We start from the raw sequence: 57,671 nt of genomic DNA, 5'->3' as shown, positions 1-57,671 counted from the left end.
CGGAGAATAATTTGTCGATACTAAAGCTATGGTATCCTGAAGTGCTTTATTATTGTCCACTTTTATGTTTGCAACATAATCTCTCATACGTGCCATCTGTGCACTAAAAGGAGCTTCTTCGAAACGAGGTGCTTCAAAATTCAGGTAAAGCAATTGTAGTAAAGTCTCAAAATCCTGAGGAGAAGCAGAACCTGAAAATCCTTCTGTCAATTCTCCTAAACTTGCACTCAAACCAACAATTTTACCGGCTAATTTTTTCTGTAACTGAGTTGCATCAAACTCCCCAACACCTGACATTTCAACAATACTTGCTGCCATATCAGCGGAAGCAAGATCTTTATCAGCAATTAATGATGTTCCTCCAAAACTGAAAGAAGACATTGAAATTTCATCCTTACTGTATTCAGTAGGAAGAATAACTACTTTTGCTCCGTTCTCAAGAACATAACCTTTAGCATCAGTTCCCTCAACTCCGAACTGACTTAAAATCTTAACCGGCTTTAACTTCTTAGCAACAAGAGGCTGATTGCCTGCTTCATCAATATAAGCTTCCACATTCGAAGATTTCACTTTAGCTGCAACAGCCAGCAGTTCTTCTTTAGTTGGGTAAACTTGTGTTTCGTTATCAGGACCTTGTAATATTAATGCTGAATTATCAACGTTAGAATAAGACTTTACAAACGCATTCACCTCTTCGAGTGTGATGGCTGGAATCGTTTTAGCTGCAAATTCCATTTCCCACTCCAACGAAGGAAATGGCTCTGCTTTTAAGAACAGGTCTCCTAATTGCTCTGCCCACTTATCATTGGTAATTTTGCTGTAATTCGCAGCATATGACTCATATGATCTCATATATTGCACTTTAGTCCTCTCTAGTTCCGAAGCAGTAAAACCATAACGCTTAACACGTTCCAACTCTGTTAATGCTTCAGTGAAAGCTTCCAGTTCTTTACCTGATTTTGGTGCAACATAAATATAGTCAGCACCTTTGGTGCGCGCTAATTCATATCCTCCAAACTCTATACCTATAGCCGAACATTCCAATTTCTTGGTTTTTTCAGAGATACGGGCAGCAAGCATCTGGTTGAACATACCCTTGGCCAAATCGTTTCTTTGAGTGGTTTCATTCTTAACAGCATTCAAATCGCGGCGGAATAGCCACATAATACTAAGATTTTTAGCTTCCTTGTCTTTAGCGGCAACATAACCAACTTCTTTTGAATCCTCAACCTTAGTATAAGTGCGCTCTGCAGCATTTTTTTTCATTGGAATTTTTGAAAATAAATCCTTTACTTTCTTCTCAATATCTTCTGCATCAACATCTCCAACAATAACTACAGCCTGTAAATCCGGACGATACCACTTGTCGTAATATTCACGAAGTGCTGAATGTTCAAAATGATCAATCACATCCAAAGAACCGATCACATCACGTACTGCATACTTAGAATTATTATACATCACCGATGATGTTTGATCTCCCAAACGCTTACGAACATTTCTTCTGGTACGCCACTCTTCATGAATAACACCACGCTCCGACTCAATTTCTTTGCCTTCCAGCAATAATCCACCAGACCAGTCATGCAAAACCAATAAAGCCGAATCCATCAATCCTTCATTCCCTGTAGGGATATTACTGATATTATAAACAGTTTGATCCTGAGCAGTATAGGCATTAATGTCACGCCCAAAAAGAATACCATTTTTTTCCAAATAATCAAGCATGTTCTTACCTGGAAAATTTTCCAAACCATTAAACGCCATGTGCTCCAGAAAGTGAGCCAAACCATTTTGAGAATCTTCTTCAAGAATCCCTCCCACGTTTTGTACAAAATAAAAACTGGCACGGTCTTTTGGCTCCTCATTATGCAATATATAGTAAGTCAATCCATTTGACAACTTACCGTGCTTCACCTTTGAATTCAATGGAATCGTTGTTGTATACTGAGCTTTAGAGACCAAAGCAGAGCATAAAAAAACACTCGCAAAGAGTAATAATACAATCTTATTCATACGTTAAATTTTACTTTATAATTCCTTCTCATTAAAAAATCCGAGAGAAAAGTGTTCTCAGGTTGCCATTAATTCCTAATTGATTAAAACTTGTGATGTTCAATTGGGAACCGATGGTGGTCTTCATAGCATAAAATTAAATTTCGAAAAAAAAGAGCAGGGAGTTTTTCAGATCAGATATTGGGGTAAATAACTTGACGTCCCTGCCCTTTTCACCACTAACTAAAGTTTGTTGTTGTTTATCTTGATTTTGTTTTAGTCGCTAAAAAAATATTCAGGTTTGATGATGAGATGACAGGGATTGCCGGCCCTGCCATCTACATCTTCCCTACTAACCACGTTTTCATACTTTACACATGAAAACTCACGAACTACTAACTTACTAACTAATGTTCTTCTTAAATATCTTCCTGCCGTCTTGCTAAAACAAAATAATTTCTCTTTTAATTTAGTTAACTCTTACTGCTACTGTTTTTTTTTGCTTGAAGTTTTGAATTCCTTCATCAAGGAATTCAACAAATTTACCTGCATCCAAATCATAGGCTCTTGGTGAAGCAATATCTTTACCATCCGAATTAAGCAAACAATAGTAAGGCTGAGCATTAATATTATAATTTGAAATTTGGAAATCGGCATTTTTCTTTCCTAAAGTCTTCTTCTTTTTACCATCATAACTGGAAACAATCCATTCTTCTTTAGGCAATTCTGTTTTATCATCAACATACATTGCAATTACCACATAGTCTTCGCGCAAACGCTTCAACACTTGTGGATCTGACCATACATTGGCTTCCATTTCCCGGCAGTTAACACAACCGTGACCTGTGAAATCCATAAATACTGGTTTGTTTTGCTTTTTAGCAGCAGCCATTCCTTCCTTGTAATCGAAATATCCGTTTAAGCCATGAGGCAAATGTAAAAAGTCTGAATACATAGCAGTATGGGCTTCCTGATGAACTGCACTACCATTGCCCGCATTATTTCGTACAATCTGATTGATATCAAAATCCTGTGTTGCTTGTGGTGGAATATATCCTGAAAGAGCTTTTAAAGGAGCTCCAAACATTCCAGGGATCATATAAACTACAAATGAGAAGGTCGCAACCGCCATCAAAAGACGAGGAACACTAACAAATTTCAACTCACTATCGTGGGAGAATTTGAGTTTTCCTAACAAATACAATCCCAATAATGCAAATACAACTATCCAAACGGCAAGGTAAATTTCACGATCTAAAATTCCCCAATGATAAGTTTGATCAGCAATGCTTAAGAATTTAAGACCTAAAGCCAGCTCAATAAATCCCAAAACCACTTTTACTGAATTTAACCATCCACCTGACTTCGGCATTTTATTCAGCCATCCCGGAAAAATGGCAAACAATGTAAACGGCATCGCAAATGCTATTGAAAATCCTAACATTCCAACAATTGGCATTAATACTTCTCCTCCTGCCGAGGCAACTAAAATGGCACCCACAATAGGTCCTGTGCATGAGAACGAAACCAAAACCAAAGTAAATGCCATAAAGAAAGCACCCAATAATCCGCCTTTATCTTCGTTTGATACGGACTTATTCACCATCCAGCTTGGCATGGTAATTTCGAACATTCCAAAGAAGGATGCCGCAAACACCATGAAAATTAAGAAGAAGAAAACATTAGGAACCCAATGTGTTGAAAGGAAGTTGGCAAAACCCGGCCCCATAACAACGGCAAGTAAAGTACCAATAAAAGTATATATCGCAATAATAGAAAACCCATAAAAGAAAGCCTGCATTCTGCCTTTTGCTTTATTTTCACTGCTGTGCATAAAAAAACTAACCGTCATGGGAATCATAGGGAAAACACAGGGAGTAAAAATTGCGGCTAAACCACCTAAAAAGGCAAAAATAAATACTGCCCAAAGTCCTTTCTTATCTTTTGATTCTTTTACCGGTGCCGGTGCTTCATCTTTTGCTTTTTGTGCAACTGCAACAGCTCCGCCTTTAACCTGCAAATCAAAATTATCATCCCCCATTACACATTGTCCGGTAGCATCGGAACAAGTCTGGTATTCGAATGTTCCTTTTACATGCAAGGGCAATTCCTTCACCAAAATACTTTGGCGCATCTCAGCTTCATTTTCGAAATAGCTTACTTCACCACCCCATATTTCATCGTGGTGCTTATGAGCATTTATTGGTTTTACTTCACCAATTCTTTCGTAACTGGAATTTTCTGTAAAATCAAATTTAATTAATACCGGCCCCAACTCAGGGTCGAAATCGTTTGAATACACATGCCAGGTTTTATCAATCGCAGCCTTAAAAACAACATCCAGCTGATCACCTGCCTTAACCTCTTTATTCGAAAACTCAACTTTCCACTTGGCAGGTTGTAAAACTTGTCCAAATGAAAATCCGCTAAACATTACCACTAGAATGGCAAGAAATGTAAATTTCAATTTCATTTTTTAATCTTTTTATTAATTGGATCCTCCCACAGAAGTATTACCCAATGTAATTGAGTTGCTTTAGTTTATTTGATTCGTCTTTTAATTCTGTATTTAATGTAAAGACAACCAAAATACACAATAGGGTGAAAGACAGAATAAAAAAATTTGCTAATATTTGTTAATTACTAAGCTTTTACAAGACATTGGATTATCATCTTTGTAATTATTTTGTTTATTTAATTCAATGTAATTAGTCTGATAATCTATACAAATCAAAAATGCTTTCAATCTAGATTAGATAAAAATTGCGATTCACTAAAAACTCTCGTTTTCAATGATATTTTTTATCGAATTGCAACTAAAAGGTGTGTTTTGGTTCGTTTTAATTAAATATGCCTGCGTTGTGCTTGTGAAACTAATTTCTTCCCAATCTTAAAATGATCATCTCTGTTTTACCAATTATATGAAATAATAAATTTTCCTGTTTAAATATTTTGTTTAGTAATATTGTTTTTCATAAATTTGAAAACTATTAAATAGTTTTCTACTTAAGATAGTAAGAAGAGTAGATGGTTTACTGTAAACATTTTTAAACTAATGGATAACAAACTTTACAATACGATAGAGGAGCTTGGCAGGAGCATACGGTCTGCTCAGGAAGATGCAAGGCAGTGTACAAGCCCAGATGTAAACCCACGAAATGTGTTTCAATCGGAGCTCGATTATAAAATGCAGCAGTATGTTCACCATATGCATTCCTATCTAAACATCGATCGAGTGATGGGTTTTCCCATCCAACCAATCAATTACAGCAGCGAAACAAGTGTTTCCGATCGAGGTGTAAGTATCCGCGTTGCCATCCATCATTATCCTCCGGTAAAACCGATGATAATAGAAGCACCTGAAATGATTTTGGAATTACATGCTACTGTAGATTTAAATGGCAGAATGGAATACCAATTTTCCAATTATCTTGCCAATCCTACAAATTTAAAAGCACTTGCTAATCATTTGCCGGAAGGTAGCTGTCTTATTTTGTTGGAAGATGGATCATTAAGTGTTGAGGCTTTGGATGAGTCAACAATGGAATCTTCCTGGGGATTTTCTGGATCGAATTTTTCTATGAAGGGAGATGATTTATCTTTAGGAGATTTTTCTTGCGATTGGATTAATAGCACTTTAGATTATTCGGGGAAAATAGTTGGAAGTGGAAATCTTATCAACGGCGGGATTAAATCGGTAGCTAAAGAATATATTAGGCAAGTAGCTGTTAATAGTAAGCTTGCGGGGATTCAAAATGCTAAATTGCCAAAATTCTATGGTACGGCAAAAGGATTTAGTAGAAAATTAGGTGTAGTTGGAGGTGTAATTGTCGCTGGAGATATTTTGTATAATTCAGAGGTTAAGGCATCTGATGGAATAAATGTAATAATGACAGGGATTGCATTTACAGGATGGGGAGCACCAATAGCAGGAGTTTGGTTCATCGCTGATTTTAGTGCCGAATTATTAACTGGAGTTTCTTTGTCTGAACAAATTGATTCTTCAATTGGAAAACCTTTATTAGATTGGGATTATTAAAAATATTAAGTCATGTTTAATTGGATTGTGTTTCGAATTTTTGAGTATTTCAGCAAAAAGGACGATTCTATTGCTATATCAAATACTATTAATTTTATGGTATTACTCCAGGCATCTATGTTAGTGCCTTTATTTTTAATTCTAAATTTATTTGTAAAAATTGATGCTAAGGTATTTGGCGACAATGACAATGCTAAATATCTTATAGGAGTTCCTTTGGCTATCGTTTTACTTGTCGTAAATAGTTTTTTTTATAAAAAAAAGCTCCAAGGAGATTACTTGAAGAAATTAGAAGTTCTATTTTATAAGGAAAAATACAAAATATCTGTTTGGATTATATTTTTAGCACCTGTTTTTTTTGCGTTCGTATGTCCAATAATTTATGGGATACTCAATGGCACATTAAGTTTCCCTTTTTTGGAGAGATAAAAATGATCTAGTAATAATAAACGTACAATTTAACAGGTTTGAAAGGTGGGAATATCTATTTTGCAAATGGAATCTTGGTTAATAATGAGAATATAAAATAGAATAAATATTTAAAGATAATAACAAGAAAAACAAAAATAACCAATGTCAATTTATCGTTACATATACTTTACAATTTTATCAGTTTATAAAAGGTTTAGCAGAGACCCGCAGATCAATATTTTTGCGGTTGGATTTTTTTCCTTAATTATAATCTTCTTCATTCTATCCCTTGTTGGAATGTATCAATATTATATATCTCACATATATAAGTTTAATCCTGTATTTATGATTGTTTTAGGAGGGACTATCATTTTATTCAATACCTTTTATTTTCTTTTTGGTAATAATAGACAGGAAAAATACTATGATGTATTTTGTAGGCAAAAGAATAAATTTGCTTCAATACTTGTAGGTGTTTTTATAGTATTCGTATTTCTTTTTATGGCCTGGGTGGCAACAAAAAGTCGTGAGAAGAACCTTTTAGAGAGACACAATAAAACAGAGCTTAGAATAAAATAGCTGTAAACTTCCGAAACCAGAACAGAAAATGATTTGGTATTATTATTTGAATTATAAATTTTACTGTTTAAATATTTTATTTTGAAATATTGATTTTCATAAATTTGGATCTATTAAGTAATTTTTTACTTATTGGCAAATACAAAAGCTTGGCCTGAGCGCACAGTCTGCTAAAGAAGATGCCCAAAAGGCAACAATACGATATACAAACGAAAAAGCCACCTGACAGGTGGCTTTAAATTCAGAATTTAATCGATATGCTAACTAATTAAACTCCTGTAAAGTATTGGTGTGATTAAAAATTGGCAATAGTTAACTTTTAGTTAACAGGATAAGTAATATCAAACTCGTCATCTCCCATTACACACTGCCCACTTACATCGGAACAGGTTTGGAAGTCAAAGGTTCCTTCAATTTTTAATGGCAGGCTCTTTACCTTTATTTGCTGACGCATTTCAGCTGTGTCCTCAAAATAGCTTACTTCACCTTCCCATGTTTTGTCGTAATGCTTTTTGGCATTTATTGGCTTCACATTTCCAATTCTCTCATAACTTGCATCCTCTTCAAAATCAAATTCAATCAAAATTGGCCCCAATTCAGGATCAAAATCGTTTGAATACAAATGCCATGTTTTATCAATGGTGGCTTTAAACACAATATCAATAACTTCTCCAACTTTAAATTCCTTTTTTGACAATTCTACCTTCCATTTTGATGGAGTTAAAATTTGTCCGAAAGATGCTGCGCTCACCATCATTACCATGATTATTAAACCTGTAATTTTTCTGCTCATATTCTGTATTTTGGTTTACTGTTTCTATTCAAAAATCTATATTCAATTTAAACTAAAGACAACTAAAAACAGTAAATGGGTGAAAAGAAACTTTAAAAATTTTCTTCAGGATTTTCAATATATGGAATTTGAATCGTATAAAAACAGAAGATTATGTAAGTAATTTATCTGAAATTTCAAGATCCAGAAATTATTCCCTTCAATTCCGACTCTATTACCTCTCCGGAAGACGGCAACGCGGCTTTTGCATCAACAATATTAAAATCCTTATCAATAATCAGGAATCTTGGAATACTTTTAATCTGCCAATCATCCGCAACTTTATTTACATCCTTCGCCAAATATTCTATCGCATTGGATTTTTCCTCCGCAATACACTTTTCCCATCGCTCTTTCTCCTTATCTATAGAGATAGAAATAAAAACAAGATCCGCTTGGTTGTATTTCTCTTTTAACTTAGAAAAATAGGGCTTTTCGCACATGCACGGACCACACCATGTAGCCCAAAAATCAACATAGATAATTTTTCCTCTGTAATCGCTCAAATGATCCAATTTTCCTTTGGAATTCACAAATTCAATATCAAAGGCTTTATTTCCTTTAAGAAGTTTGCCTGCTTCTTTAATGGCTGTGGCCAAATCATCTGCAAGATCTTTATTTTTAAATGTTGCCAGAATATTTGTTGCTCTGTTTACCGCCTCCAGAGAACGATCCTCTACCAACAAATCCTTCATGGATAGTAAAGATACATACTCATAAACATCAGACGAAGCCGATACGCTTAACAGGTGATTTTGAACCGCACATCTTTTCACGACTTCTCTTACATCGGGATGCTCAATGGAAAAATCATTCATAAACTCTTTGGAAATATTTTCTATTTCGGGTTTAATTTGCATTAAATATTGTTTGTGTTCTTCCTGTATATTCCCCCTGCTGTAAATTCCATCTATAGAGTAAAAATACTGAAGATATGAATTGGCCAAATGTGCAAAAATTCTAGCTCTTTCAATCTTTCGAAATTCATCGGAAACCTTTTTTATTTTATTTAACTCACTAATTTTTGATGCTGCCAAAGAATCAATAAACTCTTTGGTCAACTTGAATGTAGACTTTGCATCACTACCTCCTTTTAAAAATGAATGAGCCTTGTTGCCGTAAAAATACAGTTGAAAATCTGCCAAATAGCGGTTGGCCTCGGCTCCGGTTCCTTTATATGTAGTTTTAGAACCATCTTCCAAATTAAAATATATATCCAGATCGTCTCCGGGACTTAAATAGAGAAGATTTGTCCCGGTTCCATATTCTTCAAAAACATTATAATATCCTGAAGTGGTAAGTGTAACAACAGTATCAAAACTATTCTTTTCATCTAGTTTTAGAATAATGTCATTCGTAGTGTTCACTTCACTCAACAGGCCTTTGTATTTCAATACAAGTTCATTACCATCTTTATCCGAAAGTTGCCCTTTTAGGTGAATCGCCTGGGAAGAGTTTAGAGCTGTAAAAGCACATCCTCCTGCTATTAGTATAGCAACAATGCCTGCCAATGCTATTTTTTTCATATGATTATAATTTGTTTTCATTTGCCATATGGAACTTACCATATAATCATCTCCCTGTGTGTAGAAAGCTTTATACATGGACGTTTCATATGTTTATTATTTGTTTTTATTTGCCATATAGCCTGTCCCGAACTTGTTTCGGGAGAACTTACCATGCTCCTGAGTCAAAATTACTTTGCCATGGACGTTTCATATTATATGCCCCTTTGTTCAAATTTATATTGCAATTCTTAATTTAACAGCTTATTTAGCAATGGTTCAATTCCCTCATCAGAAGGACGGGGAGCAAAAGCATCTACAATGTTAAAATCTTTATCAATGAGAATAAACCGGGGAATCAAGCTGATATTCCATTCGATTAACTGAGATAAGGTATTTTCTCTACTGGCATGGTATTGAAGAACATCTGTTTTTTCTTTTCTTTGCATTGCCTTTAACCAAGATTCTCGCTTTCTATCTGTAGAAATTGAAATAAAAATCACGTCCTCGTATTTTTCCTTTAACTTAATAAAAAAAGGATACTCCTTTTTACAAGGTCCGCACCATGTGGCCCAGAAATCCAAATAAATCAACTTCCCTTTATAATCACTCAGATTCACCTCTTTTCCGTCAACATCTTCCAGCCTTAAGTCGATAGCAGGCTTACCAGATTGAAGAATCTCTACTTTTTCTATGGCAGGTTTTAGAATCAAAGCAAAATCTTCACGGGTTAGGGTCGCAAGCCTTTCCCTAGCCTCACTAATTAATTCGGAAGAAACACCGTCTTGAAACTTTTTCAAAAAACTCTTAACGGTATAAAGTTCCACCCAAATTGATTTTTCCGGAAAACTTGTCAAACCATCCTTCATACATCTGTCCACAACCCAACGTATGTCGAACAGATCTATATAGGAATCAGCAACAACATCTTTAATCACAGGCTCAACCAATTCGCGTATGGATTCAATAAATTTCCGTCCTGATCCTGTTTTATACTCATTCCCCATACCATCTTGTTCATAATCCTTTGAGAACATGTAGTAGTTCAGATAACTATTCACCCAATGGGCTTTAATAGAATTTATTTGAATCTTAACAAAATTTTCATCTAAACCCGCTGTCTGGGTGAGAGCACTTAATTTTTCAGCGCCAATTGCATCAATTACTTTTTTAGTTTCTTCAAAAGATTCCCTTACATTTTTCCCTCCATCTAGAAAAGAAAGGTCTACATAAATGTTATTCCTGTTTGCTGATAAGAAAGTACACTCATCCATTGTTTTCCCTTTGAATGAATAAATGTGTGTTCCCTTATCAAATGTTATATCCAGATTTTCGCCTGGCACAAGAAACAGGCTTGCTCCTTCAACAGACCAAAATTCAGGTTTGGAAATCTGAAGGGTCACCTCAAAGAATCCTTCCTGATCGATCTGAACAATTTTTTCTACTTCTTGATTAAATTCATTAACGGCAGTTTCTTTTTGGATTGTAATATTTCCATCCGAGGAAGAAAAATTATATCCTCGTACATGAACATCAGCAGAAAAAACCTGAACGCAAAAACTTAAAAAAACTCCTAGTAATAAAATATATCTTCCCATTTTTTCCTATTTAAAATTATAATGAACTATTTATTTTATTCTCGATAACTTCGCCGGATGACGGACGATCAGCAAACGCATCAACAAAAGTGAAATCCTTACCAACAAGTACAAAACGAGGAATTCCGTTTACTTGCCACTGTTTACTTATTGCCTCCATATCTTTTGAAAGGAGTTGAGCAGAACCAATATTTTCTTTTTGAATGAACGATTGCCATTTTTCCTTGTCCTGATCTACTGATATGGAAAGAAACACAACATCCTTCCCTTTAAACTTCTCGATTATCTTACCATAAAAAGGCAGCTCGTCCCGACAAGGTCCGCACCAGGTAGCCCAAAAATCGATGTAGATCAACTTGCCTTTAAAATCACTTAGTTTTACATCTTTACCATTTGCATCCTCTAGTTGTAAATCGAAAACAGGTGCCCCGCTAACAAACTTTTTTAAACGCTTCATTCGTTTCGAAAGACTGTTTTTGTATTCTTCATTGCTTAAAGATGCCAACCTGTTTTCGGTTTCCTTTACTAATGCCGGAGTGATGTCTTGAGTTTCGTCGAGCATCTTTTCGAAGTGATTCAATGAGATACACTCGTCCCACTTTGGATAAGCTGTCAGCTTAAAGTCTCCATACTCAACACAATCATCTACAGCAGAATAAACCTCCGGCACATGAAGCAAATCATCCTTAGATAATAATTTAGTCAGCAAAGGATTTATCGATGGCATGATACTTTTAACTCCCTGTCCAAATTTCTCCCGAAACTCCTGAAGATCATATACATTGATACAGTCGGTGAAATAAAAATGATTCATATACGCGTCTATTTGTTTCGCTACAATTATCTGTTGTACGTCCTTTACAAAAGATGCCGGCAAGCCCTTTATTTCTTTCAACTCATTACCCCGGATATCTGCCAAAGAATCGACAACGGCCTTGGTTTGCAAAAAATCAGACTTCACATTCTTTCCGTTCTTTCCCAAAAAAGATAAGTTTTGGTGAATAAGATAATTGCTTGCCTGTGAGCCTGTTCCCTTAAATTGAGTTTGTTCTTTGTGATCCAAATCAAATTGAATTTCAAGATCATCCCCAGGACTGAGATATACCATATTCCTGAAAGCTTTGTAATATCCTGGCTGATCGAGAACTAATGTTGTATCGAAATCTCCTTTCTCATTCACCTTAACATTTATGTCTTTTGAATAGTACAAACCGCCTCCTTTCTGACTCTGAAAAGAAACTAGTTTGTAATACAAATCGGGAACATGTCCTCTAAGTCTCACTGGTTTCGATTGTTCGGAAACACATCCTAACATAACAGCTGCAATTGCTGTCAGTAATCCTATTTTAAATTGATTCATCTGTTTTAGTATTTTAAATTTTTATCATTTTATCGACTATATGAAATAAGTCGTCTGTATTTGTTCATGTCAGGCATGCACATTATTGCAAACAATTTTGTTTTATGATAATAAAAGCAGGTATAGTTAAGGCAAAATGATTCCACAGGGAGGACAAACCTCCCTATGAAACAATTCTATTTCAAAAACAAATTAGTAAGTATTCTGCTTGATAACCCCTCTGCCCGCTGCAATATCGTCTGATGGAATTGGAACAGCATAACGTCTCGAACCCGGCTCCAATCTGTAAGTCTTAATCGGATCGTTTGTTAAAGGTCCTAATTTATTAACTGGGTAAAATCTCTTTTCCAGAACAATATTATCAAATGAATCACTATTACTGTTGCATCTTCGAATGTCGAACCAACGTTGTGTAAAAGGCATTTCGCGCTGGCGCTCATCCAAAATCAATTTAACGGCTTCTTGTTTCGATGCTGCTGTAAGATTTAACACATTTGCTGGTGTTTCAGTACTATATCGTGTTACACGCAATTGATTCACCACATTCATTGCTTCGGTAAAATTACCCAAACGAGCCAAACATTCGGCTTTAATTAAAAGCATTTCGGCTGAACATGGACTTGAACTTATTTTATAGGACCATTGTACATAGCCCGGATAACTGTAAGACGGATCGTCCATGCCATATTCATAGGAGAAATCTTCGACGATATGATACTTGTAACGCAAATCGTAAGTTTGATCGTATAGGGCCAACAATTTGGCACTGGGAATAAACCATCCATCTCCACCGCCATTATAAACACCCCTGTCGTAATAATTTCCCTTATAGTTCGCAACCAATAATGCATCGGCACCTGTATTTATATCCCATGTATAGGGATAATCTATAGAAATGTATTCATAGTTGTCAGAAGAACTGTTTATTATTACCTCGTAACTTTCAAAACTCATGTCGGTATTGTAATCAACCAATTCACTGTAATCAGCTAATGCGGTATTTGCATGCGTCATTGCTTTTGTATAATCGCCTTTCAGCAGGTAAAAACGTGCAGCCAACCCATTTGCCGCGGCAACATTCCCTCTCCAGTTGCGTTTGGCAGTTGCACTCATTTTTAGCTTTAAGGCTTCCTGAATATCTTCTTCAATAAATTGATACGTAGTTTCCAATGAAACCCTGCTTAAGTCTTCCTCATACGAAGTTGATTTTTTGATGGGAAGCCCCATTTCATTTTTATTTTTGTCGTTATAAGGTAAACAATAGGTATTTGCAAGACTAAAGTAACTGTAAGCCCGCATCAAATGAGCTTCTGCTTTCATTTCCTCTTTCTGATCCGTAGTTCCGGATACGTTTCCAACATTGGTAAGCACTAAGTTTGCCTTATAAACCGTGCCAAACTCCCCCTCCCACAATGCCTGATTTGAATAACTATTGTAAAGGTTCTCAACTTCCCACAAACTTTGACTCAGTACATCATCCTTAAATTGACCTGGATTGGCTTGATACAATTCAGTACTTACCTCATAGCTGTCGCCGGCAAGAATCAATTCCATATTTGTTTCAGAATTAAACGAAGAATAGTGGGAAAGAATGCCACTCAACTGCTCATAGGTAGAAATCGGGATTCCCGAACCTTTTGAAGGTTGCTCGTCTAAATAATCGTCACACGAACTAAATAACAGCAAAGAGCCAACAAGAACTCCCAGCTTCCAAAATAATATATTTTTAAGTTTCATAAGTTTATAATTTTAAGTTTCAGCCATATAGCCTGTCCCCGAACTTGTTTCGGAAGAACTTCCCCTATCATCATCTCCCTGCCTGTATAAAAGCTTTAACCATGTACGTTTACTAATTGTCTTTTAAAAATCCAACTTAAATCCAAATGTATAGGAAGGCAGTAAGCGCTGACTTCCCCGGGTGAATTCAGGATCCTCTTTTGTTCCTTTTAGTGTTAAAAGATTGTTTGCCTGCACATAAGCAACCACTCGTCTCAGGTTTAAGTTTGAAATGATCCTTTTTGGCAGCTGATAAGTTAAATTAACCTCCTGCAATCGAATATTCCAGGCGTTGGCAACCATATAGTCCATGTTATTTTTATGCCAGTAATAGTAATCATAGTCATTTTCATCGTAAGGCAATTCTATTTTTCCGGTATTTCTTAATGGCTTGCCATCGGCAAATACATCAGAAAGGAAACCATTGGGCAGGTTTCTTCCCGAAGAAGTTTGGTAGTTAAAGCCTGAACGAAGAAATTTATGTCCAAATGCTCCCGTAAACACAAAAGACAAATCAAAGTTTTTATACGAAAAGTTATTTGAAAAGCCTAAAGTATAAGGAGGCACTCTGGTTCCCGCATTCTTCAAATAATCCAACCCATTCTCGCTTCGAGAATCTCCTATTTGATACAATGCTCCGTCAACACCATGAATTACGGGTTGCATATTGGGGGAAGTCTCTGAACCCATATTCTGGATGCCTGCATACTTATACACCCAAAGCGAATTGGCATCCTCTCCTTCCACTTCGTAACCAATGGTTAATTCATAACCGCTATACGAAGCGATGTACAACTTTTTCACTTTGTTTCTATTGTACGAAAAGTTTAAATTCCCATTCCATGTAAGATCTTTAGTCAATTGTTGATGTGTTCCAAAAGAGAATTCAATTCCTTGATTCAACATTTCAGCATTATTCATCCTCTGCTGGCTGGATCCATTCACACTGGGAATACTAACATAAGTTAAAATGTCTTTCCCATGTTTGTTGTACATATCAACCTTACCGTATAGTTTTCCCTTAAATAAGGAATAATCGATACCCAGGTTCAGTGTTCCTGTTTTCTCCCATCGTAAAGTAGGATTGCCCTTACTTGAAATAAAAACATATAAGTCTCCGGTCTCTGCATCACGATTCCCAACACTAACCAAAGGTTTAAATGAAGTAGAGTTGTCAGAATTCCCATTGTATCCAAAAGTTGCCCGCGCCGAAAGTCTGTCAACCCACGATACATCCGACATAAAAGACTCCTCGCTCAACACCCAGCCTGCTCCAACGGACCAAAACGGAGAATAGCGGTATTTGGGATCATCACTAATAAAATTGGAGGCATCGGTACGGTAACTGGCTGAAATGTCGTAACGATTCTTGTAGCAGTACCCCATATTTCCATAGTAAGAAAAGTAACGGGTAATGCCATCAGAAAAGGCATTTGTATAATAAAACTGGGTACTGTATCCGCTCCAATCGTAAATTCGGTTAGGATACCCCGTTCCATTGGGGAATGGAGCACTGTTTAACGTTTCATTGTTATAACCATAAGTAGTTGAATAATCAAAATCCAATCTTCTTGTTTGACTAATTTCGGTTCCAGCTAAAAAGCTTAGCGTATGCACTTCGTTAAATGTTCTGCTAAAGTCCAATTGATTCCGGAAATTGTAATTTTTCGATTCTGAACGATCCTGCTTCAAAATATCCCCTTTTGGCAGATTGGCAACAATTTCACCCGTCTCTCTGTCCCACGACGAAGTTCGGTTTACCATAGACCTAACGTACAATGAATTCTCGCCATAGTGCTCTTTTCTCCAGTTATTGTAAAGCTCGTACTGAATTTTGGTGGAATATCTAAGCCCTTCAAAGAGTTTAATGCTTAGTCCTGCCTGAATTCGGGCATTTAAATCTTTTGATGTTTTACTGGTACTGTTAACTTCATCGATTGGATTGTATCCCCAGTTTGTATAGGGAAATGAACCCGTTGGTACATGCCTTTCAATATTTGGAGCATAATAATTATTGCTAATATTTGTATGACTTCCATCAGGATTTACCAACATTTCATACGGTGCCAAACTGGTGATATGTCCTCCATTAAAACCACCATTCTCATTATCCTGATACTGAATCATGGAACTAATATCAAGATCGATCCACTTGGCCAATGATGCTGAAACATTATAATTGAGCATATACCCTTTCGATTCATTTCCTTTAAATGCAGGTCGGCTGGTATTGTAAAGTAAGGACAATCGGTTACTCATCCGGGAAGTTGAACCGGAAAGGGAAAGATTGTATTGCTGACTAATGGGTCTCTGCAAGATATACTTACGTATTTGCCCACGGTTATCAAGGGTTTTTAGCTGGTTCAATCCTACCTGCAATTCTTCATCGCTTATTTTCCCCAATCGATGCTCACTTAGTAAGGTTACAGCAGGAGTTCTGGCAGTACACAAATTACTCCAACTGTCTGAGTCGCCAATCATTCTTGCCCCCCATTTATCAAAGGCATACTGTTCATATTCTATGGTTTCGGCTGAAGAGGGTTTATTGTTTGAATAATCCATATCATATTCAGCCCCTATTTTAAGAAAAGAAGAGAACTCAACTCTAAGAGGGGTATCTTTGCCGGCTTTCTTTGTGGTAACAACAATTACCCCATTGGCAGCTCTTGCTCCCCAAATTGAAGTAGCGGCAGCATCCTTAAGCACACAAACCGATTCCACTTCGTTTGGATTGATCGAATTGAAATTCCCCTTTACAGGGAAACCATCCACAACAACTAATGGAGAAGAACTGGTTTCAAAACTGGTTTGTCCGCGAATCTCGAATTTTGCATTCCCGTCCCTATCCAAAGTAGATCTCATCCCTGCTGTAGTTCCAACAAGGCGGGTTGCCAAGCTCATGCTTGGCTTATCCAGAGCTTTTTTGTTGATAATATCAAAAGAGCCGGTTGCCCTCTCCTTAGAAATGGTTTGAAATCCTGTTACTACAACCTCGTCCAAGTTAGCCGTATCATAGTTCAAAACTACATTCAGGTCTGCGTTTCCCTTGTAAGCAATTTCTTGCGGAACCATCCCAACAAAAGAAAAAACCAATACAGTATTCTCATCTTCAATATTGATGACGTACTCACCATCAATATTGGTGGCTACACCTGTATTGGTTCCTTTGACAACAACCGAAACTCCGGGCAACGGAACTCCTTCCTTATCAGTAATCCTGCCTTTGAGTTCTTTCTTCTCTTGCTCAACTGCCGGCTCAGTTACCGGAGCCTTCCTGGTAATTACAACAAACTCATCGATAATCTCATATTTAAAAGGAGTTTGCCTGCAGATTTCATCCAAAACTTCTTCCAAACTTCCATTGGTCATGTTCAATTCAATGGATATCTGATCATCAACATCTTCTTTATTATACATGAAAATGTTTCCGGTTTGATGATTCAAATCTTCCAGAATACTTCCCACAGAAGATTCTCCGGATTGAACACTAACTTGTTGGCCGAGGGATACCGATGCAGAAAGCTGCAAGGTACAAACCAACATTAATAGTAAACTTAGCTTCATAGCCAGCAGGGTTTTTCGAACAGCGGGTGATAAACACCGCCATTTCAAGTTTTTTTTCATAACTTTATGGTCTAGATTAATACTGCCATTGATTTCATAACTCAATGGTTGGTTTCTAAATTAAACAGGGAATGTGTGCGCATTTCCTGTTTTCTTTTTCTATCATCAGTACCGGTGATTATCCGGCAAAATGAGTTTTACTAATTAGGTTTTCCAACGATTACTTTGTTATCCTTTATGGCAAATTTCACATCTGCCATTTTTTCAATTATCTCCAATGTAAAATCCAATTCCTTGTCTTTCTTTGCAGCACCTGCAAATCTTAAATTCCGATATTGATTCTCAGTAAAAAAGAATTCTACATTGTACCATCTGCTTAATTGATGGCAAATTTCTTCTAAAGACTGATTCTTGAATTGAAACACCCCGTTTATCCACGACGTATACAGATCGGCATTCACCTTATTTACCTGAAACTGACTTCGGCCTCTTTTAACAACTGCCTGGTAACCCGGCTCTAATAATTCAGAATTGCCCAGACTGCTTACCTGAACGCTTCCCTCAACCAATGTTGTTGTAATATCCTCTTCATCATTGTAAGCCGATACATTAAACTTGGTTCCCAACACTTTCACCTCGGTACCATGCGATTCAATAATGAAAGGTTTCGACTTATTATGAGCAACTTCGAAATAGGCTTCCCCGGTGAGTTCCACCTTACGGATTTCCCCGATAAACTGAACCGGATATTTCAAGGACGATTCAGAGTTCAACCAAACTTTTGTACCATCGGCCAATGTTAAAGAATATTCTCCTCCACGGGGTATATTAATCTGATTGTAGATTAGTTTGTTTTGCTGTGAACTGCTCTTCTTATAAGTTAATGCATTAGATCCATCATTTTGAATCAAAGTTCCATCAACTTCAGCAATTACACTATCCAGATTCTCTTCCAGATTCATAGCATTGCCGTTGTTCAATATTAAAACTGCTTTTTTGGAACCAATAGTCGATATTTCAGCAAAATTGTAATTGCCATCGAAATTGTAATCTTTTTCGACTTGATACACCATTAAATATCCTACCACACACATCACGACTACTGCAGCTGCATAGGGCAACCAAAAATGTAATTTTCTGTTTTTCGACTGCCTTTTAGTGGCTGATACCGCTCCAATTATTCTAGACCAAGCCACGTCTGTCTTTATTTCTGTAAGACTGCTTATCGCTCCACTCTCCTTAAGCAAAGCCAAATAGTTTGCAAATTCATCAGCATTCGTTTCATTTTCTGCCAACCAATTCTCTAAATGTTTAATCCCTTCATCTGAAATCGTATTCTGATGATAGAAATTAATAAGACCGATAATATCTTCTTTTGAAAAACTCATTTTATTGTTCTTTTAACTCTATAAGTGAAAATGATGAAAATCGGTGACAAGAATTTTTAATTTTTTTATAAATTTTCCAGAGAAGGTAAGAATTTAGAGCCAATTCGGGTCTGGAAGAGGTTTGAATAGTCGAAAGATAATTACAACTGGTTAAGTACCCCTAATCCTAGAAAGAACTTTAAAAACAATCAAAAATCTGAAACTCCGAGCTAAAGCACGGAGCAATACACTTTATACTTGATACTTGGAACTTGATACTTTAGGGCAACATGATCATGATAAGAATATCCAAATTGCTTCGCAATTGCCTTAAGGCTCTTGAATAATGAGTTTTAACCGTATTTACAGATACATTTAACTCGTCTGCAACCTCAACGTATTTCATCTTCTCGAAAACAATTGCTTCAAATACTTTTTTACATTGCCCGGGCAATTTCTCGATTTCCTGATACAGATTCTCTTTCCGTTGCTCGATGTTCTGAGATTCAAATTTATCTTCGATAATAGTATAAGCCTGATTCTCGATTTCCTCGAAGCGATACTGGTTCTCTTTCTTAATTTTATTAATAGAATTGTTCCGAACAATACTGAAAAGGTAAGATTTGATGGAACCGGTAAAATTAATCAACCTGTTTTTTTCCCACAATGTAATAAAAGCTTCCTGTACAATGTCTTCGGCCTGATCGATGGAATCAAAATATTTGTGGGCGTATGCACAAAGTGGCACATAGTACAAATCGAACAAGAGACGGAGACCGGATTCGTCCCCACTTTTAAACTTTCGGATGATATCTTGTTCGTGATTTTTCATATTCAGGTTGTAAATGTAGAAAAGCTTAAGGAAAATACAAAAGAATCAACAATTCACCCTTTTATCAGATGAAAACAAAAAAACAATCCTTATTTACAAATAAAATCCTATGAAAAAAATAAATCATTATGAACTGTAAACTCATAATGATTTATCTATTTGATTTTAATATTTTCTTATCTGTAAAAAATATGAATAATGCGATTACAAATTTCAATAATACTTCCAATTAGCCATAAAGTAGTCAATGACTACTCTTAAAATAGCGTTACACAAAAAGAGGATGAGCCAATCTGCACATCCTCTTTTTCAATATGTATTATTTTAATAATAAGTTAAGTTTTAAAAAAAACTCTTAATTAATTTTCTACTTAATTATTTTACTGAAAATAATATCCAACGACTCCGGATCATGCCCAACGTGACGAATTGTTCCGCTTTTATCAACTAAAATAAAAGTAGGCACACTCATTAAATGATAAGCTTTTTCGAGTTGATCCATGGTTGCAGTATCCCGCAGCAATTGCGGCCATTCCATGTCCTCTTTTTCCAATGCTTTCCGCCACTGCTTTTCATCCTTATCAATAGAAAGACTTACAAATTCCACCTTACTATTGTAATTGGAATACAACCCCTTTACAGAAGGTATTGCTGCACGGCACGGCATGCACCACGAAGCCCACACATCAACAAATAAAAACTTTTCCTCTTCCCTAAAATTAGATAGTCTTAACTTTTCACCTTTTCCAGTTAAAACATCAATATCCTGAAAAGGCGTTCCTGTTGTATATGGCGCCATTTTATCCAGCTTCTTTTTAATTTCAGATACCCGGATCGAATCTCCTTCTACCGCACCCGCAACCTTTCTCCATATGGCTAAATCTTCCTGCGAAAAGCTGTATTCTGCATCTAAAAATTTATTCATTATGAATAGAGAAACAGAACTCCCATTTTGCTTGATGAAAGATTTGTAAACTGCAAGAAGTGCCTGATGAGCATTGTGTAAATCATTGTACAGATTTTCCTTTGAAACGTCACTATTTTCCTCCCACGAATAATATCGCATACTCTTCTCAGAATAATCAATTTCATAAGGACGTAACTGATTGCGAAATACTGTAAACATTTCCTCTCCTTTTCCTCCGTCAACAGTTACATTCGCCTCCTTGTAAAGTGGCGAAGATAGATATACATACGAAAGAGGGATACTATCCAAATGAGCCGCCTTGTACTGCATTTTAACATTTTCCACCCATAAAGAAGTTGTTGTTTCGAATTGTTTTTCATATGATGCATCCTCTGGAATCAACGCCCGGTTAGTTATAACCAACTTAGCAGCCACAGGTTCCTGCACGCTTCCCCGCAAAACAAAAGATTCATTTTCAACAGTATCAATTGCCATCAAAGAACTATTCCCATCCTCCTCATTTATCAATTCAACAATTAAACCATTGTACATTCCCGGTATTTTTGCTGTTATCTCAAATTCCTTCTTTGAGTCTTTGCATGCATTTAAAGAAAGTATAACGATCCCTAAAATTAAAATGCTAAATCTGTTCATTTTATTTTTTTTCATAAGATCTGTTTAATTTTTCTTCCAACATTCGACCTGTTTTGTTTTCTATTTTCATTGATTCTGAAGATTCTCCCCAAACTAAATGCAGGGATCTCATAAGCACATCGTATACTTCTTCGTCAACAGGGAACGATAAAACTTTGTTAAAATCTCTTTCGTAAGCAATTTTGTCATTCAAAAACTGCGACTCAGAAAGATCTCCCAATGCTAAATAAAAATCCCGATCCGGAATTTCTGCATTTTCAAGCAAGATTCTGAATGAAGGAATTTCATTTTTCAATTCGGCTCCATAATTCTCTTCCGGAGTTATCATTCCTGTTAAGTAATTAATGAAATGTGACCACAATGCAGCCATTCTCACATAAGCAATACTTTCTTGATCCATCATAGGAGCAATCTCTTTGTAGTGTCGCAGATAGTAAGCAAAACGGTCACTGTTCCAATCGCGATAATGAATACACCTATACAATAATAAATAATCACTGCTTACTCTTTCCTTTTCAGATAAATTCTCAAAAAGCTGATTTGCCACTTCTGCGACTTCTTTTTTTGAAGAGGCATCTGTTAAAGCATTAATATAATCTAGTATCTGCTTTTTACTCAGTTTTCCCTGTTTGTAATTCTTTTCTAAATAATCCAATGAAGTCTCTTTAGTAAGACCTCGTTTAACCATATTTATAAAGATAGATAGCGTATCAGCCCCAACCACTTTATGCTGGATTTCTCCATCCGGACGAATGATTAAAAACGTTGGATATGCTGTAACTTCCTTTTTGTATTTCTCAGCCAAAGTTTTTCCTTCTTTTTCCATATCGAATTCCAGAAAAACAAAATGTTTGTTAAAAAAAAGACCGGCTTCTGCAGATTTAAACTGCCTTTTCATCCATTTGCAAGGACCACACCATGATGTATATCCATCTATAAGAACTAATTTTTTTTGTTGCTCTGCTTTCACCAGAGCTTCTTTAAATGTGATTGACTCCACTTTCACCCCTTCTTGCGAAAATAGAAGAGATGAACAAAACAACAAAATCACCAATAAAATATTTTTCATAATTACTTTTTTAAAATTTTCAAATAAATTTCTATTCATATACTACTATTCCGTACGATTCCAACACTTTTATCAGCTCTTCCATCTTTTCGATGCAAATAGGGTATTCAGCATAATTTGTTCTGAATTCCTCTTCACTCATTGCAAAAGCTTCTTCGATATAAGCCTTCAAATCATATTCTGCAGAATTAAAAGGTATTCCCCATGCGTAAACATAGGTCATCAATAATCCTACTGATGGATATGGTTCTGGAATATTCCACGAGAAAATATCGTAGTACTCGTTACTGTAACTGTAAAACTTTTCAAACTTTGCTGCGGGGATTTTATCTACCTGTGCAATTATGATCTCTTTTAACAGGCTCGAAGCCAAAACTTTTTGTTCGTTTTCGCTTAAAACAAATAGATCACCCGGTGCAAGAACAGCTCCTTGCAATCCACTATAAAAATTTGTTAATTCCGGTTCTGAAAACATTCCATAGTTGTTTTTGCTTACGAACATGCTATCGGTTAGTAAAAATGAAAACGGATACATTTCCTTTGGGATTTTGGTCAAAATTTCGTTTTTCACGAAATCAGCAGCTGACTTTTGAAGTTCTATATCATCATAATATATATATTCATATTTATCGGCCCATGACGAACTGGTCATTGCATACCCGGGGTTAAAAATCTCATTCACAACAACTGATTCTCCGGCCAAAGATGTGACAGTATAGGTAGTTAAGGTGTCATTAAAAAGTAGGTAAACTCCCGTTGCATTAAAAAAATCTCTCCTAAGCAAAGATTCTTCGTCCATGGCTCCCTCGGCAGGTGCAAAAATATTCTCCTGAGGATAGTCTGTTTCAAGATAGGTTTCGTCTTCACTACACGACGAATTACATAAAATCAGACAAAACAAAATTATATATATATTTTTCATATCAATTCGTATTATAAACTTTCATAAAAACCATCTCTGGCGTCTCTCTCATTATCTTTCATTCCCTTATTATACTCAATTTCATACTCAGGGATGGGCAAGGTATAGGCCGGATCATTAGGAGCTAAAATAAATGATCTTTTTGCCGAAGGAACATACTTATAAGTATTTGGATCCTGTTCAAAGTATGTATACGATGCTGTCAATGTTTTGGTGTTCGGATACTCCGGCACAACATTATATCGACGTAAATCAAACCAACGATGGCCTTCGAGACACAACTCCCTGCGACGTTCATCCCTGATAAAATAAATTAACTCGTCATGCGTAAGATTATTTACTTTTGAATTATCATACAAATTACTGGCAAAGCGATTGCTTCTTAATTCATTCAGAACTTGTTTTGTCGTATTGTCATCATTCAAGAAAGCGGCAGATTCAGCCAAATTTAAGTAAGCCTCTGAAGTTCTGAGAACAAAATTATCCGATAAATCTTTGGTTTCAAATTCGGTTCCTGTCATCTTTTTTAGATATGTAATTTGCCCTTCTTTTACCACGTAATATGTTGTTCTTAAATCTCCTGACTCATAGGAATTGTACAAATCTGCAGAGATTTGAAAGTTATTGGAAGAAAGAGAGGTGCCTGCAGCAATATTTCCTGGAATTGATGTTGCCCCCATGGAAAAAATCAGTTCGGGAGAAGATGAATTTAAAAATTCTTCGCCCGAAAATGTGTTTAAATTCTGAAGAGAACTTTTTACATCCAATACTTTTTGAGCATAAATTTTAGCATTCTCATAATCCTGCATATACAAGTAAACCCGGCTTAACAGTAATCGAACCCCATTCACGTCAACTCGATAAAGTGATTTGTGCTCCACACCATCCAATGCCTTTTCAGCCTCCAGCAAATCGTCAACAATAAGTTGATACATCGCAGCAAGCGTACTTCGGGTATAAGTAATATCTTCAATATAAGGTGTAGTTTTTAATGGCACTGCCAATGCAGTTTCAGCAGAAGATGGATTGTAGGCTTCTCCGAAAAGATTTGTCAACACAAAATAATATGCCGCCCGCAAAAATAAACTCTCTCCTTTTATTCTGCTAATGTTATAAATATCATCATCTGTTGTCCCTTTAAAATCAGTAATAGATGAAAGAATAACATTCAAAGAATTGATATGACTGTATAAATTATTCCAATCTGCTGAATCGTCCCAGCTATTGCCCCCATCAGGATTTCGTTCTACTTTTTGCTGCCAGTTAGAATATCCATATAATGTAAAACAAGCGGCTTCAGAGAGATAAGTACTGCCATTTAAATATTGCTCGGTTTCATCTGCCATAAAGTGTATATAAGGGTAATAAAGACCTTCCCGAACTCCCCACTGATAAGATTGCACATTGGTGCGTTTCATGTATGCATTGCCCAACAGCAATTCATCAAGATCGTTGTACCCGGTAACATATGCCTGATCCTGCGAGTATTCCTCTAAAAAATCAGAACAGGAGGCTAGTGCAAACAGGAGGAATATTATTAAATATTTTTTCATCTGTTTATAATTTTAAGTTTTTGTCAGATGGAACTTACCATATAATCATCTCTCTGTGTGTAGAAAGCTTTATACATGGACGTTTCATATGATTATAATTTGTTTTTTAATTGCCATATGGAACTTACCATGCTGAGATAATCATCTCCCTGTGTGTCAAAATCGCTTTGGCATGGACGTTTCATAATCGTAAAGTTTTTAGAATGATACACTAAGGCTCAAAGTAAATGCAGGACGCTCTGAAAGTTGAATATCAGTAAATCCACTTTGTGTTGGAGTTTGTCCTTTTAATTTATTGGAACAAAGAATAAATGGATTGGAAACCAGGAAAGAGGTTTCTAATCTGGATAGCGCCCAGTGTGAAATCGTTGATTCCGGGAATGAATACGTTAAAGACAGACTTGAACATTTTAAATAATCGGCACTCACAACACGTAAATCACTATAATCATACATCTCCCACAAGCTATTGGCAATAGTAGGAACCTGCCCGGATGTGAATCCTGACCAATGACTGGCATAACCATAATAAGAATCCGAATTAGGATTGATAACAGCAGGAATACTTGTCACGTTTTCATCACCCGGGTGCTGCCATCTGTTAAGCATTTCCCGATTGATATTGTACTCTGGCCTAATATCTGATCCTGTTTGATTGTACAGACGAAAAAGACGGGTCTTTGCCCCTAAACTATAGGCAAAATTGGCATTCAGTCTCAAATTTTTATACTCTAATGTTGTATTAAAACCTCCTGTAACAACAGGCTCTCTGCGTCCGCTTGATTTCATCACCTTCATGTACACATCATAATTGTCGATTCCGTACAAAGTTTCTTTCTTATCCTCCAAATCGTTAAACATTGGGCCTCCATCGTTGGGGTTTAAGCCAATAAAATCGTAGGAATAAAAGGAACTCACCGATTTCCCTTTTACCGTTGCGGTTCCTTTTAAAAAATCTGTATAATCGTATTGTTCTGCAGAAGGAAGTGTATTTACTTTATTATCCATGTAGGAACCTGAAGCAGACAAGTACCATTTAAAATTTTCAGTTTTTACGGGTATCGCGGTAATTGAAACATCATAACCCGAGTTAATAATCTCTCCCCCGTTTACTACAGTCGAACTCAAACCATTCACCCCGGATATCTTCTTTTGCATATAGGCGTCTTTTGTTTCTTTATGATAATAAGAGCTGCTTACCATTACCCTGCGGTTAAACATCGAAAACTCCAAGCCTAAATTAAAGGAACCCGTACGCTCCCATTTTAAATTCTCGTTAGGAAATATAGAAATCTTCGATACATATTCATTGTAATGTGTATCATATGGCTGTTTTGAAATGATCATTTCCGGTGATTGGCCACTCAACATGTTTCCCTGATAGCCATACGAACTTTTCAAAAGCAACTCATCAAAAACTCCTGTAAAACTTTTCAAATGCTCATTCAGATTGTATGAAAACGAAGCCGACCATACTGGCAAAAGATTGTCGTTACTTTTGCTTCCAAATTTATTTGACCCATCGTAACGCATATTACCATTAACGGTAAACAAATTTTTATAACTATAGGAAACACTCGAATAGAAGGAAAGCACATTAGAAAGGTTATCACTTACTACAGGTAAATTGGCACTTTGCCAATTTGCATAGGCCGGATATAAAGTTGGATCAACTATGGCAAACTGCATTCCCCGCTCCGGGTAGTAACCTCTTGTTGTATTCTCATAGCCTTTATACCTGTCTGAGTTCATTTCAAAACCAAAAGAAGCATTGATATTATATTGTTCTGAATCCCCCCAATATTTATTAATATTACTCTGTAAACGTGCAGTATAAGAACTGTTCCGGGTTTGATTCATTGTGTATTCACCTCCAAATGGTAATTGACTGGACTCTGAATCTATTTTATCACCAACTTCTGCTCTACGCAATACAGATGCATGAAAAGTAGACTCACCCCAGTAAGAATTGATATCAGTATTGGATTGTGTATATGAAAAGATTCCATTAAATGACAACCAATCTTTAGGAGAAAAATTCATATTGATACGATAGGTAGAATTATTACTCTCCTGTTTACAGCCACTGTTGGCTAATTCATTTAATATATTATACTTATAATACCCTAAACCATCATTAATAAGGTAATTGTCTTCCGGAGCTATTAGCCGGCTTGTATTGTATGCATAATTAACAGGAGAAATTTCATCTTGATAATACCTGCGCTTTCCTTTGTTTGCATTAAAAGCAAATGAGGTAGAAAAAGCAGGAGAAAATCTCACATCTAAATTTAGAATAGCTGTATAACGTTTGCTCGTATTGTCTTTAATAACATCGTTATTGTTGGAGTATCCAAAAGAAGAATAGTAACGGATATTATCTGTTCCACCTGTAACACTAACGGTATTGTCTGACGAAAATGAGTCTTCAGTCAATTCTTTAAACCAGTCGGTATTTGTATTCTTCAACAAAGAGACCTTGTCGTTAAATTCATTATAATCAATTTCTCCTGCATATAAGCTTCGCAATGCGCCTTCATAACCTACCCAGGATACATTATTTGCATACCCGTAATTATCATTTAAAAGTTCACGGGAAAAATTTAATCTTTCCTTGCCAGTCATTAAATTAATATTGCGGTTCGAATAACGAGGTCGTAATTTATAACTATTATTAGTATTAAAGGAAACAACAGGTTTTCCTGCATGACCCTTTTTAGTAGAAATTACAATTACACCATTGGCTGCTTTTGTTCCATACAAAGCTGTAGCCGAAGCATCTTTTAAAACATCGATTCTTGCGATATCCTGTGGATTCAGGCCTGAAATAGCATTTCCAATGCGATTTACGTAATCAGGGTCATTCAACTCTTCCGGAGATATTTTTACCGGATCAGAAACAACAATACCATCGATAACCCACAAAGGTTCACGATTCCCAATCAAAGTAGAAGTTCCTCTGATTCGTATTTTTGGTACAGCTCCAACCTCTCCTGAATTTGTACTTACAGCCATACCTGAAATATGTCCTTCAAGCATTTTATCAATAGTATTCCCTCCTGTTACCAAAATATCTTCTGCTTTAACAGAAGTAACTGCACTTGTCAGTTTTCTACGATCAATCACTTGATATCCTGTAACAACAACCTCATCCAAATTTGCGGTATCAAATTTCAAAACTATTTTTAAATCGGTCTGCCCATTATAAGTGATCTCTTGCTGCAACATTCCAACAAATGAAAATAACAGTACTGCATTTTCATTTTCAAAAGAAATAAGGTAATCTCCATTTGCATCAGTTGCTGTACCATTTGTAGTTCCCTTAACAACAACAGAAACTCCAGGCAAGGGAACTCCATTTTCGTCGGTAACCTTTCCTTTAACCTCTTTCTTTTTTTGTTCTGCTTCGTTAACCGGTTGCTGTGTTCTGTAGCTTATAATTACTACATCTTCATCTGTGGTATAAGTAAATGGTAATTCTTGAAATAGATCACTCAGACATTCTTCCAATGTTGCAGATTCCAAATCAACCGATACTTGGTAACCTTCTACATCATCGTAAGAGAATACAAAATCGTAATCTGTCAATTCTTCAATTCTCTCCAAAGCCTCTGAGAGTTCTACTTCGTCCAATTTTAAATTCGAAATGATCATTTGAGAATTTACCCGCGCATAGGTCGTTAGTAAACTCATCAACAAAATCATTTTTAATACAGTAAGTCTCATAAGCCACTGTCGGGTTTTTGCCCTATCCCAATTCGGAATAAGGTGGGTTAGTTTTTTTTTCATAAATTTGTGATGAAGATTAAACAATAGTTCATCCCTCCAAGGATGAACAGTTAATTTGAGGGATAGCTCCAACTATCCCTTTTTTACTTCTAAATCCCCTGATGGGGACTTCAACATTATATCATTTTTAGGGGTTATCGATTAACATCGGAAACTACAATTACATTTCCTTTCAATTTCATGCTTATCCTGCCGGTTTGCTCCAGCCTGCTGACAATTTCTGCAAAATCTTCATTCCGGTCAGCCCGCATTCTAAACGCGTAATCTTTCACCGCCGGATTTTGATAAAAAACTTTAAAATCGTACCAACGCTCCAACTTTGTTAGTATATCCTCCAAACGTTCTTTTTCAAAATAGAAATACCCGTCTCTCCATGCAGTATATTTTCTCACATCAACTTGTGAAACATAAATTTTATCACCTCCAATTTTCAAATTGGCATTATCGCCTGGTATCAATAGTACCTTACCTGAGATTTGTTTTGAATTTAACTCAATACTTCCCTCAACCAAAGTAATATTTAGTTCCTCGCTGGGATATGCACTCACATTAAACTCTGTTCCCAAGACACGAGTAGTTGTACTCTTTGTTTTCACAAAAAAAGGTTTGCCGGGATTTTTTTCAACATCAAAGTATGCTTCACCAAGCAATTCCACTTCTCTTGTTGCGCCGGTAAACTTCACAGGATAACGAAGTTCTGATTCTGAATTTAGCCAAACCTTTGTTCCATCAGATAAAACCAGTTGATATTCTCCCAGGCGAGGCACTTTCAAAGTATTGTACATATCAGCCAATTTGTTTTCGTTACTCTCTCCTGCAAAACGTGAATACTGAACTACATGGTTTGAATCGGTGTGAATTTGCACCCCTTCCTTTTCGGAGATAATTCTATTGATGCCCTCGTCTAAACGATACTCATTTCCACCAGATGTAATTAATAAAGCTTTGCTGTTTCCTTTTTCGATTTGCGCAAGCTGATTTCCGTCCTGATCCATTTGGTTGACAATTCTGTCAAATTGAAAAATGAATGCACAGGATAATAAGACAGCAACACTTGCTGCTATCATCCAGCCTCTTTTTCTTCTTTGCTGCTCTTTCAACTTATAAGTTAGCTTTTGCCACTCCAAACCAATATTTGGAGCATCAATCTGCTCTAACTTCTGTCCGGATTCTTTGTATTGCCGCAACTCATTGTACAAATCGAGCATTTGTTGGTTGCTCTCGTATTTTTGAAAGAAGTCAGACCCATATTTTTGAGGATTTTTCAGTACTTGAAAAACCTCCTCCAATTGATCATGATTATATGATTTTTTCATCTTGCTTGTAAATTATCAGATTTGAGACATTTAGAATATCCTCGTCTTACAAAAACAACACAAGGAAAAAATAAAATGGGTGAATTATTTTTTATTTTTTCTTCGAAACATGAAGAAAAAACAATAATAAATCGCGGTCCAGATCGTGACGCAATTTTTTTAGGGAATTGGTAACGTGCGTTTTTACGGTATTCACAGAGATATTTAATTCTTCGGCAGTTTCCTTATAACTTAAATTTTCGATAAAGCATTTTTTAAATACGCTTCGGCCTTGTGGGGGTAATTCCTCAATGGCTTTCCTAATTTCATCGAGTACGGAATCATAATCCTGATATTCATCTTCACCATATCCGGAACTGTGTAAAGTTCTGCTGATGTATTTTTTCTCCACTTCTTGTCGTTTCAGGTAATTTAAAGATCTGTTCCTAACCATACTATATAGGAATGATTTTAAGGAATAAGAAATATCCAATTGATTGCGCTTGTTCCAAACTTCCTCAAAACAATCGTTCACGATATCTTTCGCAACTTCGGGATTGCTTAAAAAACTTTGGGCATGATAATATAAACTGTTATAGTGTTCCTTAAACAGTTCTTCTAAAATGGTTGTATTTATGAGTAGTTTAGCCAATCTTTCAATACTCTATTTGGAATTAATTCACCCTAATGACGCTCCGAATTTACTACTTCAAGTAATAAACTCACGCAAATTAAAAAATAGGTGAAGTAAATTTTCGTTTTTTTTAATTTTCAACGCTCTTTTTTGATTAAGCGTTTTATGCAAATGACAAACGATTTTTAACATTTGATTCGAAGAAATAATAAAAACAAAAAGCTGCCCATAAGGCAGCTTGTTTAAAAATTGGGAAACACAATCCCACAAAGTGTGCAATAATTACTCTTTGCGGGAGGTTTTTTATTTACTCATAAATTGCAAGGACCACAAATCTTTCTTTTGATCTTCGGGTGCTAACTCTATTGATTTTGCAGCCTGAATTTTTGCCTCTTCTGTTTGTCCGTCTTTATTCAATATGCAGGCATATGTATCAATATTCGCAAAATTGGCGTTCAATTCAACAGAGCGTTTGGCCATTTTCACAGCCTTGTTTACCAATTCTTTATCAAGATCCTCTTTTGCTTCAGCAATAGTCCATGCATATTGATTCAAATTCCCGTAGTTGTCGAAATCATACTTTATTCCATAATCAGCCATTGCCTGATAAAATTTTCTCTGATCAGGATCACTTTGAAGCATATTCATATCAAAAAATGCAACCATCTTTGTTCCAACTTCTTTGTCCAGCGCAATCATCTCTTTCTTTTTACGACTTAGAGCCTCCATATCGCCTTTACGAACCAATTGTGCCATTTCTCCGAGCATGGTATACTCCAAAAACTGATCAACCTGTGCTTTATCGGCTACAGCATAAAACCTGGCCTTATTTTTCAACACAAAGTGAAAAACAGGATTTGATGTGCTTTTAATTGTACTGGCAATTAACTCGGCATCTTTTGCATTAATCAGCTCTTCTGTTTTTTTACTTGAAAAATAGCTGTCAACAGCCTCTTTGGTATCGATACCCGCTTTTGCAGAGGTCATGATGTATTTTTGCATGAATTCGGAACTGCGGTCTCCTTTTTCGAACTGTTTGTTTAGTGCAGCCCAGTTATTTTTTCTATCCAAAGCTACCCCAGCTGTTTCCAACAAAGTATTTGCATCTCCGGCTCCCACCATTTTGTGCTGCAGATTGCCATCGGCATCCAACCACAATAAAGTAGGAAAAGCAGATACCTGATATTTTTCCATCAAAGGTTTTCCTGCTTCCGATTCCATATCCATTTTCACACTCACAAAATTCTTGTTAAAGAAAGCTCCAACTTCACCTTGCGTGAAGATATTTTTCGCCAAATATTTACAAGGACCACACCATGTGGTGTAACAATCCATGAATACAGTCTTATTTTCTTTTTTTGCTTTTGCCAGAGCCTCTGATAAAGTGCCATGTTCAAATGCTATGCCTTGCGCAAAACAAGTAGCGCTAATAAATAAGGCTACTATTATTCCAAATACTTTTTTCATTTTTATTTAATTTTATTGATTTAAATGAATTTTCTTTATAAAACATAGACATTTAATTGCCTGATTTGGGTGAACCAAAATCTAATTTTAACCTAAATTAACTATAGTTAGATGCATTGCTAATAGCTGCGGCCTAATTAACATCAAATAATAAAGGCTTTAAACTTTCCAACCAGAAAAAATGGGCAAGTTTAACAAACAGATTGCATTCCAGTTTACTTAATTTAAAACTCCTTAAAAAAAACTTTTTGAAATTAATTTCCGAAACAAAATGAAAACTCATTGGCTGGGCACCAACTGTCTCAATTTCCACAAAGAAATTGTAAAACCTTGATATTGAAAAATTAAATGAATACATAAAAAAAAAACACCATCATTAGTGGTACCGCTATTCGTGCCATGCTTGATGCCCTAACTGATGTAATCCCAAAATAATCACGCAGACATTATATTGTAACCTTTATCAATTACTGCATTTTTATTTTTCGATCTGCAATTTCATCATTATGTCTGTCTGCTCGTCATTTCCTAATTTAAAAATGTGTTTGTCAAACTGCATAAATCCGTTTTTCTCATAAAACCGAATTGCTCTCGGATTTTGTTCCCAAACTCCTAACCATACGTAATGTACTTTTTTTTCCTTTGCTAACTCGATTGCCTTTTCGTATAGTATCTGTCCTATTTTTTTCCCGTGAAATTCTTCGAGAACATAAATTCGTTCGATTTCAAGTGTATCCTCATCTTTAATTTCTGTTTGAGATTGTCCAAAATTGATTTTTAAATATCCGATTACCCTATCTTTAAGAATCGCAAAATAAAATTCAGAGTTTTCATTACTCAATTCGGCTTTCAGTTTCTCAACAGAAAATCCTTTGTCCAGATACTCTTTCATATTTTCTTCACTATTGACCGAAGAAAAAGTTTCTTCGAATGTGTCTCGCCCAATTTTCTGCAATTGGGAAATATTCTCAATTGTTACTTTTTTTATTTCCATGTTATACCATTTTACAGACAAATTTACTCAGAGGTATAATTCCGATAGATATATAAAACTTAGTAATCATCCCTATTTCGGGAGAAATTAATGAGTAATTTTAATTACTTATCGGAATTACATTGAATTATTAATCATCAGATTGATTATAGTTAACAAATTTATGAATCTCAATACAATTTATATCGCTTTAAAGTCTCTTTGTAAAAAAAATCAATTTTTGAAGTAAGCTTCTAACAAAACAGTATTCACATATAATGAAAATAAACCTTTCCAACAGTTCAATTGATCTGTGAAAAGCAGTGGGCATAAAAAAACAAATCCAGATCAAGTCAAACCACTAATCCAATGAACCTTAGTTTTTCATTATTAAAGTTATGGGATAAACAAACAGATAAAAAACAAATCTCATTGCAGAAGCAGCAAATAACCATGTTGAATAATTCAGATGAAGATATTTGAAAATAAGAAGAATATAAATTGATTTTTCGCAAAAACTTTCCAAAACCCGGACAAACAGAAGCAAGACGATAAAATTTATATTAAAATGGATAAGCTAACAAGTACCGACTAATATGAGCACTCTTAAAAAATCATTTAAAGAAAAAAATCTTCATTAAAATAAAAACGAATAAGCTTATGTTAGACATCAGTGAAAAAAACCATATAACACCCATATTATACTTACTCTTTTTTCGAATTACACCATCTGCTGTGCAAAGAATATACAAATAGCAAAACTTACATTTTCCATTTTGTAAAGTATAATGCACTTTCATTTGGATAATCTATCCAGAATGCATAGATTTTATTCTTTTGAATTAGTAATTTTTGAAAAGCTCCTAAATATTCATCGAATGTAGTTAGTGGCATCGGGTTTACCAGGTATCCCTCTTTTATCACTTTACGCCTGCTATTTAGCGATTTATATTTAACAAAAAAATGTTGATCCGTAAAGTCTGAATAAATACAGTGAATGTTGCTTTGTTTGTCAAAAGCTGCCGATAATAAATTGCCTTTTTCTGTTACTAAAAGAGGAGAAGCCCAGGAGTTTCCTTCATTTGTACTGAATGTCATCCACGTTTCCTCTCTTTGATGTGGATATTGCCAGGTAAGCAGCAATTTCTTTTTCCCGTCACCCGATAGCTCAGTCATTGCATCTCTCAGTTTATTGGAAACTTGTGCCACAATTACAGGATCTTCAAAGGCAATCGTATCAGTATTTATTTTCTTCTTTACCAAATATATCCCATTGTTTCCATAAGAACCTACAGAAATCACGATCTGGTTTTTATTCACTACGCTTATCGAAGGTCCTAAAAAAGGGGTTGCATTTTCATTAAAAACATTTACCGGCTCTGTCCATGTCTTTCCTTTGTCACCGGACATCTGGTATTTTAACATATTCATAGATCTTTTGTCGTAAGAAATGTAAGTAAGATGAATTTCGTTACCAAAACTAACAATGGCAGGTTTGTCTAAAAGTTTGTCTTCACTCTTAATGGGAACAGATTTTAAGTTGAATTGTTTTTTTGCGAAATCAAATTCGTATAGAGAAATATTGCCGGAGAAAAAATCTTTGCCTATATGCATACAAACTAAATAGGCTTCTCCGCTAGTGTTGCTGGTTACATACGGGTTACCTGTACTAAACGTACCGGACAAATCAATAATCCCCTTTTCTGTCCAATCCGTTCCATTATTTGCTGACGATTTATAGGCTACTCGCATATCAGCGGCATCATTACTGTTATCTTTTCTTTCAGACCTTTTTTCCATCCATGCAGCGATGATGTGTTTCTTCGAAGGATTGCAGGCTGTTACTTCAAATGTCCTTGTTTCATTTAAAAGCTGTGCAGGCGCAAGTTGAGCCATAGCGGGGAACCCAATCAATAAGAGCAGGTATGTACAGATAAATTTTACTTTAGCTAGGTGTTTAAAATTATTCTTCATTTTTCAGTTCTGCTAAAAAAAGTATGTTTAAAAATTACAAAAAGGGAAGGAATAAGGGAGAAGGAATGATTTATCCTGTTCTCCCCATCCTGTTTACCAGTTTCCTATTCCCCCATTAGTTCTTTCATCTTTTTATCCAGTATTTCCGGATTTCCACCTACTATCCGACTGAATATTTTTCCCTCTTTGTTGAGAAGTATCTTTGTTGGGAACCCTTCTATCGCATATAACTTTACAAGATCTATTGTCTCTTTATCGTAATTATTCAATACTTGTATCCAAGGCATATCATCCTTTTTTACAGCCTTCTTCCAGGATTCTTCACACTTAGCAATGTCAGAGCTTTTTTCATGGCAAATCCCAACGATTGTTAGTCCTTTTGATTCATATTTATCATACACCTCCTTTAAGTGAGGATGGCTTGCCCTGCATGGACCACACCAACTTCCCCAGAAATCCAGAATCACGCATTTCCCCTTGATCGAACTTAGGGTGAAATTATTCCCATTAATATCCTTTTTAGTAAAATCAATATATTTACTGCCTATTGCAATTGCTTGTGCTGCCTCCAACTTATTATTCAATTTTTTCCAATCTTCCATCGCTTTAATCCGATCACTCATTGAATTTGCATAATCAGCAGCTGTTGAGTTGTCCAGTTCTTGATTTCTTAAATCATTCAATAAGAATAAAGAAACATAGGAATCCGGATGTTCTGAAATAAACTTCACAGTACTACTCGTAACCTGTGTTCCTAATTGAGCAATTCTTTCTTTCACCTCCAGTTTTCCGTTACTTTCAGTATTTTCAAACTCCGCTTTCTGGTATAATATTCTGTACAAACTATCCGTTTTCTGGTTAAGACTCTTTATCGACTGCAAATAATCATTGTACTCATTCTGAACTAAAGTACCTGAAACATCACTCTTTCTCAACCTTTTTCCCTTTATGACTGTTGTTCCGTTTGAAAGCAAAAAGTTTACTGCATCCATTTTGTACCCCTTCATATTAGAAAACGGATCGATTACCTCTTCATCCGAAACATAATGAATTCTTGCATTAACCGGATTAGTGACAACACCTCGAAAAAGGAATTTGCCTTGCTGAGAAGTGGTTGTGTCGATAACATTCACACCATTCTCTCCTGTATAGGAAAGGGTCACTTTCGCATCTTTTTTGAGTTCAGACAATTCCCCTTTTACTGTAAAAGCTGTATCGGTTGTCGACCCTGTATTTTTGCAAGAGGCAAACAAAAGGAAAAATGCCAATAAAATTTGAAATTTATTCATAATTGAAAACTATTTATGCTAGATAGATTATTTAAATATTTCGGACAATTTTTTATGTAATTCCTCCCCTCGCAATGAGCGGGCGATAACAATTCCATTTGGATCTATTAAGAAATTATCGGGAATAGAATTAACCCCGAATTGATTCGCCACTTCGTTTCTTTCTTTAAGGTCTGACACCTGTATCCATGGAAGATTGTCCTTTGCAATGGCTTTAAGCCATGACTCCCTTTTTGTGTCCAAGGATACCGCAACAATCTCTAAACCCTTTCCGTGATATTTGTTGTATGCTTTTAGTACATTCGGATTCTCGGCCCGGCAAGGACCACACCAGGAAGCCCAAAAATCAAGCAGCAAGTATTTTCCTCTGTAATCAGATAACTTCACCACTTTTTCATCCTTATCTATTTGTGTAAAATCGCCCACTTGTTTGCCCACAATAAATCCTCTTAAATAAAAGTCAACCTGCTTGATTAGGTTCTTTCCTGCAACACTCGATTGAATGTCTGAATCCATTGACAATATTTTCCCCCTTAAATCCTTTAACGACTGCTCGTCCCTTGGATTAAGCCCTGCACTTAGAACATACAAGTACACCAAACTATTAGGATTGTTTTTTCTATAGTTTTCGACAAATTTATCGTACTTAACGTAGCATTCCTTACTCCTATTTTGAAGTGCTGCAATTGTAACCGTATCCTTCTTTGCCATGGCAGCCATATACTCTTCCTGCCATTTATTAAAGCCGGTAAATTTGGTGGCATCTTCATTAAATTTAGTAAACTCATCCTGTAATCGTGATCCTGTAACTCTTCCTTCTTTCAGAGAGAGAAGCTGAGTTGTATCTGAAAATCCTGTTATTTTGATGTTTGAGTTTTCTAAAAAAAACTCAAATATGGTATTCGCCTTAACTTGGTATTTGCTTTGAAAATAAATTGTTGCACGTACTGGTTCTTCCGTATATCCTTTAAATACGAAATGTCCGTTATTTATGGGTAAAGAATCATTTACCTGCTCGCCATTTTGAACAGCTCCATACAGGTATATATATCCCTTAGCATTTTGAAGCCCTTCAATATCTCCGGTAAGAGTATAGCCGTTGTTTCTTTCCTGAGCACAGGTTGCCAGTGTAATGCCTGTTAAAGTCATTACAAAAAACAAATTTCTAAAATTCATGTTGGTGTTTTGTATTTATATAAAAAAATTAAAGCATGGTGTCTGTAAAAGACACCATGTTTAAAATCATTAATAATTTTGAGTTAAATTAAGATTGTAGTTTGTTGCACTTTGTGGAAAAGGAAAAATCCACAATGGCGAATCAGGAGTTAATGTGTAAATTGTACCATTGATATTCCTATTAATATCTTCCTTATAAGCATCTTCTGTATTCCAACGCTTAATATTCGCAAAGTTTTTCCATGTACATAAAAATTCTACCCTCGATACTTTTTTCAGATAAGTCATCGCATCGGCCTCAGTAGCTGCATAAACAGAAGCATAAGTATCCGGATTAATGCGTCGTTCTCTTATGTAATTGATTACATCCATTCCTGCTGGCACTTTTCCTGTTCTTATCAAACATTCAGCTTTTATCAAATAAGTATCGGAGGTATTCATCCCTGCTGAGTTTTGCTGATAATCGGCCGCATACCACAATGCCGATCCTTCAATACCACTATAATAAGGACCATAGTCTTCAATTAGTATGGGATAGCCATCACTACCTACAAATTGCTTGATTATATTACCATTCTCATAATAGTTCGTTAAAATATCCGAAGTAATGATACATTGTGTAGGATTGTAATCCTGACTTGTTATAAAGAATAGATTATCCTCTGCCTCCAGTCCTACACGAATAAGATTTTCGGCTCCTATGAACAGCCGGTGATCTTCCAATGTATTGTTATAAAGTAAAGATGAATCTGCTGCTACCAATGCATTTTCATAGTCGCGCATCGAAAGCAAAATTCTTGCTTTTACAGCATAAGCAAAACCTTTGGCTACACGCATGGCTGTAATCGGCCGATCAGGAAGCGAATTAGATTCCAGTGCTGCATTGATATCTGAAAGCATATTCTGATACACTTCAGCCACAGTACTTTTTACAGGTATGCTTTCGAAATCAACTTTATTCATATATACAATTCCTCCATCCGTCTCTGCAGTAGATGGATTGTAGGCTTTAGCATAAATATTTACCAAAATGTAATGCAGATATGCTCGCAACACAATCGCTTCGGACTTTAGCTGCTCCACTTTGTCCGGATCATCACTAACATTAGGAGCCTGCTCCAGTATCATGTTCAAACGTGTACAAATAATCGAGTAAATCCCCTCATAAACACGATCTGTTTTTGTAAGTGCAGCCCGATCAATATCAACATCGTAAGTCAAGCGAGTATAGTTCAGATCTTTTACAGCCCCGTTAAGAAGAGGAGGTATTTGTTTATAACCATACGAATACATGTCATTATCCAAATCATATAGCTCTCTTAAATTAAAAGCATACGCACTATTAAAACTGTAGTTCAATAAATATTCCAATTCATCTGCAGTTTCCAGCAAATTTTTACCTTTTGGCTTTATATCGGTATATTCTTCGCAGGCTGTGAAACCCAGCGCTGCAAAAATTATCAAAATGTATATATTCTTTTTCATCTGTTTAAAAATTAAGGTTCACTCCGAATATGTAAGAAGTTATTGTTGGTAAACTACCTGTTTCAGGATCATCCTGTAAATTATCCCTTGTCCAAAGAGTTTTTGGATTGTTTATTTGGAAACGCAGTTTAATACTATTAGCTTTTATTTTTTGTGTTATTGCTTCAGGTAATTCGTAACCAAATACAATATTTCTAATCTTGATAAAATCAGCATGTTTTACCCATCTGTCTGCAGTTCTCAATTGTGATGAAGTATATTGCAATTCTGATCGATAATACTCTCCTGCTCCGGGGATATCGGTATCTGTATTTTCAGGGGTCCAACTATTTAACAGGTAATTAGGCAATGGTCCATATCCAGGTGCAGAATATGCATTTATAGGGTTGTCTCGGAAATAATGTCCTCCGTAATATACCGCAAATACATTCACACTAAACCCTTTATAAGCTATTTGATTATTGAATCCAATATTTACTTTTGGGTCTGTTGTACCTGAAAATACAACAGCGTCTATATCCGAAGATGGAACTGTGCCAGTTGTTAATGTTCCATCAGACAATAGGTATTGAGGCAAACCTTCTTCGTCGAGCCCCTTGTATTGATAAGAAAACAACGAATTAACCGGAAATCCCTTTTTGAATGTTCCACTACCGGCAAGTTCTGATGGTGTTGTTGCAATATCATCAACTTTGGTTATCTCATTTTTATTTCTGCTCAGGTTTAATGTTGAAGACCATTCAAATCCTCCTTTTATAACTGGTCGCAGCCAATCGTAACTCAAGCTTAGTTCCACACCTTTGTTCAACATATCACCATTATTGATGATTAAAGTGGAATAGCCTTGGGTTACATCCAAACGCTTTCTTGCCAATAAATCGGTACCTTCTTTTCTATACCAATCCAAACTTGCCTTCAATCGATAATCGAACATGCTAAGATCTAAACCAACATTAACTGTAGCTGTTTTTTCCCAACGTAGTTTTGAATTAGGCGGAGTTTTAATTGTAGCTATTGGTAAATTGGTTTGACGCTGTGTTCCATCAATGGTAGCAGTTAATCGGCTTGTATAATCCGTTGAAATATTCCCGGTTACCCCATAACTGGCTCTCAACTTCAAAAAGTTGATCGACTCTTTATCCTTCATAAAGTCCTCGTTGGAGATATTCCAGGCAAGACCTGTTGACCATAGCGGACTTCCTCTAAATTTTGGAGCTCCTCCAAACAAATCGGCATAATCTTTACGCACAGACCCAAAGACATTGTACCTTTTGTCGAAGGTATAAGTGAAATTGGCATAGCCTGAAGCGTAACGGTGCTTTGTGTCAGTACTCAATCCAAAAACATTAATATCGTTGAACATATAAGCAGGTGTTGCAAAAAAGTTCCAAAATGAAGTACTAATTTTACTTAAAGCATTAAAATCGACTGCAGAAGTTGATTGGACTTGCAATTGATCATTGTATCCGAATAGACCTCCCCTTGTTCCATACGATCGAGTCTGACGAAACTCTGTTCCAGCAATTATCGAAACATCATGCTTTCCGAATTCTTTGGTATAATTTACTTGAGTACGAAATGTATAACTTGGCGATTTTTGATTGGAAGTAAGCAACCGACCTCCTTCGGGTAACAAATTTGTATATACATAAGGGTCTTCTGTTGTTCCGAAACCCGATCGGGTAGTACAGGCATTTTGCAATCTCCTCATAAAATAACTTTCCGATTCTGAAAGGGTTCTGTTATCAGATTGGTTATCTTCGTACTGAAATTGAGGTTCTATGGTTAAGCCTGGTAAAGGTTTAATGTTAAGTCGTACAAAATACCTGTTATTACGAGTACTTGTATTGCTAAAATTTCTATTCAATTCATCAAGGTGATTGTATTTTAGAGAGTGTAGTTTAGAAGTTGACTCAAATACATTGTTGAAAGAACTGTAAATGTTAAAATCGTTAAGTGAATAGTATGCTTTTTCACCACTTTCATCATAAAGATTGTAGTAGGAAGGAACATTAAATGGCGTACTTGCATTATAGTCGTTTTGAGAACGGGTTTTCCCAATAAGCATATTTACTCCATAATTAAAATCCAACCATTTTACTGGTTTATAAGCACCTCTGAAAGAAATGTTTAATTGTCTGTTGTATGCATTGATAATTCCTGAATTATCTCCTCTATAGTTTACTACCAGATTTGATTCAGATTTATCATTGTTAGATCTTAATGCAATATTGTATTGTTGTATTGTTTGATTTTCTAAAGCATGCTTTTTGAACTCATTATAAAAGTCATTCTTTTTTAAGTCAGACAGTGTGGCATTTAACTGCTCTTGGTTGATATCACCTTTAGCCAACTGGTAGTAAGCATATTGTAATGGTGTTGTTGAAGAACCACTATTTTCAATGGAATTTTCAACAGAAGTTACTACTTCTTCAACCGTACCATATTTCCCACCATTAAAATACCAATCGTAATACTTGCTTTCAAAATCAACCTGCTGCGAAGTAGTCATATAACCATATTTACTATAATCGGGTTTTTCGAAATAACTCAGATTTGCCGAAACCTCAACAGAAAATTGATCTTTTCCTCTTGCTTTTTTGCTTACAACCACAATAACTCCATTGGATGCTCTTGCGCCATAAATTGCCGTTGCAGCTGCATCCTTTAATACGGTAATACTTTCAACATCATAGGGGTTAATATCTTCTATGTCTCCTTCTATTGGTAAACCATCAACTACCAACAAAATATCTTCACTTGCATTTAAAGTTCCAATACCACGAATTGTTGTTTTCCCATTGTAACGCAAAACACCGGGAACTGTACCTTCTAAATTCTCAGCCAAATTAACAACGTTTTTCGTTTCTAATTCCTTTGAACTTACAGAAGTAATAGCTCCTGTTATTTTTTCTTTCTTTATGGTTTGATACCCCGTAGAAACAACAGTTACTTCACCCAACAGCGAAACATCATCCTGCAAAACCACATTTATTTCAGAAACACCAGCGGTAACATTAAATTCTTTTTTTTGCATTCCAACGAATGTAAAAACTAAAACAGCTCCCTCAGGAACTTCAATAACATAATTCCCGTTGATATCGGTAATCACACCAATCGTGGTTCCTTTTACTACGACAGAAACCCCTGGCAGAGGAATACCATTTGTTTCCATAACACTGCCGTTAATTTGCTTTTTTCCCTGCACTGCGGGTGCTGGTTCTGTCGCAGGAGCAACGTACTCTCTTTCCGAAATGATAATTACATTATCATCCAGCTGATAGTCTAAACCACGTTCATACAAAACATCGTGCAAGAGCTCTTTTAAATCCTGCTGATTCGCATCAAGACTTATGGGTTCTTTGCTCAACACCAGGTCGTAATTGTAAAGAAACTCGTAATCAGTCTGACTCTTAATTTCTGAGAAAAACTCAATAAGACTGGCATTGTGCATATTCATATTCACCTCTGCATTCTGCCCCTTCACGCTTGCGGTAAGCTGAAAAACTCCGACCAGCATAAACATTGTAAGTAACTTCATACGCATTACAATTTTTCTCCACCTATTTTTCTCAAAAAAGGAGGGAATTCCAAATGATTTTTTCATAAATTTGTTAGGATTACATTACACATTTGTATTCATCTATTGATTCCACTCACCGATGAATACTGTAATTATTATCATTTCGGGTTTGTTCGCGCAAACCCGATTTTTCTACTTATATATTGGGGTTTAATCTTTCTGGATTATTTTTTCATTGGTTCTTTTTATTTCATTTATTTTCTTTGAACAATTATTGTTTTATCCTTAAATAAGAACTTTACCTCATTTGTTTTTTCAATCATTCCAAGCAAGCGGTCCAGGCTCTCATATCTCTTTAATGTTCCTGTAAAATTTAGATCTCCCGCCTCCTTATTCTGATAGAATACTTTCACATCGTACCAGCGCGATACCCGGTTCATGATATCAGTCAAGCTCGATTCCTGAAAAACAAACTTTCCATCTTTCCATGAGGTATATAAATCAACATTTACTTTTTTATTTTCCAGATCACCGCTTTTCTTTGAGAAAACGGCCTGATGTCCGGGACTGAGTAAGAGGTTTTCATCAGGATTTTTATTATCCATTACCGAAACACTTCCTTCAACCAGTGTGGTACGTATGGCGTCTTCGTCGGCATACGACGAAATATTAAAATGCGTTCCCAAAACACGTACATCAACACCCTGTGTTTTCACTATAAACGGACGGTTCTTATCCTTACTCACCTCAAAATAAGCTTCTCCTTCCAGCAACACCATTCTTTTATTGTCGGCAAACTGGGTAGGATAACGCAGCCGTGTTTCGGAATTCACCCAAACTTTGGTTCCATCTTCCAATTGTAATTGATACTCTCCCCCTCTTGGTACCACCAAACTGTTGTAAGTTATCTTTTGGTTATCCGTTTTTGCACTAACATCGTAAACCAAAGCAGAGCCGGTATTACTAATTACCGTACCATCCTTTTCCTTAATTTCATCTTTCTCCTTCTTCTCTTCCAAATTCAATACTTCTCCATCATCTAATATAAGCTCGGCCTTTTGCGATCCAGGCTCAATTGCAGCCAACCATTGTTCTTGTTTCGCGATTCCTGAATCGGAATTGCCCAGATACATCATTACAGAAAACAATCCAAGCATCAATAAAACTGAGGCTGCATATGGCATTGCCTTCTTAATCAATCTCATCCGAAGAGCGGTCCTGGATTGCTGCATCTTTCCAAGATACTTTTCAAATGCCCGTTCCACATTTGCCTGCGGTAATCGCAACGCTTCCTTTGAATTTGCAGAGAACATCTCCAACCCTTCGTAAAAGCGCTTATTTCCATTCTCATTCAACCACGTTTCCAGCTCTTGTTTTTCATCGCTGGTAGTAGGCTGTCCCCCAAGAGACCTGGAAATAATATCAATCATTTTTTCTTCCATTTGTAATTATAATTCAATGTATCAGTTAAGTGCGTACACTCTTAAGACAGATCTGTTTTGAAATGATGTGACAAAAAAATTAACTTTTTTTTTACGTTTGATGAGTATTAGCTTTTAAACAAGATATAACAATCCCATTTATAAGGCAATAGACTTATAATTATCCGTTAAGAATGATGAATTAAGAATATCTGATTGAACAGTCCGCAGAAAATTTCAACAGAATGCCAACTTGATTTAAAAATGAAATCAGACAAAATAGTGCTTAACAGTCACTTGTATAAAATAAGGTGCAGAAAGGTTTATTTATGAAAAAACAATAAATAAAACAGGTGTGGTGATTGGAGTTTTTCTCTCAAAAATTTAAAAGCACGTACCATATGAGTACGAACAGTATTTATGGTAACCCCAAGTTCTTCCGCCGCTTCATTATAAGTATACCCGTTTACACAACACAGCATAAATACTTCTCTGCATTTTTCCGGCAATTCGTTGATGGCAGAATAAATTAGCTGAGAATTTTCAATTGTATCGATATTTGCCATAGGAGCAACTTCTTCTTTTTCCAAATGATCTATATCATGAATCAGCTTTTGTTCGCGCTTTATGTAGTTCAGACATAAGTTTCGAACCGATCGGAAAATATAGGCCTGAAGATTTGTTGTAACTGATTTAAATCGTTTCTTTTCCCAAAAATCAACAAAAAAATCCTGAACAATGTCTTCTGCAGCTTCCGAATCTTTTAGAATGCTATTGGCCCACAAAAATAAATCCTGATAATATTTCTTGAAGAATGCCTCATAAGATTTCCGACTTCCGGTACGCAGCAGTTCAGTAAGTATATCTTTTGGTTCGGGCATATTGGGTTTTTAAATAGTGGTTAGTGCAAGCAAAAGTAGAACTTTTTTTGAAAGAAGAAAACAGTTGTTTTCAAGACATTTAGAATAGGATTATCTTCTTCCGCTATAGGTACTCACATCTAATTAACAACAAAAAAAATACGTGTTAAATCAACTAAAATTGACTGAATCGGGAAAACTTGGCACATTTGACAGATTAAATTCCTATTTATTTGACTTAATTTTAAAACCGTTTTGAAATATGGAATCCGTTAGGAGTTTAATTTCGGAACAAAAAGGCAACCCACCGGCTGGTCATCAACCGGACTGATTTGAGCGTGAGACTGGAAAAGGAGGCCGGTGGGCCCTGAAATATACAACAAAATCGTAACTAATTGTGCTGGAAGCAAATCCGGCAAAAAGAATTCAGTTACGATTAAAATTCAAAAAACAAATGGCAATAAATTTTAAAGTTATTGAAAGAGGCCAACCAGGTGTAGTAGGTGGCGGTGAAAAAAAATACTATGCAAGCAACATGATTAGTGGAAATGCTGACATTGAGGAATTAACTGAAGGCATAGAAAAAATAAGTACCGTGAGTGGTGCCGATATCCGGGCCGTACTTTATGCCCTGACTGATGTTATTCCAACTATGCTTGCCGATGGTAAATCGGTAAAACTTGGCGAAGTAGGAAACTTCAGGGTAAGTATCAACAGCGAGGGAAAAGAAACCGCTGAAGAGGTAAATGCCAACTGCATTAAAAAATCGAAGATTATATTTACTCCCGGTAAAAAATTAAAGGGTATGCTGGATCATTTAAAGTATCATAAATTGTAGACCTTAAATTTCATGCTTACCGCAACTTTTTGCAATCACTACTGCAACTTTTTGCGGTAAGCACTGCAAAAAGTTGCGGTAAGCATAATTCTAAAACGGGATAAGCACTCCGCTCTTGCGCACTACTGATTCTCTTTTTTAAATCTGCTGATCACAAAAACAAGCTCGTGGTTTACCTAGAAGTAAGCACATTTGTGTAATGATAAATATCTTAAGTGATAAAACAAGGCTTCATTTCTTGAAATTGCACTTTCCCAAAAACGAATCCCGATCTTAATCCAAAATTTCAGTCGTTCAACCGCTTATTTTAGAGTAGACTCCCCATTGATGAAACTCCATATGATATCGCTGCAGGTTAAAAAAAAGAGCAGCCACACAAATGTGGCTGCTCAAATAATAATTCAAATTTAAAACCTGCTTTTTAAAAACCTATCGAAAAGGTACAGTTTTGAGACACTCTAATTTTAACCCTATGTTATTCTAAAATGCCCCAACGTTTTTCAAAAAAACTATTTTATTTCACTCAACAAGTATTGAACATATTCTCTTGTTGAGACAGAGCTGTAATCACTTTTCCCTTCTGTCGATTTTAAGTAATCATTTCCAATTTTTTTAGCACGATTAATATCTCCTGCAATAACATAAGCATAAAACTCAGGATAGCAGAATTGATCAGGTTCTATCATTTTTTTCTTAAATTCATTAGCCCAATCAAGTACTAAATCAGGATTATTGAACTTCGAAAACTTTTCTTTTCCAACACCATACAATTCCCAAACCAACTCATTGCGCAAATAGTTATTGGGTTTTGAAAATTCCTGCAGGTACTCTACTGCAGATTTCTCAAATGATAAAAAATCAGATTTGTTTAAATAATACTTCCATTCTGCTCTTTTCATAAATAAGCCCAACTCATCGAATCCAATTTGCTTGTATTTAAGAACAATCTCTTTATATTTCTCTGTTCCAAAGTTCGACTGCAATTCATAATCAATTTCTTGGTCAATAGCTCTTCCAATCTTAAAATCATATGCTACTTTCTGATAGTCTTTTCGATGACGAACTACAAAGGCAAACACATCACCGTCTGTATCCAATCTCACATCTGATATCATTTCAAAAGTTAAGCTATCCAGCTTTTGTTTTTCGGACAGGCCTTTAAAATATTCCTCAAATTCACCTTTAGAGTTTTTATCGAAAGCAAAGTAGTTCATAGCTACTGACAAGGAGTGATCGCCATTGTTCCATTTTGTTATACTTGAACCTACTCTCTTATCCTCATCGAAGACTTTTTTTGCTTCTGTCAATAATTTATCAACCTCATGAAAACCTACCGCCAAATGCAGTAATTCCCCTTCGCCATCAACCCACATTAGTGTTGGATAGGCTGTCACATGATATCGATCAGCAATTTCTTTATTATCAGTTTCCTTTTTATCTGTCTGCAACTTAAAACTCACAAATGATTTATTAAAATAATCTCCTACTGCTTTTTGAGTAAACACTTCTTTGGATAACTTTTTACATGGGCCACACCATGATGTAAAAACATCTATAAACATTGGTTTATTTTCCGCTTTTGCTTTTGCCAAAGCCTCCGTGAAGGTGCCGTGTTCAAAGTTTATTCCTTGTGAGAATACATTACCGCAAAATAACATTGCAACAATAATTACAAATAAATTTTTCATTGGTTCTTAATTAATAAAGGTTTTACGTTAAGATTATTCCTTACAGGTTATATTAAATTTTCTTTATAGAATTCTAAATATTGATTGTTAGATTAAATCCGTCATTTCAATTCAGTTTTCTTTTTGACAAAATTTTTGATAGATAAAATTGAAAATGTCAACATAGATTAGAAATATCAATAAATGAACGGATACATCTAAAATGAACGATTTTTCTTTAAGAAATTCATCTAACACAAATTTATTTACAGAAGATAAAATGATAGTTACAGCAACCTGCAGTATAAAAACAGCTGTTTTTTTACTGCTTGACATATGGGTTGATGATTTAAATTCAATAAATAAAAGGGTGTCCTAAAAGTTCAATCTCATTGTTATTCTGAGCTTGTTGAAGCATATTTACATCTGAATTACAGATATTTAAACTTCGCTCAAAAGATTATTTTCAAATGAAACTTTACTTTTCGGACATCCTCTTGAGTGCTGTTTACCGCGGGTTTTGCTCAATCAAAGAATTCAACTCGATCACTTTACGTGGAATTGGAAGCACATATCTCCTGCTTCCAGGCTCCAAGGTATGTGTGTCACCAAACAATGTATGTGTGATTGTTTTCGCTGTCTTGGGATCCTTGTTTAATCGCTTTAAATCGAACCAGCGAAGTCCTTTAAAGATGGTTTCTCTTCTTCGTTCATCCAATATTATCTGCAAAAGTGCATCTGGATTTGTTTCGGTAACATCAGGTGTACCGGCAGCATACCTATTTGCTCTCAACTCATTTAAAGCAGTAAGAGCTCCTTCAACATTATTATCCCGCAATTTCGCTTCGGCTTCAGTCAGGTATACTTCGCCAAGGGAAATCCCCCTATTTAGATCCGATTCATCTGAATACCGATAACCATTGGGATCCTCAACAAATGAGTAGTATTTATAATTGGTAACAAAGTTTTGATACCTCAGATCGGATGTTGGATCCATGAGGGTCATTAACTCATCTGACAAATAATATTTACTGGATAAATCGCTGTTTCCCTTGTAAAAAATAACATCCGGCTTTTCCCAACCAGAATAAGGAGCCCAGTTGTCGAGACCAAAATCCGGTTGTCCGGACTCATACTGCTCAATCGTATTGTAGTCTTTCAGTTCCGGCACAATTTGCAAAACCGAATCTGCATATTGCCAGGCCTTTTTATATTCTCCCTGATACAAATAGAAACGGGACAACAGCCCCAAAGCTGCTGGTTTTGTAGCCTGAAAAGTATATTCAGATTTATTGGAAAGCAATTTCACCGCCTCTTTCATATCTATTAAAACCCTATCGTAGACTTCATCCACAGCAACTCTTCCATATTTGATATTGATATCAGATTCCAAAGGCATAGGTACTCCAAGAGCCGTTGAAGCCGTATTTTCATCATAGTGTTCAGCATACAGATTCACCAAAATGAAAAAAGAATGAGCTCTGTTCAACAAAGCTGAACCTTTAACAAAATCTCTTGAATACTCGCCTGATCCTTCCGGAGCATCATCTATTTTTTCCAAAATATAGTTACATAAATAAATCACATGATAGAATCCTTCCCAATTCCCATCATTCTTCGAAACATCAAATAAGTGTTCCGCCCAGGTATAACTGTTTACAACAGCCGGATTTGCAGAAGAGGCAACATCTTCAGGAAGCTTGCAGTCATCAGTCATTAAAGTCTGATTTCCATGACCAAACGCAATTGCATTGGGTTCAAAGATATCGAAAGCATCCAAAATCATTCCCATATCGTCTACTGTCTTAGGAATCAAATTCCCTTTTGGTGTTTCATTTACAAAATCCTGACAGGAGAAAAAAAGCAGGACAATAAGGATTATATATATATTTCTCATAACGAACATTTTAATTTTACAGATTCAATTTCAAACTTACTGTATACTTAGCTCTGACGGGCAAACTAAACGGTGAACCATAACCTGATGCATCCAGATAATCAGTATCCAGATTGTAACGGTTGGCGGCCCAATACCAAAGGTTCTCTGCATTAAAGCGAATAGAAGCATCTTTTACTGGTAACTTTTCCATTAATTTATTCAGCTTATACTCTAAACTTATGCTCTTCAATCGGATGATATCTCCTTTGTCTACAAGATAATCGCTGTACTTCACAACATTTCCTCTGTCAAATGAAGCATACCCGGGACTTGCATCCAGCTTAGGCGCCCATTTGGTCAATTCGTCTCCAGGTTTGGTCCATCTATATTTCTCCGACATCCATTCTGAAGGATTAAAATCATCAAAAAAGGAATTGTCCGGCGAAGGCATTCTCACCTTATGTCCAAGTTTATAGGTTATCATGATTCCCAAACTTAGATCTTTGTATCGAAAGGTGTTGGTAAGGCTTCCAAATACAGGAGGAGTACTTCTGCCCATGAATCGATGATCGTCAATAGTAAGCTTACTCAAGTCAGTATAAGGCAGAATTGTATCATCCCCCTTCTTTTTGATTTGTGGCTCACCGGCAGCATCCAAACCTGCATATGGAACGGCTGCGATATAGGAAATTGCTTTTCCTTTTAATGGAGATTGAAAGTAAAGTGAGCCTGCTGATGGTGTGTAGTTAATGTCTGTAACTTTATTGTAATTGTAGGAAAAATTGGCTCCCACATCCCATAAGAAAATTCGGTTGAGTAAGCGTGCATTTAACGAAACATCGAGTCCTCGATTTAATACAGATGCCGCATTTTTTAATACTGATCCCCAACCAGATGTTGCATCATTATTAACGGTACTTAACAGATCTCTGGATCTTTTTTCATAGAACTCAAAAGTCCCATACATTCTTCCTCCCAAAATTGAATAATCCACGCCAACATTAAGCATATTTGTCTTTTCCCAACCCAACTCTTTATTTTCAGGATTTGTAATTGAAAGAAAATTCAAACCACTCAAGGAGTAAGATTGATCAACTTTACCTACAATATCAGGTCCGGTAGATTTCTCTATATTTCCGCTTAAACCATATGATACTTTTACTGCCAGATCATTGATCCAATCACTTTGGAAAAACTCCTCTTGTGACAAATGCCATTTTCCTCCTACTGACCAGGAAGGATTGTTTCGAAATTGACTTGAATTGACCAACATATTGGTCTGATCTAAACGCACACTTGCAAACAGATCATACTTGTCCTGATAAGAGAGATTCGCAGTACCAAAATAGGAAGCATATTTCTCCAAAGTTTCCTCCAATTCCGGAGAATAACTTAAATAGCTTCGTTTTCCGGTATAACCTTTAAATTTGCCTTCCTGAAGAGAAGCCAGATCAATTGCCTCGTGAGCCATGCTTCCATCATCATAACCAAACAAACGATTACTGCTATATTTTGTTTTCAAAGAATACAGCTCATTCCCAGCCATAAACTTTATTCTGAAATTGTCTGTATTTATAGAATATTGCAATGTATTTCTAATGGCAAAAGATTTCAACAGGTCATAAGAAAGGTCTAGAATTCCACCTTTTTTAGGTAAATGCCAAGCTACTATTTCTGGTGTTTTTGTATCAGAAACTTCAGTAAAACTATTCTTCATATCTCTCACATAGTCATGCTCTGATCCGTACAAGTTACGTCCTTCAGTCCTTCCGGTTTCATAACTTCCAAAACTAGTGAATTTCAAACCCTTAATTAACTCAATATCTAATTTTAAACTAGTCGCAACATTAGTTGTCTCTTTTGTTTTGTCATTCATTCTTACCTTCCGGAGGTTGTTTTGACTCCAATCAAGAAATCCGTTAGCCGCTAAAAGTTCTCTGTACCCATCGGAAATACTATGATTCTGATCAACATATGCCCCTTCTTCATCTAAAATTCTTTGGTAGGGTAACATTTCCCACGCACTGCCATTACCATTATTATTGCCTTTTTGGTAAGTTCCACGCAGTCCAATCTGAAGATCGATTCCTTTAGCAAGATTTAAATCTGTATTTCCAATAAAATTGATTTTATCAGCAGAGTTTCCCACCAATTCCTGATCAGTTTTGTCATAGTTAATTGAAAAATAATGAGATACTTTATCTGTTCCGGTAGTTAATGAGATATTGTGGCGCTGCACCGTTTTTCTCTGATAGAATAAGTCTTCAATCTGAGATTCATTATCGAAGGCTCCGATCTCAGCTATTCGTGCCCTTGCCTCATCCAATGAAATACTTCCCTGCTCCTCATAATCAATCCATACTTTCTGCACCTGATTGTAGCCATCGGTATCCGACCATCTGAAGATTCCTTTCCCCAAACTTCTCTCAAACTCCAGTTCCGCATATTCAGAAGCATTCAATCTATGATAATCACCGATATCAACTTTATCTTCGATACTGTAACTGCCCGAATAACTTACAGCCAATTTATCATTCTTTGCTCCCCTTTTCGTCGTAATTACAACAACTCCATTCGCCGCACGAACCCCCCAAATTGAAGCTGAAGCAGCATCTTTTAACACTGATATCTGATCTATATCATTAGGATTTAGATTTAACTCAGAACTTTCCAATGGGATACCATCCAATACAATAAGAGGTTTTTTATTGCCTAAAAGAGTTCCCTGTCCACGAATCATTAAATTATTATCCTTATCAATATAAACACCCGAAGCGGCTCCAATTAACTTTTCCCGAAAATCTGCAGATACAACATTGTCCATATCTTCGTTTTTCAGAATTGTAAACGATCCTGTTGCACGTCCTTTCTCAATTGTTTGAAGTCCTGTTACCACAACCTCTGCCATTTGCTCTGAGTCTGGCTTAAGCACAACATTCAGTACTTGTTGCCCATTGCAGGCAAGCTCCTGAGATAGCATGCCTACAAATGAAAAAACGAGAACTGCCTCCTTACTTTCCAACTCCAGAAAATATTCTCCGTCGATGTTGGTCGCAATCCCAATGTTGGTTCCTTTAATTACAACAGAAACTCCTGGAAGTGGTATTCCATCATTGTCGGTTACCTGACCGCTTATTGTTTTCTTTTCCTGCTCTTCCTTGTGAATTACAGCGGGTTCTTTTTTACGAATTACAATCACCTTACCTTCAAGGTAATATTCCAAATCAGTTCCTCTCAAACTTTCTTTTAAAGCTTCCTCAAAAGTTACTCCCTCCACATGAAATAAATCTATTTCAATACCGGAAATCATTTTTTCACTATACACGAATGTGTATTCTGACAGACTTGTTAACTCCTGAAACACTTCCTTCAAACTCGCATTCTCCATTCTCATGGAAATGTTAGATCCCTGACTAAATCCTTCAGCAGAAACACTAAACACCACTAAAAAGAGTAAAACAGCTGTTAATTTCATCACCCTTACGGTTTTCTTCCAGGCATTACTTGGGTAATGCCCGCACAAATGATTTTTTTTCATAAATTTGGGTTGTTGGTTAAAATTAAGCGCAATTTGCCTTGCGCATGGTTAAACTTTCATTTAGGGAGTGTTAGAGCACTCCCTTTTTTTTATTTCACAGTAATTACATTTTTGTTTGTTGTAAAAGATGTTTCGCCTGTTCCTTCCAGCAGACTTAGTATTGATTCTATTTCTCCATAACGAGGCACATCAACCGAAAATCTTGCATTTTTCACTTTCGCATTTGCAAAGAAAACTTTCACATCGTACCATCTCGCCAAATCATACATGATATCTTCAAGACGCCGGTTATCGAAAATAAACTTCCCATTTTTCCATGCAGTAACAGCCTCAATGTTTGCTTTGCATTCAATCATCGACTGATCCGATTTATTCAAAACGGCCTGTCTTCCCGGGGTCAATCTGATTAATTCTCCCCTCGAATTGGTTACTTCAACACTTCCCTCAACCAGAGTGGAGATCATCTCTTTCTCGTCGGCATAGGCTCTTACATTAAATTCCGTGCCCAATACCTTAAGTTCCATCCCCTCAGATTCAACTATAAACGGCCAATCCTTGTTCTTTGCTACATCGAAGTACAATTCCCCTTTCGCAACTACTCTTCTCTCTTTTCCTGAAAATTTAGATGGAAACTCCAAATAAGAATCTGCATTCAGTTTAACCACCGTACCATCTGGCAATTCAATTTCATATTCCCCTCCAACCGGCGTTACAATTCGGTTCAACTCATTTCGTTTTCCGGCCTCCATTAAATCAGAATTTATCTTCATTTTATCGCTATCTTTTTCCACCAATAAATTATCAGCAGAACGAATGATACTTGAAGTATCCTCCTTTAAATCGACAACATCACCATTGGCAAAATATAATTTCGCATTGGTTTCACCTGACTTAATCTCATAAAACTGTGCAATTTTGTTATCGTACTTAGGAACCTGATTCAAAATAAAAAAGCCTATTGCCAATGGCAATACAATTACTGCTGCATAGCTTAGCCATTTGCGATAATCTGGCTTTTTAGAAATTTTCCGATCAAGTTTTTTCCAGGCCTTTTTCATATCAAAAGCATCGTAATCAACACTTTTATTAAGGATTCTTTCTTTTTTGGTTATTTCATAAAAGAGTTTTTTGTTCTTAGGTTCTTCAAGCCAGAGATTCAACTCTTTCTCCTTATTTTCATCCAATTCACCCCTTAGATATCGGACAATCAGTTTTGAAATATTTTTGTTTGATGTGTGCATAATTTCCCCAATTTGATTCTAAGAAACGCTTACCTGCCAGGTGGGTGACAGGTAACGAATTTTTTTTCAATTAAAAAAAGATTCGCAATAGTCTTGAAAAGTAAAAAAGTTTTGAAAGGTCGAAAAATCTAACAATCGAATACATATCACCTAACTCTATCTCTCCTAAAGCTACTCTTTATACATACCTTGTTGGCTGAAAAAACCAAGGGCAACAAGATATATAAAATTGCATTCATGATCTTCACTGCGTTACGGTACCCCTTTCAAGGGAAAGATTCAATTTGAAATGCATGCAAAATTTAAAGTAGTGAATTCTACCATTTTAAGCAATCAAACTCTTGCTTGGGAAAGCGAATGTTTGTGTATAAAGAGTAATCTAATCGTCGCCATGTGGATAACAACTTACTTCAGTGGAAAATTATTCGTGTCATGAGTGGATTTCCTGAAAGCAAAACCTTCCTGCTGGATCAAAAACAACAAATTAACACGCTTCTATTACTTCATGAAATTGACCGAAGCTTGCTGCTTACCAGCAGGTTCAATTAAAACAATTACTTTCCGCGGTTAAAGAACAAAAAGCAATACTTCAGACAAGTAACAATTGACCCCGGCTTAATGTGGATTCATTATAAAAAATAACTTCTCTCAATAAAACAATCGTTTTCGAAAGCCTGATTTAAGAAGAAATAATAACTTTGACAGCAACAAACACACTAATTTAGGGAAACCGGTATGAGAAAATCTTTAGCTAACAAGCTCCTGATCTACTTTGTCGTACTCAACTTATTATCAATACTTATTGTTGGTATATTTGCCTATACTCAGGCAAAAGATGCTCTTATTCTGCGTACTTTCAACCAGCTTACCTCCGTTCGCATTGAAAAGAAAAAACGCGTTGAAGATTTTTTCCAGCAATGCATTCATGAAACAGAAGCAATCAGTACTCTTACATTCAGTCTCCCTCCTGAAAAAAGTCAGCTGAATCTCTCCCATCTCATAAGTGATCACCGTATTTTTAAAACTGGTTTTGCCTCCTTACTTACCGGCAAACAAAATTATAAAAGCATTTACATCTATCAGTCGAATACCGTTTCTTCGGGCTTCCAAATCGAGCCAAAAACCGGTGATCTGAGCCAAACAAAATTACAGCCTGAGCATCTTCAGTTGTTTGCCCGTCTGCTTCCTAAAAATGAAATTTCGGTTCGGGAACTGCTCAACCCAAAAGATCAGTCAAAAACAGAAATTCTTATCTGTAAAACAATCATCTTTCAAGAGCAAAAGGTGGTTCTGGCTTTTGGTATCAATACAGAGATTATCAATTCCATTATGCTGGATAGAAATCCGTTAAACGGATTGGGTAAATCCGGCGAAGCCTATCTGGTAGGCGAAGATCATCTGCTGAGAAGTACGAGCCGCTTTCAGGAAAATTCAATTTACGCCCTAAAATCCTCAACCAGAGGTGTAAAAATGGCATTTCAGGATAGTATTGGTTCTGATATTTTTAAAGATTACCGAGGCGTTCAGGTGCTAAGCTCTTACAGTAAAATGAATCTGCCAGATTTAAATTGGGTGATTCTTGCTGAAATAGATCAACACGAAGCCATGATTCCCATTCGGAATTACGGAAACTCTATGTTTTATATTCTGATTATTCTAAGTTTGCTGCTGTTGGGCGTTGTTGCCATAATTGCCAATACCATAACTGCTCCTATCCGAAAATTACGGGCCGAAACCGAGAAAATTTCATCGGGAATTTATGAACAGGTTACTGATATAAAAGCGGATGGCGAAATAATGGAATTGGTGGCCGCTTTCAACCAAATGACTCAGAAAATAAAAGAACAGCAGGAGAATCTTCAAATTGCCAAAGACCAAAGTATTTCATCGATGATAGATGGACAGGAAGCTGAGCGAAGCAGACTGGCCAGAGAACTGCACGATGGATTGGCTCAAACAATTTTGGCTATAAAAATGCGGTTGGAAAATACAGCTCCTGAAAATGCTGCTGCCGTATTGGGTGAATCGAAGGAAATGTTTTCCGATTTAATGACAGAGATCAGGGGCATGTCGAATGATTTAATGCCTGCCGTTTTACGGGAATTTGGATTGAATCATGCTCTTGGCAGTCTGTTGCAGCGAATTGAAGAAAACAGCTTATTACAAACTGATTTGCAGATTCAGGATGACTTGCCTGAAATCAGTAAGAAAGCAGAAACCTACCTCTACCGAATTGCACAGGAAGCAACTAATAATATTATTAAACACGCACAAGCTAAAAATATCAACATCTGCTTAGCGCAAAAAGCAGATTCCTTGTTTTTCGAAATAAAAGATGATGGTATTGGATTGCCTCTGAATGGAATTCCTAAAAACGGCAACGGCTTATCAAATATTAAGGAACGCATTTCCATATTGGGCGGAAATGTATTTTTTGAGGAAGAATATCCTCATGGTTTAAAGGTACAATGCAAAATTCCATTAGTAAAAATATCAATATGAAACGTCCATGCCAAAGGTGTTTTAACACACAGGGAGATGATTATTCCGTGCATGGTAAGTTCTCCCGAAACAAGTTCGGGACAGGCTATATGGCAAAAACTTAAAATTATAAACATATGAATAAGATTAATGTTGTTTTGGTTGACGATCACAAACTGTTTCGCGACGGATTAAAATCCTTACTGCACAACACCGAAGACATAACAGTTGTTGGAGAATTTGGAAACGCAAATGATTTGATTGAACAAATGGATCAATTGGCTGCCCAAATTATCATTACTGACATTAGCATGCCGGGAATGAATGGCATTGAACTAACGCAATATCTGGCAAAAAAACATCCTTGCATAAAAACCATCATTCTATCCATGCACAACAATAAGGAATTTATTTTAAGTGCCATGGATGCCGGTGCAAAAGCGTATCTGCCAAAAGATATTGCGGGAGAAGAACTTAACAAAGCCATTCAAGAAGTGAACAAAGGCAACGAGTACTTTAATCAGGGGATCAGCAATATTGTAATGAGAAGCCTTATGCGCGGCAATAAAGATGACAAAAATCACGGGGAATTAACCAAACGGGAAACCGAAGTGCTTCGTTTGGTGGCAGATGGATTCATGAATAAAGAAGTAGCAGACCAACTCAGCATCAGCGTTCGCACTATTGATTGCCATAAAAACAATATTATGAGTAAATTAGGTTTAAACACTACTGCCGAATTGGTAAAATATGCCATCAAAAACCACATTATCGAAGTCAATTAGCAAATTATACACAAATATTCGCTTTCCCACGAAAGAGGATGCCGACAGGCGAAAGAGTACATTGTAAAAATTACAATTATCAGAATTATTTATTGCTTTAGCTGGGGCAGATTTCAGAATTAACAGCTGTACTGGCATCTTTGACTAAAACCATAGAAGAACAAGCTAAAGAGTTAGCTGCTTTAAAGGCAGTACTTTTAGAGAAGGATAAAGATGCCCAAAAGTTGAAGCGATTTGCGAATATCAACCTTCCTAAAAAGACCGAAAAACGTAAATATACAGCTCCCGTTGCAGACGATAAAAAACCAGCTCCTTCCCCAAAAGAAAGAGGTAATAATGGTGCTAAACGAAAGATTTACGATAATATTGAAGAGCTTGTAGAAGATGTACTGC

37 protein-coding genes (1 of these 37 running past the window's edge) are annotated in these 57,671 nt (G+C 36.1%); 7 read left to right on the top strand and 30 right to left on the bottom strand.

Annotated elements, in window-relative coordinates:
* Positions 1-2,016: the 5' portion of a M16 family metallopeptidase gene (locus tag BZG01_RS16390; RefSeq protein WP_101310927.1), read on the bottom strand. 786 nt of this gene lie to the left of the window's left edge; 2,016 of the gene's 2,802 nt are visible here — the first part of the coding sequence; its start codon is at positions 2,014-2,016; the stop codon falls past the left edge of the window.
* A gap of 448 nt (positions 2,017-2,464) precedes the next feature.
* On the bottom strand, positions 2,465-4,468 hold the full coding sequence (locus BZG01_RS16385) for a protein-disulfide reductase DsbD family protein (protein WP_101310926.1): 2,004 nt from the start codon (positions 4,466-4,468) through the stop codon (positions 2,465-2,467).
* Between the two features lie 582 nt (positions 4,469-5,050).
* Between BZG01_RS16385 and BZG01_RS16380 the strand changes: the two genes are divergently transcribed.
* Both BZG01_RS16380 and BZG01_RS16375 read left to right on the top strand, forming a co-directional pair.
* Positions 5,051-6,034 carry a hypothetical protein gene (locus BZG01_RS16380; RefSeq protein WP_101310925.1) on the top strand — a complete coding sequence of 328 codons (984 nt, stop codon included), beginning with the start codon at positions 5,051-5,053 and terminating at the stop codon, positions 6,032-6,034.
* 12 nt (positions 6,035-6,046) lie between these two features.
* Complete coding sequence (locus BZG01_RS16375) at positions 6,047-6,463, top strand: hypothetical protein (RefSeq protein ID WP_101310924.1); 417 nt, start codon at positions 6,047-6,049, stop codon at positions 6,461-6,463.
* 880 nt (positions 6,464-7,343) lie between these two features.
* Here the strand turns inward: BZG01_RS16375 and BZG01_RS16365 are convergent.
* From BZG01_RS16365 to BZG01_RS16245, 24 genes are all read right to left on the bottom strand, one after another.
* Positions 7,344-7,817 (bottom strand): protein-disulfide reductase DsbD domain-containing protein, encoded by a 474-nt coding sequence (locus tag BZG01_RS16365; RefSeq protein WP_101310922.1) that lies wholly within the window; start codon positions 7,815-7,817, stop codon positions 7,344-7,346.
* A 176-nt stretch (positions 7,818-7,993) separates the two neighbouring features.
* Positions 7,994-9,382 (bottom strand): TlpA family protein disulfide reductase, encoded by a 1,389-nt coding sequence (locus tag BZG01_RS16360; RefSeq protein WP_180327357.1) that lies wholly within the window; start codon positions 9,380-9,382, stop codon positions 7,994-7,996.
* Between the two features lie 230 nt (positions 9,383-9,612).
* The gene (locus BZG01_RS22020) at positions 9,613-10,959 is read right to left on the bottom strand and encodes a TlpA family protein disulfide reductase (protein ID WP_101310920.1); all 1,347 of its coding nucleotides are present in this window, start codon (positions 10,957-10,959) and stop codon (positions 9,613-9,615) included.
* Between the two features lie 16 nt (positions 10,960-10,975).
* The gene (locus BZG01_RS16350) at positions 10,976-12,319 is read right to left on the bottom strand and encodes a TlpA family protein disulfide reductase (protein WP_101310919.1); all 1,344 of its coding nucleotides are present in this window, start codon (positions 12,317-12,319) and stop codon (positions 10,976-10,978) included.
* Between the two features lie 192 nt (positions 12,320-12,511).
* Entirely contained in the window at positions 12,512-14,056 is a 1,545-nt protein-coding gene (locus BZG01_RS16345; protein WP_101310918.1) for a RagB/SusD family nutrient uptake outer membrane protein, read from the bottom strand.
* 123 nt (positions 14,057-14,179) lie between these two features.
* Positions 14,180-17,719, bottom strand: a complete 3,540-nt coding sequence (locus BZG01_RS16340) for a SusC/RagA family TonB-linked outer membrane protein (RefSeq protein WP_101310917.1) — start codon at positions 17,717-17,719, stop codon at positions 14,180-14,182.
* 140 nt (positions 17,720-17,859) lie between these two features.
* A complete protein-coding gene (locus BZG01_RS16335) occupies positions 17,860-19,047 on the bottom strand; it encodes a FecR family protein (RefSeq protein ID WP_101310916.1) in 1,188 nt (395 codons plus the stop codon).
* Positions 19,048-19,306: 259 nt separating this feature from the next.
* The gene (locus BZG01_RS16330) at positions 19,307-19,858 is read right to left on the bottom strand and encodes an RNA polymerase sigma factor (RefSeq protein ID WP_101310915.1); all 552 of its coding nucleotides are present in this window, start codon (positions 19,856-19,858) and stop codon (positions 19,307-19,309) included.
* A 367-nt stretch (positions 19,859-20,225) separates the two neighbouring features.
* Positions 20,226-21,434, bottom strand: a complete 1,209-nt coding sequence (locus BZG01_RS16325) for a TlpA family protein disulfide reductase (RefSeq protein ID WP_101310914.1) — start codon at positions 21,432-21,434, stop codon at positions 20,226-20,228.
* Positions 21,421-22,488 carry a thioredoxin family protein gene (locus BZG01_RS16320; protein ID WP_180327356.1) on the bottom strand — a complete coding sequence of 356 codons (1,068 nt, stop codon included), beginning with the start codon at positions 22,486-22,488 and terminating at the stop codon, positions 21,421-21,423. The genes BZG01_RS16325 and BZG01_RS16320 overlap by 14 nt, the downstream gene beginning before the upstream one ends.
* A 31-nt stretch (positions 22,489-22,519) precedes the next feature.
* Positions 22,520-23,410 (bottom strand): hypothetical protein, encoded by an 891-nt coding sequence (locus tag BZG01_RS16315; protein ID WP_101310912.1) that lies wholly within the window; start codon positions 23,408-23,410, stop codon positions 22,520-22,522.
* An 11-nt stretch (positions 23,411-23,421) separates the two neighbouring features.
* On the bottom strand, positions 23,422-24,963 hold the full coding sequence (locus BZG01_RS16310; RefSeq protein ID WP_101310911.1) for a RagB/SusD family nutrient uptake outer membrane protein: 1,542 nt from the start codon (positions 24,961-24,963) through the stop codon (positions 23,422-23,424).
* A gap of 198 nt (positions 24,964-25,161) precedes the next feature.
* On the bottom strand, positions 25,162-28,752 hold the full coding sequence (locus BZG01_RS16305) for a SusC/RagA family TonB-linked outer membrane protein (protein WP_101310910.1): 3,591 nt from the start codon (positions 28,750-28,752) through the stop codon (positions 25,162-25,164).
* Positions 28,753-28,886: 134 nt separating this feature from the next.
* Positions 28,887-30,068 carry a FecR family protein gene (locus BZG01_RS16300; protein WP_101310909.1) on the bottom strand — a complete coding sequence of 394 codons (1,182 nt, stop codon included), beginning with the start codon at positions 30,066-30,068 and terminating at the stop codon, positions 28,887-28,889.
* Positions 30,069-30,159: 91 nt separating this feature from the next.
* Entirely contained in the window at positions 30,160-30,699 is a 540-nt protein-coding gene (locus tag BZG01_RS16295; protein WP_180327355.1) for an RNA polymerase sigma-70 factor, read from the bottom strand.
* 285 nt (positions 30,700-30,984) lie between these two features.
* Positions 30,985-32,148, bottom strand: coding sequence for a thioredoxin family protein (locus BZG01_RS16290; protein WP_101310907.1), 1,164 nt, complete (start codon positions 32,146-32,148; stop codon positions 30,985-30,987).
* Positions 32,149-32,626: 478 nt separating this feature from the next.
* The gene (locus BZG01_RS16280) at positions 32,627-33,142 is read right to left on the bottom strand and encodes a GNAT family N-acetyltransferase (protein ID WP_101310905.1); all 516 of its coding nucleotides are present in this window, start codon (positions 33,140-33,142) and stop codon (positions 32,627-32,629) included.
* A gap of 741 nt (positions 33,143-33,883) precedes the next feature.
* Positions 33,884-35,095: a hypothetical protein gene (locus BZG01_RS16275; protein ID WP_180327354.1), complete on the bottom strand. Its 1,212-nt coding sequence runs from the start codon at positions 35,093-35,095 to the stop codon at positions 33,884-33,886.
* A 104-nt stretch (positions 35,096-35,199) separates the two neighbouring features.
* Positions 35,200-36,384: a TlpA disulfide reductase family protein gene (locus BZG01_RS16270; protein WP_101310903.1), complete on the bottom strand. Its 1,185-nt coding sequence runs from the start codon at positions 36,382-36,384 to the stop codon at positions 35,200-35,202.
* A 27-nt stretch (positions 36,385-36,411) separates the two neighbouring features.
* Positions 36,412-37,560 (bottom strand): TlpA disulfide reductase family protein, encoded by a 1,149-nt coding sequence (locus BZG01_RS16265; RefSeq protein ID WP_101310902.1) that lies wholly within the window; start codon positions 37,558-37,560, stop codon positions 36,412-36,414.
* A 69-nt stretch (positions 37,561-37,629) separates the two neighbouring features.
* Entirely contained in the window at positions 37,630-39,045 is a 1,416-nt protein-coding gene (locus BZG01_RS16260) for a RagB/SusD family nutrient uptake outer membrane protein (protein ID WP_101310901.1), read from the bottom strand.
* 4 nt (positions 39,046-39,049) lie between these two features.
* Complete coding sequence (locus tag BZG01_RS16255) at positions 39,050-42,586, bottom strand: SusC/RagA family TonB-linked outer membrane protein (RefSeq protein WP_180327353.1); 3,537 nt, start codon at positions 42,584-42,586, stop codon at positions 39,050-39,052.
* A 236-nt stretch (positions 42,587-42,822) separates the two neighbouring features.
* Positions 42,823-44,010: a FecR family protein gene (locus BZG01_RS16250; protein ID WP_101310899.1), complete on the bottom strand. Its 1,188-nt coding sequence runs from the start codon at positions 44,008-44,010 to the stop codon at positions 42,823-42,825.
* A 302-nt stretch (positions 44,011-44,312) separates the two neighbouring features.
* Positions 44,313-44,870 (bottom strand): RNA polymerase sigma factor, encoded by a 558-nt coding sequence (locus BZG01_RS16245; RefSeq protein ID WP_101310898.1) that lies wholly within the window; start codon positions 44,868-44,870, stop codon positions 44,313-44,315.
* 433 nt (positions 44,871-45,303) lie between these two features.
* On the opposite strand from BZG01_RS16245, the gene BZG01_RS16240 reads away from it, so the two are divergent.
* Complete coding sequence (locus tag BZG01_RS16240) at positions 45,304-45,687, top strand: HU family DNA-binding protein (protein ID WP_101310930.1); 384 nt, start codon at positions 45,304-45,306, stop codon at positions 45,685-45,687.
* A gap of 509 nt (positions 45,688-46,196) precedes the next feature.
* Here BZG01_RS16240 and BZG01_RS16235 read toward each other — a convergent pair.
* The 4 genes from BZG01_RS16235 to BZG01_RS16215 all read right to left on the bottom strand — a co-directional run bounded on the left by BZG01_RS16235 (position 46,197) and on the right by BZG01_RS16215 (position 54,012).
* Positions 46,197-47,375 (bottom strand): thioredoxin family protein, encoded by a 1,179-nt coding sequence (locus BZG01_RS16235; protein WP_101310897.1) that lies wholly within the window; start codon positions 47,373-47,375, stop codon positions 46,197-46,199.
* Between the two features lie 487 nt (positions 47,376-47,862).
* Positions 47,863-49,251, bottom strand: a complete 1,389-nt coding sequence (locus BZG01_RS16225) for a RagB/SusD family nutrient uptake outer membrane protein (protein WP_180327352.1) — start codon at positions 49,249-49,251, stop codon at positions 47,863-47,865.
* A gap of 16 nt (positions 49,252-49,267) precedes the next feature.
* On the bottom strand, positions 49,268-52,771 hold the full coding sequence (locus tag BZG01_RS16220; RefSeq protein WP_101310894.1) for a SusC/RagA family TonB-linked outer membrane protein: 3,504 nt from the start codon (positions 52,769-52,771) through the stop codon (positions 49,268-49,270).
* An 89-nt stretch (positions 52,772-52,860) separates the two neighbouring features.
* Positions 52,861-54,012 carry a FecR family protein gene (locus BZG01_RS16215; protein WP_101310893.1) on the bottom strand — a complete coding sequence of 384 codons (1,152 nt, stop codon included), beginning with the start codon at positions 54,010-54,012 and terminating at the stop codon, positions 52,861-52,863.
* 393 nt (positions 54,013-54,405) lie between these two features.
* Here BZG01_RS16215 and BZG01_RS21600 point away from each other — a divergent pair, with 393 nt between their 5' ends.
* The 4 genes from BZG01_RS21600 to BZG01_RS16200 all read left to right on the top strand — a co-directional run.
* Positions 54,406-54,561, top strand: a complete 156-nt coding sequence (locus BZG01_RS21600; RefSeq protein WP_180327351.1) for a hypothetical protein — start codon at positions 54,406-54,408, stop codon at positions 54,559-54,561.
* A 186-nt stretch (positions 54,562-54,747) separates the two neighbouring features.
* Positions 54,748-56,514, top strand: a complete 1,767-nt coding sequence (locus BZG01_RS16210; RefSeq protein ID WP_101310892.1) for a sensor histidine kinase — start codon at positions 54,748-54,750, stop codon at positions 56,512-56,514.
* Between the two features lie 116 nt (positions 56,515-56,630).
* Complete coding sequence (locus BZG01_RS16205) at positions 56,631-57,278, top strand: response regulator transcription factor (RefSeq protein ID WP_101310891.1); 648 nt, start codon at positions 56,631-56,633, stop codon at positions 57,276-57,278.
* A gap of 140 nt (positions 57,279-57,418) precedes the next feature.
* Positions 57,419-57,671 (top strand): hypothetical protein (locus BZG01_RS16200; RefSeq protein ID WP_218973143.1); only part of this gene is annotated, 253 nt, incomplete at its 3' end.

This window comes from Labilibaculum manganireducens (assembly GCF_002843385.1).
GTDB classification, from domain to species: domain Bacteria; phylum Bacteroidota; class Bacteroidia; order Bacteroidales; family Marinifilaceae; genus Labilibaculum; species Labilibaculum manganireducens.
The sequence above is the reverse complement of the archived record's forward strand: the minus strand, read 5'-3'. Positions and strand labels throughout refer to the sequence as shown.

Coding starts and splice junctions, on each gene's coding strand:
- BZG01_RS16385 (WP_101310926.1), bottom strand. CDS start 4,468: ATGAAATTGAAATTTACATTTCTTGCCATTCTAGTGGTAATGTTTAGC.
- BZG01_RS16380 (WP_101310925.1), top strand. CDS start 5,051: ATGGATAACAAACTTTACAATACGATAGAGGAGCTTGGCAGGAGCATA.
- BZG01_RS16375 (WP_101310924.1), top strand. CDS start 6,047: ATGTTTAATTGGATTGTGTTTCGAATTTTTGAGTATTTCAGCAAAAAG.
- BZG01_RS16365 (WP_101310922.1), bottom strand. CDS start 7,817: ATGAGCAGAAAAATTACAGGTTTAATAATCATGGTAATGATGGTGAGC.
- BZG01_RS16360 (WP_180327357.1), bottom strand. CDS start 9,382: ATGAAAAAAATAGCATTGGCAGGCATTGTTGCTATACTAATAGCAGGA.
- BZG01_RS22020 (WP_101310920.1), bottom strand. CDS start 10,959: ATGGGAAGATATATTTTATTACTAGGAGTTTTTTTAAGTTTTTGCGTT.
- BZG01_RS16350 (WP_101310919.1), bottom strand. CDS start 12,319: ATGAATCAATTTAAAATAGGATTACTGACAGCAATTGCAGCTGTTATG.
- BZG01_RS16345 (WP_101310918.1), bottom strand. CDS start 14,056: ATGAAACTTAAAAATATATTATTTTGGAAGCTGGGAGTTCTTGTTGGC.
- BZG01_RS16340 (WP_101310917.1), bottom strand. CDS start 17,719: ATGAAAAAAAACTTGAAATGGCGGTGTTTATCACCCGCTGTTCGAAAA.
- BZG01_RS16335 (WP_101310916.1), bottom strand. CDS start 19,047: ATGAGTTTTTCAAAAGAAGATATTATCGGTCTTATTAATTTCTATCAT.
- BZG01_RS16330 (WP_101310915.1), bottom strand. CDS start 19,858: ATGAAAAATCACGAACAAGATATCATCCGAAAGTTTAAAAGTGGGGAC.
- BZG01_RS16325 (WP_101310914.1), bottom strand. CDS start 21,434: ATGAAAAAAAATAAAATGAACAGATTTAGCATTTTAATTTTAGGGATC.
- BZG01_RS16320 (WP_180327356.1), bottom strand. CDS start 22,488: ATGAAAAATATTTTATTGGTGATTTTGTTGTTTTGTTCATCTCTTCTA.
- BZG01_RS16315 (WP_101310912.1), bottom strand. CDS start 23,410: ATGAAAAATATATATATAATTTTGTTTTGTCTGATTTTATGTAATTCG.
- BZG01_RS16310 (WP_101310911.1), bottom strand. CDS start 24,963: ATGAAAAAATATTTAATAATATTCCTCCTGTTTGCACTAGCCTCCTGT.
- BZG01_RS16305 (WP_101310910.1), bottom strand. CDS start 28,752: ATGAAAAAAAAACTAACCCACCTTATTCCGAATTGGGATAGGGCAAAA.
- BZG01_RS16300 (WP_101310909.1), bottom strand. CDS start 30,068: ATGAAAAAATCATATAATCATGATCAATTGGAGGAGGTTTTTCAAGTA.
- BZG01_RS16290 (WP_101310907.1), bottom strand. CDS start 32,148: ATGAAAAAAGTATTTGGAATAATAGTAGCCTTATTTATTAGCGCTACT.
- BZG01_RS16280 (WP_101310905.1), bottom strand. CDS start 33,142: ATGGAAATAAAAAAAGTAACAATTGAGAATATTTCCCAATTGCAGAAA.
- BZG01_RS16275 (WP_180327354.1), bottom strand. CDS start 35,095: ATGAAGAATAATTTTAAACACCTAGCTAAAGTAAAATTTATCTGTACA.
- BZG01_RS16270 (WP_101310903.1), bottom strand. CDS start 36,384: ATGAATAAATTTCAAATTTTATTGGCATTTTTCCTTTTGTTTGCCTCT.
- BZG01_RS16265 (WP_101310902.1), bottom strand. CDS start 37,560: ATGAATTTTAGAAATTTGTTTTTTGTAATGACTTTAACAGGCATTACA.
- BZG01_RS16260 (WP_101310901.1), bottom strand. CDS start 39,045: ATGAAAAAGAATATATACATTTTGATAATTTTTGCAGCGCTGGGTTTC.
- BZG01_RS16255 (WP_180327353.1), bottom strand. CDS start 42,586: ATGAAGTTACTTACAATGTTTATGCTGGTCGGAGTTTTTCAGCTTACC.
- BZG01_RS16250 (WP_101310899.1), bottom strand. CDS start 44,010: ATGGAAGAAAAAATGATTGATATTATTTCCAGGTCTCTTGGGGGACAG.
- BZG01_RS16245 (WP_101310898.1), bottom strand. CDS start 44,870: ATGCCCGAACCAAAAGATATACTTACTGAACTGCTGCGTACCGGAAGT.
- BZG01_RS16240 (WP_101310930.1), top strand. CDS start 45,304: ATGGCAATAAATTTTAAAGTTATTGAAAGAGGCCAACCAGGTGTAGTA.
- BZG01_RS16235 (WP_101310897.1), bottom strand. CDS start 47,375: ATGAAAAATTTATTTGTAATTATTGTTGCAATGTTATTTTGCGGTAAT.
- BZG01_RS16225 (WP_180327352.1), bottom strand. CDS start 49,251: ATGAGAAATATATATATAATCCTTATTGTCCTGCTTTTTTTCTCCTGT.
- BZG01_RS16220 (WP_101310894.1), bottom strand. CDS start 52,771: ATGAAAAAAAATCATTTGTGCGGGCATTACCCAAGTAATGCCTGGAAG.
- BZG01_RS16215 (WP_101310893.1), bottom strand. CDS start 54,012: ATGCACACATCAAACAAAAATATTTCAAAACTGATTGTCCGATATCTA.
- BZG01_RS16210 (WP_101310892.1), top strand. CDS start 54,748: ATGAGAAAATCTTTAGCTAACAAGCTCCTGATCTACTTTGTCGTACTC.
- BZG01_RS16205 (WP_101310891.1), top strand. CDS start 56,631: ATGAATAAGATTAATGTTGTTTTGGTTGACGATCACAAACTGTTTCGC.